We start from the raw sequence: 57,538 nt of genomic DNA on the forward strand, positions 1-57,538 counted from the left end.
ATTGCTGAGAAAACTGGCGTAAAAATTGCTTTGGAAAATGTATGGAATCAATTTTTGCTAAGTCCGATAGAAGCAGCGAAATATGTTGATGATTTCAAACATCCAATGATTGGCTGGTATTTTGACGTAGGAAATGTACTTCGTTATAGCTGGCCGGTTTCCTGGATTGAAGCGCTGGATAAACGTATTTTGAAGATTGATTTGAAGGAATTCAGTTTTAAGAAACAGAATGACCTAGGTCTTTGGAAGGGTTTTGATGTTGAATTTTTTGAAGGAGACTGTAATTGGCCGGAGGTAAATAAAGCGCTGCAAAAAGTCGGATATTCCGGTTGGGCATCAGCTGAGGTTAGCGGCGGAGACCGGAAACGGCTGCAGACGATAAAAGATTTTATGGATAAGATTTTTGCGTCGTAAATCTTTCGTGATATTTGGAATGGGCAATCATTCGGGGCTCCGTTGGGGCAATCCCTTGTGGTTGCCCTTTTTCTTTATCCGGGATCTTTTTAAAATCCGAAATTACCCTAATCCGGTTTTCGGGATTTATTTTCTTCGGGATTTCCGGGCGACCACAAGGGGCGCCCCTACCTGAGACTATAACTTCGGGTTTGGCGGATTTTTAATTCATCACCGATTACTTCAACGCGTTTAAATTCTTTGAAAACATTTTCTTTATCCATAAAACCAATCACACAGGTTAGCGGCTCTTTACCTTTTTGGACTTCTACTTTCGGCTGAATTCCTAAATTTGGAACGATCAGATCATCCTCTGCTTCCAGCTCCTTATATTTTACTTTGATCTTATATTTGAACGTCTGATCTGTTTCAAATAGACTTACCGCAAATTTCCAGTCATTCAATCCGTCTTTATCTTTTACGGGTTCACTATAACTTGACACAGCCTCAGGCTTTACTACTTTTCTAACTTCGGAAATTTCAACAGCCGAATCTCCCCCACTTTCACCAGATCCGTTCTTTTTGTTACAAGCTAATAATGCAAGCAGAGAAAATAGGTAATAATACTTTTTCATATATCAAGAGATGAAGGATAATGTTTGTAAAAATGGAAGATAGGAAATCGACTTTAAAGAATGACAGTTCTTTGATGAATATTTCGTTAATATTCAAATTTCGAATTCATTGATATGAAACTTTTACACTCTTTACATCCCTTTTTTTCTGTATAACGGCAATCTCAGTAATTTACATTATTTTAGACCCTGATTAAATTTCAAGTTAACGTACAACAACCCATTCGACTAATTTTCACTCCAACAAATGGCCCTTAATTATATCTTCATTGGTTTTTTCACAATTGCTTTCGTGGTTGCGTTTATCAAATTCCTTCTGTTTGGTGATACAGAAACTTTAAAGCTGGTTGTGGAGGGTATTTTAAGTTCTTCAAAAGTTGCCGTGATGGATATTGCTTTGCCACTTGCCGGTGTCATGACGTTTTTCCTGGGAATTTTAAATGTAGGAGAAAAAGCCGGAGCCATTAATATTCTGGCCAGAATTATCGGTCCGTTTTTCAGCAAATTATTTCCGGAAATTCCCAAAAATCATCCGGCCAATGGGCAGATGATCATGAATTTTGGTGCCAATATGCTAGGATTAGATAATGCAGCAACACCTTTTGGTTTGAAAGCAATGCAAAGTCTTCAGGATTTAAACCCAAGTAAAGACACTGCTTCCAATGCACAGATCATGTTTCTGGTACTGCACACTTCGGGCCTTCAGATTATCCCATTAAGTATTATTGCACAACGTGCTATTCTGGGAGCCGCTGATCCTTCCGACGTTTTTATCCCCTGCGTGATTGGTACTTATATTACAACTGTAATTGCTCTGATTATTACGGCTGCCTGGCAAAAAATCAATCTTTTTAACAGAACAGTTGTACTTGGTTTGGGAGGCGTCACAGCCGTTCTTGCTTTGTTATTATGGTATTTATCCAGTTTACCAAAAGAACAAATTGAAACGATTTCCATAGTTTTTGGAAATTCAGTACTCCTTTTTATCATTACTTCTTTTCTTCTGGGCGCACTTTACAAAAAAGTAAATGTGTTCGAGGTTTTTATTGACGGAGCAAAAATGGGCTTTGAAACTTCAGTCAAAATAATGCCTTATCTGGTAGGAATGCTGGTCGCTATCAGCGCATTTCGCACGTGTGGTGCTATGGATTATCTAATAAACGGGCTTCGGTATATTGTGATCAGTTCCGGAATTAACAGCGACTTTACGGATGCTTTACCCGTTGCTTTAATGAAGCCTTTAAGCGGTAGCGGAGCACGTGCTTTGATGATTGAAGGCATGACAAAATTCGGTCCTGACTCGTTTGTTGGCAGGTTGGGTTGCATTTTTCAGGGATCTGCTGACACAACACTTTATATAGTAGCACTTTACTTCGGATCCGTCGGGATTAAAAACTCCCGTTATGCTATTGTGGTAGGCCTCATTGCCGATTTAATTGGCGTGATTGCAGGCATTTGGCTCGGATATTTATTTTTCCATTAATTTTATTTATTGTAAAATACCCATTTACCTACTTATGCAACCGTCCGTACTAAATGGATGGTTGTTTTTTGTAGCATCATGTAATATTGAACATCTAACACAGAATAACATATGATTAATTCGTTACCAAAATCCGCATTCCTAGCCTTCATGCTTTGTGGACTTGTCTTATTTCAGTCAGCTTACGGACAAACGAATGTTCCAAAAAAAGCAGATAATACATATTCTCTGGAAGATTGTATCCGTATTGCTTTGGAAACAAATCCACAAGTTAAGCAATCAGAAATCCAGGTTCAGCGCGACAACAACATTCATGATCAATCGCGCTGGCAGCGTTGGCCGAGTTTGAGTTTTAATGCTGTACAGGGTTTCAATTCCGGTCGTAACATTGACCCGTTTACCAACCAGTTTGTTCAGCAAAATATTAGCCAGAACCAGTTTCAGTTAGGTTCCAGTGTAATTTTGTTCAGCGGTTTTCAATTGAAAAACACGGTAAAACGGAATGAGATCAACATTATGGCAAGCCAGAAAGATCTGGACGCTGCCAGAAATGATATTATGCTGAATGTTGCCCTTTCCTACTTACAGGTAATCAGCAACGAAGAATTAATCGGCGTAGCACAACGCCAGGTTGATGCTTCTAATTTGCAGGTTGGGCGCACAGCGAAACTTGTGGAAGCTGGTACACTGGCCGAGAGTAATTTGTTTGACCTAAAAGCACAGCTTGCAAACGACGAACTAACGCTCGTTAACGCACAAAACAATCTGGAAACCGCAAAACTTAGTTTGAAACAATTAATGAACATGCCGGGAAGCGACGAAATCAATTTGATAAAAATTGCGGTTGCAGATCCTAACTTGCGGACTTATGACGCAACAATTCAACAGATTTATGAAACCGCGATGAGTAATCTGCCTCAGATGAAAGCGGCAGAATTACGTACCGAAGCGGCCAAGAAAAACATAGAAATTATCCGCGGTTCTGCAATGCCAACATTGACGCTGAATGGTGGTATCAATACCGCATTTTCGAGTGTTGCTCCCAAAGAAAGATTTATTTCAGATGGCTCTCCAAACCAGTCGCAAATTGTACCTTCAACGAGTGACTATATCCTTCTTAACGATCAGAAATATCCAATTATACAAACAGTTTCAGTACCGGGCGGCGCGTTAAAACATTTTGGCTATCTGGATCAGCTTAATTTCAACAGAAACTCATCAGTCAATTTAAGTTTAAGAATTCCGATTTTTACAAATTTCCAGGTTCGGTACAATTTGGCAAATGCAAAATTGCAACAGTGCACTACCGAATTCCAGGCTCAGCAGGTTCAGCTTACGATACGTAAAAATGTTGAACAAGCTTACATTGATATGAACAATGCAGCCAAACGTTATTCTGCAACTGCAAATCAGGTTAGGGCATTAACGGAAGCTTTCCGCATATCTCAGGTTCGTTTTGACGTAGGAGCTATCAACTCCGTTGAATATAATATTGCAAAAGCCAATCTTGACCGCGCAAACGGTAATCTTATTCAAACAAAATATGATTACGTATTCCGCACAAAAGTCCTTGATTTTTATATGAACAGACCTTTGTCCGATTTTTAATAAAAATTGAAATTTGTCTTTTAAAACAGACAAATCACCATAAAGAAAACATTAATAGCAGCAGGATTTCTGCTGACCCGAAAAATAAAATAACTGTAAACCAAAAAACGAATTATGGCGCGTAAATCTTCAAAACGAATATGGTGGATTGTAGGAGGTATTGTTGTACTTCTTGTCGCCGGATTATTCGGAGCAAAACAGGCCGGATATATCGGACAGCCGAAACCAGCCGAGGTAGAATTCACGAAGGTGAAACGCACCGACATTATTGAACGCGTGAGTGCTTCCGGGAAAGTTCAGCCCGAGGTAGAAGTAAAATTAAGTCCGGACGTATCCGGTGAAATTACCAATCTTTACGTTGCAGAAGGTGATTCGGTTGTAAAAGGCCAGTTATTGTTAAAAATCCGCCCGGATAATTATGAATCATTAATGGCCCGGGCACAGGCTGCGGTTAATTCCAGCAAGGCAAATCATGAACAAACCAAAGCATTGGTTCTACAAGCCGAAGCTAAATTATCTCAATCAAAAACGATCTTTGAACGGAATAAAAAACTATATAATGACAAAGTAATTTCTGCATCCGATTTTGAGCAGTTCGCCTCTAATTATGACATAGCAAAACAAGATCTTGAATCGTCAAAAGCAAATGTTTCCGCAGCTCTCTTTAATATCAAAAGTGCAGAGGCAAGTCTTCGCGATGCAGCTGAAAACTTACGTAAAACAACAATTTTCGCACCGGTAAGCGGGATTATTTCTTTGCTAAATGTAGAAGTGGGAGAACGTGTTGTTGGAACTTCACAAATGGCAGGAACTGAAATGATGCGGATTGCCAATTTGAGTAATATGGAAGTGCGTGTTAATGTTAACGAAAATGATATTGTCCGCGTTACTTTGGGTGATACTGCTGAAATTGACGTGGATGCTTACAGCGCATCAGGACGTAAATTCAAAGGTATTGTTAAAGAAATTGCGAATACTGCCGCTGGCCTTGCCTCATCGACCGCAACAGCCGCAGCGAGCATATCCACAGATGCCGTAACTGAATTTGAAGTTAAAGTTAAAATCCTGAATACTTCATTCAGCGACCTGATGGCGACGCGTAACAAAAGATCTTATCCATTTAAGCCGGGTATGACGGCCTCAGTAGAAATCATCACAAACAGAAAAGATAAAGTTATCTCCGTCCCGATTGCGTCTGTAACTACAAGAAATAATACGCCGGCCGTCGATGACAAAGATAAAAAGCCTGATGAAGCTGCACCGGAAAAACCAAAAGGACAAAAAGAAGAGGCTGTTAAAGAGGTTGTTTTTATTGCGGTAAAAGGAAAAGCCGAAATGCGTGAAGTAAAAACCGGGATCAGTGATTTTGAAAATATCGAGGTTTTATCGGGATTAAAAGAAGGCGATGAAATTATCTCCGGACCATATATCGTTGTGTCCAAAACACTAAAAACAGGAGACTTAGTAGAGAAAAAGAAAGAAGAAGTGAAAAAAGATGAAAAAAAATCAAATGAAAACTAGAACGTGTGCGTTACAAATATGTAATAAGTTCGATTTAGTTTAGGTTAAAAAGAAATCCTTGCGGCTTTGCTGCAAGGATTTTTTATTTAATCTTTGATTATCAACTACAAACGTGTTGTTTTGACACAAGGAACGATTATATATTTTTCCAAAGTTCTGCAACTGCAAAACCAATCATGACCAGACAAAGAAAAACCTGAATAATAATCCCCGTCAGAAAACCGACAAATGAACCCAAAGCTGATTTCAAAGCCGCTTTTATTTTCGCCCCACCTATTAACTCTCCAAGCAAGGCACCAAGAAATGTTCCAATGAAAATACCGATAGCCGGAATAAAAAGAAAACCGGCAAGCAAACCAAGCGTCGCACCAATGGCTCCATAACGAGTTCCCCCAAATTTTTTAGTTCCCCACACAGGAATATAATAATCCAGCACAGCGATAACTATGGTAATAAAACCCAGCGTGTAAAGTGTAGTTTGACTAAATTCTGCGAATTTACTGATATGTAATAAAAGAAGTCCGGCAAAACTTAAAGCCGGTCCTGGAAGAGGCAAAATTGCTCCGGCAAGTCCTGCGAACAAACACGCTATGCCGGCAACAAGCAGCAAAATATCCATGACTCGAATGTTAAATTAACGCTGAATTAACAAAAAAACATTTGGCCGTCCTATCTTTGCAATTGAAAAGGCGATTAAACCAGAAGCAAGCTTTCAGCAAACTTTTTGAAACGAATCGTCAGCAATTTGTGAACAAGTGATCTCTGGCATTCATTTTTATTAGTGAAGCCGGGAAACGAATCGCTCATTCAATCATTCACGCAATTATTCATTAAAAAAACAAATGTCCAAAGTTCTTATTATTGGTGCCGGCGGCGTCGGAAGTGTGGTGGCGCATAAATGTGCACTGAACAGCCATGTATTTACGAGCATTATGCTTGCAAGTCGTACAAAAGCAAAATGCGATAAAATTGCAGGCGAAATTAAAGAAATGCATGGAGTTGACATCGAAACAGCTCAGGTTGACGCTGATATCGTTGCCGAAACTGTGATGCTGATCAAACGCTTCCAGCCAAAATTGCTAATCAACGTTGCACTTCCTTACCAGGATTTAACAATCATGGAAGCTTGTCTTGCAACGGGTGTTCATTATCTGGATACAGCAAATTATGAACCAAAAGATGTCGCCAAATTTGAATATAGCTGGCAATGGGCTTATCAGCAACGTTTTAAAGAAGCTGGTTTAATGGCTTTGTTAGGATGTGGTTTTGACCCGGGCGTTACCCAGGTTTTCACTTCTTACGCCAACAAACATTATTTCGACGAAATGCATTATCTGGACATCATCGACTGTAATGCCGGTGACCACGGAAAAGCATTTGCAACGAATTTCAATCCTGAAATCAATATTCGTGAAATTACGCAGCCTGGCCGTTACTGGGAAAATGGAGAATGGATTGAAATAGAAGCCATGTCCATTCACAAACCAATCGAATATCCTGGAATCGGACCAAAAGAAAGTTATGTTCTTTACCATGAAGAACTTGAATCATTGGTAAAAAACTTCCCGACTTTGAAACGCGCCCGTTTCTGGATGACATTCGGACAGGCTTATATTACACACTTAAATGTGTTGGAAAACGTAGGGATGACGAGTATTCACCCTATTAAATTTAAGGGTATGGATATCATTCCTCTTGAATTTTTGAAAGCTGTTCTTCCGGCCCCTGATTCTTTGGGAGAAAATTATTCCGGACAAACTTCCATCGGATGCCAGATCAAGGGAACAAAAGATGGCGAAGAAACTACTTATTACGTATGGAATAACTGTGACCACGCCGAATGTTACAAAGAAGTTCACGCACAAGCAGTAAGTTATACAACCGGAGTTCCGGCTATGATCGGCGCAATGCTTATGCTGACAAATGAGGAATGGATGAAACCAGGTGTTTGGAACTGCGAAGAGCTAAACCCGGATCCATTTATGGCACATTTGAATACACAAGGTTTGCCATGGAACGAAAGGATCAACATCCCACTTCCACACGAATATCCTGCTTGATAAAATATAATTTGAAAAGCAAAGTCTTCTAAAACCAAAAAAGCCAACCCTAAAAAGTTGGCTTTTCTATTTTATAAAACGCTTTTATTCTCAATCAATTCTTAATTCCAAGTCATTATCCCTTAACAATTAATCATTAACAATTAAAAAGTTATCCTTCCATCATAATCGTCGCCCTCGTACAAACTCCACCAATCGGCGGATTAAATTTTGAAACCCGGACTGTAACTTTTTGTACATCCGGATAATGCTCTCTTACGCTGGCGATAACTTTGAAACCGATATGCTCCAACAGTTTCGCCGGTTCCTGCATCACTTTTGCAGCAATCTGGTACAGCGTTTCATAGTTGACTGTCGCGCTTAGCTTATCTTTGACGGCCGCTTCAATGAAATCAGTATTGATTGTGATGTCCAGAGCGTACTTGTTACCAATTCTTTGTTCTTCCGGGTAGTAGCCGTGATAGGCAAAAAACTCCAGGCCTTCTAATGCGATAGTACCCAATGTAAATTATATTTGGTCAAAGAATGATCCGCCTGTACTTTTTGGCAAAACCGGTTCCTGAGATTTTTCTCTAAATGTATTTACAGGTTCGCGTTGTACCGTCTCACGTTGCGCAGCTTCACGTGTCTCACGGGATTTTCGCAATTCTGCCAATGCCTCCGTAGCTGCATCTGCCGCACTTAAATCTTCTTCTTTTACAGTTGGTACTGAAATTTCTTCTATCTCTTCAATAACCGCCTCAACCTCCTCCTGTTCTAAAACCGTTTTAGGCTCCTCTTCAATAATTTCCTCTTCTACCAAAAATGGTTCGTCTGCTTCCTCTGGTGTTGGAACAATTTCAAATGCCACTTCCGGCGTTTCATCATTCAGAACAACGGCAGCTTCTGCAGCCTCAGGTTCCAATTTTTCAACCTCAATGGGGAGAGCAACCTTTTTAGGAATCTCAATTTCAGCAACATGCTGTTTGATTTCCTCCATCCTGTTCAGGACAGATTCCTTATCATATTTGTTCTCAAATCTTTCAACCGTTTCAATCGTATTATTAGCCAAAGAAGAAAGCTGTACAACAAGATTATCTCTGAAATTTTCAATTGCACGGAAATCGCGCTCCTGATTTTTAATCTCAACCGCAAAATCTTCCTTGAATTTTTTAAGACGATCTTCCGTTTCAAAAATAATCTGGTTCGTTCTCTTTTCTGCCTCCTCAATCAGGTTATTAGCCTGTTCTTTGGATTCGCCAATTCGTTTATCGGCAGACTCAATCGCCTCTTTTTCAATTTGTTTACTCACATCTTCCGCAGATTTTAGTGTACGGAAAAGTGTAGATTCTATATCTTTTAACTTACTAAGTTCTTTTTCTGCATAATCCAACTGCATTTTTAACATGCTGTTTTCACTCGTAAAGCGCTCCCATTCCTGCGACAAAGAGTTAAGAAATGCATCAACTTCGTCGGGGTTGTAACCTCTGAAAATCTTTTCAAACGTATGTTTACGTATGTCTATTGCTGAAATTTTCATGATGGATATATGCTTTTAAATTTAATTCGTAACGGTCGTCTAAGATAAAGACATATGACCAACATTTCAAAGTATTTGACTGAATTACACTTTTAAACCATATTAAATGGCTACTTCCCAAACCGAAATCATGCGGTCATCGCTGCATGATACTAACTGATTTTCAAAGTTTGTCCAGAGTAATTTGTTCACCGAAGTGGCATGTCCAGCCAGACGTGAACGGTCAATTATTTTTTTCAGCCTGAATGTTTCCGCATCCCATAACTTAATGGATTTGTCCATACTGCATGTTGCAAAATGTTTGCCATCCGGACTAAAAGTAACGTGATTAACCGCGTACATATGCGCAGCAACATCTTTTACAGCCTCATATTGGTTATGAACATCCCATATTTTGATGTGCGCATCCCGGCCAGTTGAAAAAAGAAAATTCCCATCCGGAGAATATTGAACGGAAAAAACCGAATTAGTGTGTGCAGAAATTGTTTTTTTTAATTTGAATCCGTCAAAATCAAAAATGTGAACATTCCAGTCACTGTCTCCAACAGCAAATTCTCCGGTAACCGGATTTACAGAAATCGACCTTACACTATTATTAGCAACTTTAATATGTTTTTGTACAGAAAGCGAGGGCACATCCATCACAGCAATTACACCATCACCCAAGGCAAGCAACGCTTTATTTTGCCAGATTTTAATATCAAAAATCGCCGAAGCCGTGACTTTTGACGCATATTCAATTTTATTGTTAACGGTATCAAGCACTTGAATTCCTTCAAAATTTTGCCCGATCCACAGAAAATCATTTGTTACATCCAAACAAAGCGAATAGACCGAAACACCTGCTTTTGCAACCAGTTTTCCCATATCCGGTTTTTTCAAATCCCAGTGTATCACAAAACCATCACCCCCGGCAGAATAAAAGCCATGACCGGTGTTGTCAGAAATAATTGTGTAAACGCTGTCGCGATGACCGGAAAAAGTGTCTACTTTGCGAATTATCATTGTATGAAGCTTTTGGCAGTTGGCCATTAGCATTAATAGTAGTAAAACAGTAACCTGCTTTTGTAAATTTATATAAAAATTAAGACGTCTTTTGTAAAACTTAAACAGTTATAAACAAACTGCCTTTACAATATAATAACCGATTGAGCCGCACTAAAAGCTAAACGCTAACGGCTAACCGCTCGATTTAAAACAGAAATAATATGCCGCTCGTTCATTCCGAAAAGATTGAGGAGACTAGTACCTTACTACTCTGGAAGTTGACAGAAACTGAATCTGAATTGCACGAAAGCCTGGGCTCCTCGTATAATCTGGATGATCTGGAAACGATATCGCATCCGCAAAAAAAACGCGAATGGCTGGCCAGCCGGATACTGATTAAAATTCTGGTAGAACAATTTGGTTTCAATTACGAAGGAACCCATAAAGACGAACATGGAAAAGCATTTCTTGTCAACAACGCCTCACATATTTCTATCACCCATACCTTTGATTATGTTGCCGCAGTGATCAACGCCTCCGCTCCAGTCGGGATTGATATGGAAAAAACAGACCTGAAACTTCAAAGAACTTCGGGCAAATTCCTTTCTGCTCCTGAATTTGAACATGCCAATAATCATCTGGAAGTCCTTTGCATGTATTGGTGTGCGAAAGAAGCGATCTACAAGTTGTATGGAAAAAAGAAAATCAGCTTTAAAAATTCAATTTATATCAAACCGTTTGATAAGTCACAAGTGATTGTGGATGGAATTTTATCTGATGATGACGAAGATCTCAAAGTCAATTCAAACATCCACATCCGCTGGTTTGACGATTACTGTCTGGCAGTTTCGGTTTAAATACTGTCGTCTCCGAAACTTTCCAAAGTTGATTTCAAAATATTTTCAATTTCCTTGATCTTTTCCTGTTCTCCTGTTTTTTCGTATGATAAAATCAGGTTACGTAATACCCGCTGAATAATCTCAAGATTAGTACAGGGGTTGTAAAAAATCTCCTTTGGCTTAATGTTCAGCTGTGCTATGTAATGGTCAATATCGGTTTTTGAAAAGATAATACCGCGATTGAAAACATTAATATAAAACTGCGTATTATGGCTTTTGTAAGTCAACACAAACAAATTTGGAAGATTGACTCCATAAACCGGCAAACCAAGTTTACGTGCAATCAGCAAATAAATCACACACAAAGTAATAGGATTTCCACGGCGGTTTTCCAGCACCACATTGATCATTGAATTCGACGGCGAATGAAAACTTTTTGTATTCGCCGCGAAATTCATGGTACCAAAAAATATACTATTAATGCGCTTGATCTGATCGATCGGATTCATTTCTTCCTGAAACTGTATCCAGATATCATAGTAAAGCTGTTCAACAATCGTTTTAAGATTGTCGAGCGAAAGCTCAGGATAATGGTAGGTCGACAAAATCCACATACCTTCCATTAAATCCAGACCGCCGCCATTTTTCCACGACTGCAATCTTTCATTCATGATACTTAGCTGAAGCTCATGAATCAGTTCTTCTATTTTACGCTGAAGATTCGGATTGAAGCTTTCTTCCCATTCTGTTTCCAGAAACGGAATCACATTTCCACCTAATGATAAGATCTTCCCCTCAACGTGCTGTGTTACTTCATGATCTTCGTCATCAAGTAAAGATATCAGCGCCTTTATTTCTCTCTTGTTCATTTTCTGTCGAATCTGCTTTTAACAACCAACGGATAAATAAAAACATTTTTTTTTTATGGACGTCAAATTTTCTACTTTTGCCCGGAAAAAAATTGTATTTTGAAGAGTTGTTTCACACACTATATCGCTTCAAAATTCAGTTTTGGAAGTTCAAAATGAAACTTTTAGATATAATTTTCATACTTACCACAAATTTCTTTTAAGATCATTCCTATGAAAATTCTTGTTACCGGCGGAGCGGGCTTTATTGGTTCACATACCGTTGTTGAACTGCATGAAGCCGGTTTTGAGCCTGTTATTCTTGACAATCTTTACAATTCAAATCGCGAAGTACTCAACGGAATTAAAGGCATTACGGGCAAAGATTTCCCCTTTTATGAAATTGACTGTAATGATATAGAAAAAGTAAGAGCTGTTTTTGAAAAAGAAAAATTTGACGGTGTAATTCATTTCGCAGCCTACAAGGCAGTCGGAGAATCAGTTGAAAAACCGTTAAATTATTATGAAAATAATATTATTTCCTTGCTTGTCTTATTAAAGGTAATGAAGGAATACAACGTTGACAAATTTGTTTTCTCCTCTTCCTGTACCGTTTACGGTCAGCCTGATGCTCTGCCTGTTACAGAAAGCACGCCTCGTAAACCTGCAAATTCTCCATATGGCAATACCAAGGCAATAGCTGAGGATATTATCCGCGACCACGTTCATTCTGCGCCGGGAATTAAAGCGATTTCATTACGCTATTTCAACCCGATCGGAGCACATAAAACTTCTTTGATTGGCGAATTACCAAACGGAGTTCCAAGTAACCTGGTACCTTTCATTACACAAACAGCCGCCGGACTTCGCAAGTCATTAACGGTTTTCGGCAGTGATTATGATACAGCGGACGGGACTTGTGTCCGTGATTTTATTCACGTGGTGGATTTGGCAAAAGCGCATTTAAAAGCACTTCAGCTACTTGACGCACAGACTGAGAAAAATTACTATGACGTTTTCAATGTAGGAACCGGACAAGGTTACACCGTTTTGGAACTTATCAACACATTTGAAAAAGTAAGCGGTGAAAAGCTTAATTATTCCATCGGGCCACGCAGAGAAGGTGATGTGGAAAAAATTTATGCTCAATCAGACAAAGTAAATTCCGTCATGAAATGGACTGCTGAAAAAACGATGGCAGATGCGCTTCTTGATGCATGGAATTGGCAACTAAAAATAACTCCAAAAAAATGAAAAAGATATTAATCACCGGTGGTGCCGGTTTCATAGGTTCACACGTCGTTCGCCGTTTTGTATTACACCATCCTGAATATCATATTTACAATCTGGATGCCCTGACTTATGCAGGAAATCTGGAAAATCTTCGTGATATCGAAAATGCTTCAAATTACACTTTTGTAAAAGGTGATATCGTTGATGCGGAATTTATTGACAAATTAATTTCTGGAACGGATTTTCACGGGATTATTCACCTGGCAGCAGAAAGTCACGTTGACCGTTCAATCTCTGATCCCATGTCTTTTGTGATGACCAATGTGGTTGGAACGGTTAATCTATTGAATGCTGCTAAAAAAGCCTGGAAAGAAAACCTGGCCGATCACAGATTTTATCACGTTTCTACGGATGAAGTTTATGGTGAATTGCATGATCCGGGAACTTTCTTTACTGAAACAACCAGTTACGATCCTCGCTCTCCATATTCTGCTTCAAAAGCTTCTTCGGATCATTTTGTAAGAGCATACCAGAATACTTATAATCTTCCGGTTGTTATTTCAAACTGTTCAAATAACTATGGCCCAAATCATTTCCCGGAAAAACTGATTCCGCTGATGATCCATAACATTATCCAAAACAAACCGCTTCCAGTTTATGGAAAGGGTGAAAATGTTCGTGACTGGCTTTTTGTAGAAGATCACGCAATTGCGATCGATACCATTTTCCACAAAGGGAAAAATGGCGAAACTTATAACATTGGCGGACATAACGAGTGGAAAAACCTTGACCTGGTTCTTCTACTATGCCGTGTAATGGACAAAAAACTGGGACGTGAAGAAGGCGAAACTGAAAAATTAATCACCTACGTTACCGACCGCGCCGGCCATGATCTTCGTTATGCTATCGACGCTACGAAACTTTCCGAAGAACTTGGATGGAAACCTTCATTGCAGTTTGAGGAAGGCCTGGAAAGAACTGTAACCTGGTATCTTGATAATCAGGAATGGTTAAACAATGTTACCTCAGGAGAATACCAAAAATATTACGACGGAATGTACTCCACCAGATAGTTCGTATGTTTGTCGATTGTCTGTTGACAATTGGCAGAACAACAACTATACAACCATTGAAAAAAGTAAAATGAAAGGAATTATTTTAGCTGGTGGATCCGGTACAAGACTTCATCCACTTACGTTGGCGGTGAGTAAACAGCTTATGCCTGTTTATGACAAACCGATGATTTATTATCCGTTATCGATTTTAATGCTGGCGGGAATCAAAGAAATCCTTATCATTTCCACACCCCATGATTTGCCTCATTTTGAGAAATTGTTGGGTGATGGCAGTCGTCTGGGATGTTCGATTTCTTATGCCGTACAGCCAAGCCCGGATGGACTTGCGCAGGCATTTATTATTGGCGAAGAATTTATCGGAAAAGAAAAAGTAGCACTTATTCTGGGCGATAACATTTTCTACGGATCAGGACTTTCGCAATTATTACAATCCAATAATGATCCTGAAGGCGGCGTTATTTTCGCTTATCAGGTTCAGGATCCTGAGCGTTACGGTGTTGTTGAATTCGATAAAGATTTCAATGCCTTATCAATTGAAGAAAAACCGGAGAAGCCTAAGTCAAATTATGCAGTTCCAGGTTTGTATTTTTATGATAACCAGGTTGTTGAAATTGCAAAAAGCATCCCTCCTTCCCCACGCGGAGAATTGGAAATTACGGATGTGAACCGTGTTTACCTTGAAAAAAACCAGTTGAAAGTAGGTGTTCTGAACAGAGGAACGGCCTGGCTTGATACCGGTACCTTCCAGTCATTAATGCAGGCCGGACAATTTGTTCAGGTTATTGAAGAACGTCAGGGGTTGAAAGTGGGATGTATTGAAGAAATCGCCTATCGTATGGGCTTTATCACGGCTGAACAATTGCGCGAAATTGCCAAACCATTGGTAAAAAGCGGTTACGGCAAATATTTATTGGGCCTTGTGGCCAATGTTTAATTATTGAAAAGAGCAGTTGTTAGCGGATTGTCAAGAATAAATAATTCACTAACAGCTGCTTTTCAATTTATAACCCTTAAAATTCATTCAACAAATGAAGTTTCTGGCGGAAGAAATAGAAGTGTATTCCGAAACTCATACTGAGAATGAAAACGAACTGCTAAAATCTCTTAACCGGGAGACACACGCTAACGTACTCAATCCCCGTATGCTTTCCGGGCATCTGCAAGGGCGGTTTTTATCCATGATTTCCCGCATGATTTGCCCTGAGAAAATTTTGGAAATAGGGACTTACACAGGTTATTCAGCACTCTGCCTGTGTGAAGGATTAAAAATTGGGGGAAAACTTATTACCCTCGATATTAATGAAGAGCTTGAAACCCTTACCCAACGTTATTTTGATCAATCCGAATTCAGTAATCAGATAGATTACAGAATTGGAAATGCATTGGATATTATCCCGACATTAACAGACGCCTTTGATCTGGTGTTTATGGATGCTGATAAAATCAATTACATTAACTATTTTAATCTTTGTATTGACAAAGTCAGGCCCGGAGGATTTATCCTTGCCGACAATGTTTTGTGGAGCGGAAAAGTAGTGGACAAAGAATTAAAGAAAATAGATAAGGATACTCAAGCGTTATTGGATTTCAACAACATGGTTCATGAAGATCATCGTGTATCCAATATCCTGCTGCCAATCCGTGACGGACTCATGATCCTTCAAAAATTGTAACTCGCAAATCTAACAAGCCAAGCTTTCATCATTTATGAACAAAATTTCCGGCACATACTTAAAAATAACCACACTGGTTTTCTTCTCGTTTGTCTTTCAAATTGCGAATGCACAAAGCACTTCTCCCGAAATTCCGGCGAGTGTGATGTTTGGAGGAATTACAGTTAAATTTGACAGAAGCGCACAAAACCTGATTGAGGAAGATATCAAAAGCCTGATGTCGAACAGGAAATTCTGGGAAGAAAAGATGGACCGGGCGATATTATTTTTCCCGATCGTGGAAAGTATTTTGATGGACGAAGAAGTTCCGATTGATTTCAAGTATCTGGCCGTTCAGGAAAGTTCATTCAAGCCGGATGTTGTTTCAAGTTCTAATGCCGTTGGTTTCTGGCAATTTAAACCTGAAACTGCTCAGGAATTAAACCTTCGTGTTGATAAGGATGTGGATGAACGAAAAAATATCAGTTCGTCCACCCATGCTGCGGCCTGGTATTTAAAGAAAAATAATACGCAGCTGAATAACTGGGTTTCTTCTCTTTATTCTTATTACCAAGGTGTAGGTGGTGTAAAAAAACTTGTTCCGGCTAACTGGTCCTATGCAAGAGAAGTTACATTAAACGGAAAAACGGATCGCTATATGCTTCGTTTTTTTGCACATAAAATTGCGCTGGAAGCTGGTATAGAAAGATATCGTACTACGAATTCCATGGTTCTGATTGAATCAGAATATGGCAAAGGAAAAACGTTTGCTGAAATTTCAAGCGAATTGGGTATTCAGGAACGAGATTTAAAAAGCTATAACCGTTGGGTAAGCGGCGACAAAATTCCTTCCGACAGAGAATATCTTGTGACCTTACCAGTACCTTCTAACTTAGTTGCTTCGGTACGTTCCAAATTGTCATTGCCAGCACAAAATCAACCTGTTTTAGCATCGTCTGCGACATCAGCTTCCAATGCAATTCCTGACGAAACGGGTTTCCCGATTCTGAAAAAGTCAAATGTAAAATCTAATGATAAAAACGGATATGCATTTTATGAAATAAATGGTTTACCGGGTATTGAAGCCAAAGCAGGTGATGATGCAAAAAGTATTGCCAAAGCGGGGAATCTTAGAAGACCGAGATTTTTAAAATACAATGATATGTCAGTTGATCTGCCTATTATTCCTGGAAATGTTTATTATCTGGCTCGAAAAAATAAGAAAGCAGCCATCCCATTTCATACGGCAAAAACGGGAGATTCATGGCAAAGTATTTCTCAGCAATATGGTTTGAGATTGGTAAATCTTTTGAAATTCAACCGTACAATCAGCAAAAATTATCCGCTTCAAACCGGGCAGGTTGTTTGGTTGAATAAAAAACGCCCAAGGAAAACGCCAATTGAAATTATTACACCTAAGCCGGGTGACAAAACGGTAACTGATCCAATGATCACATCGGCTCCCACCCAACCGCAATCAGGAAATGACATCCCCGTAAATGCTTCGGGAAGAAAAAAATATACACCGGTACTAGTTGATAAAAATCAGAGCAGCATCGCAAAAGAAGATCAGAATTTTCAACCTGGCGTTGTACCTGCTGTTTCGTCGCCATCAAACGTAGAAATTCCGGCAGTGGCAACGGCTCCGTCGGGAAATACGAATGACCGCGTTGTGATAATCACACAGGATGGAAGCGATGGCTCTTTCAAGCAGGCACCTGAACCAAAAGCAGTTCCAAGCAAGCCAGCTGCGAAACCTGCCGGCAAGCCTGTTGCTGTTGCTAAGAGAACGGATAGCAATCCATTCTCTACACCATCAGAAAATGCTTCACGGACACCTGCCAATACTCAACCAGCTGCTTTTGATAATCCATTGCCGCCGGTTAAGGAAAAGCCAGTTGTTTCTACAGTTAAAGAATCAACAAATTTCCATACCGTACAGGCCGGACAAACTTTTTACAGCATTTCCAGAATGTATAATTTATCTGTAAAAGAACTTCTGGCGATAAACCATCTGAATGATATTGTAAAATTAAGTGTTGGACAGAAACTGATTGTCGGCAAAGAAGCAGCGGCTGTTTCGGAAAGCGGAACAAATAAAGTTTCCGGAAATACAAAAGCAATAGCTGAAGAGCGTTCTTCACAGGGATCAGGAGTAAAAACACATACGGTAGCACCTGGAGAAACACTTTTCCGGATTTCCCAGAATTACCATGTTGGAATTGAAGAACTTCAAAAACTCAATAAACTATCGGGAAATACTGTTATCGTGGGTCAAAAACTTAAAATACCACAACAATAATAAACAAAAAACAAAGTGATACTTATTGATAATACCTGCATCAGTGACGATATTGAAGACCAGCTTTTTGTCTGTAATCTGGACAAATGCATGGGCGCCTGCTGCGTGGAGGGAGATTCGGGCGCTCCTTTGGATCCTGAAGAATTACCTATCCTGGAAAGCATTTACAGCCAGGTAGAGCCGTATTTAACTGAGGAAGGCAAAAGAGTTATCGCTGCCGAAGGTACCTATACAACTGATGATGACGGCGACTTCGTAACGCCGGTCATTAATGGAAGAGAATGCGCTTATGCAATTTACGATGAAAGAAAGATATTAAAATGCGGAATTGAGCAGGCATATAACGATGGCAAAATTGATTACAAAAAACCGATTTCCTGTCATTTGTATCCTATCCGTGTCACAAAATACGAACAATATCACGCACTGAATTACGACCGCTGGGAAATTTGCAGTCCGGCTTGCAGTTTTGGACAAGAGCTTGGCGTCCCTCTTTATCAGTTTTTAAAAGAGCCTTTGATTCGTGCTTACGGCCCGAAATGGTATAAGGAACTAACGCAGGAAATCGATGACCGCAAAGAAGGCAGAAAAATATAGCCCGGCTACCAACGATTTTTTCGAAAATGTTTATGATGTCGTTCGTTTAATTCCCAAAGGACGCGTTACTTCATACGGCGCTATTGCTGCTTATTTAGGTTCCAAAAGAGGTGCCCGAATGGTGGGATGGGCTCTCGGCAATAGTTACACGCAACATAACGTTCCGGCCCATCGCGTAGTAAACAGAAATGGATTATTAAGCGCAAAACATCAGTTTGAAACACCCACCGCCATGCAGGAAAAACTGGAAAGTGAAGGCTTGGAAATCAAGGACGATAAAGTACAGAACTGGAATAACAAGTTTTGGGATCCGGAAAAAGAATTATCCTGAATTTGAAAATATTCAGACACAAAAAATCCCGGCCATCTCTGGCCGGGATTTTTTGTGTGCTTGTTGTTTTTTTACAAAACGACCTCTTTGTTATTAGAAGTTTCGATTTCCAGTTTCTTGATGATTTTATTGTCTTTGTTATACAGTTCAAAGTGATATGTTCCGTCTTCCATTCCTTCCACATCAAAAACGCGGCGGTATGGGCCATCGTTTTTCTTTAATACTTCCTGATAAACTATATTTCCTCTGCTATCTCTCAAAATTACATTTACGGATGCTTCCGGAATTTTGTCGATCGCTAATTTTACTTTGTTTGTATTAACAAGTTTATAAAGCGAAGCATCAAATGTAGCAACAGATGATTTTACTTTTTTGTCTGTTTTCTCTACCTTATTTTCTTTGGCATAAGAGAATGATACAAGAGAAAAAGCTAGTGTCAATGACAAAACGAATTTGGAAATTGCTGAAATTTTCATGGCTATAATTTTTAAAATTTGATTGTTTATTTAACATGGTTATCTATCTGTTAAAAAAGTCCGTGCCAAATAAAATTTCGCATGTCAAATAGAGTATATTTTAATTCAAATAACTCACTATCAGTAATTTAAAATATTTCCTAAAATTCATCCCTATCCTAAAAGTGTTCATTAGCGAACAAAACAATCCATTATTGAACATTTCGGACACATCGAGAAATATTGCACGTTTTGCCCAATTATTTTTCCGTTTAGAAGTTGCTTACTTATGAGCTAAGACATCTAAACTGAATCTTTAACGAAGACATAAAAAACCCACAATAAACGACTTTCAATACCTTATAAGCTTAGTCATCAACTATATAATTTCCTCTGACAAACTATTGTAAATCCTTAAAACTCGAACAACAAAAAAGCTCCGCCATTTACGGCTGAGCTTTTCTAAATCTTACAAACTGTTTCTTACAAAACCACAACTTTGTTATTAGAAGTCGTAATTTCCAGCCTTTTAGTAATTTTACGGTCTTTATTATACAATTCGAAATAGTACGTTCCGTCTTCCATTCCTTCCACATCGAAGACGCGGCGGTAAGGTTGGCTGTCACCTTTTAAAGCTTCCTGATAAATAATACTTCCTTCACTGTTTTTGAGAACCACACTTACTGTGGCCTCAGGAATTCTATCAATGGCTAGTTTCACTTTGTTTGTATTGGCTACTTTGTACAAAGATGCGTCGAAGGATAGAGCAGATGTTTTAGCTTTTTTATCAAGTTTTTCACCTTCATTTTCTTTGGCGTAAGAAAATGACACAAGAGAAAGAGACAATGTCAATGACAAAACGAATTTGGAAATTGTTGAAATTTTCATGGCTATAATTATTAAAATTTGAATGTTTATTTAACATGGTTATCTCTCTATTAAAAAAGTCCGTGCCAAATAAAATTCGGTGTGCCATTCAACATTTTTAAAAATTCAAATATCTCAATATCAATATTTTAAATAAAAAATTAAATAAAATATACGGCAGAACAAGTGTTCATAAGCGAACATAATTTTCTGATACCGAACGATCCGGACCTATTAATCCGGTCATTCAGATCTTCGTTTTACCACCACTTTCATTGGCAATTCTCTGAATTTGGGGCAAACGGCTGGCAGGGATAAGGTTTTTATAATCCCAGAAAGCAGAAACGCAGACAATCTTCCATTGACCATCTATCTTTTCCATCAGCCTTACTTCCTTACTGTGATGGAAATTCTTTTCAGGTTTGTCACTATTGAACTGGTCCCAGGTAAGGTAGGCAACATTATCTCCGTAGAATTTGTACTTCATATTCTTCCGTTCCACCTTGGGATGGCTGGAAACAGGCTCTGGATTTTCAGAAATGTATTTTCCGATTTGTTTATTAATGTCATTCCAGCCAACATTGGAATCAAAAGTTCCGTCGTCATTACTCCAGGCCTGGAAAGCGTAATCGGTTTGGGCATAATTTGATTTCCACGCCTCATAATCTCTTGCAAAAAAGGATTCGGTTTCCTTTTCAATGGTTGCCGTAATAGCTTTCTTTTCGTTTTCCAGATTACCTTCCTTTTCTGAGTTCTCCTTCTTCGGCGTATTATAACAAGAAACAAATAAAAAGGCCGCAACAAGCATTAATGATATTGTTTTCATGATCTTGAAATTTTGATTTGTTTACACTATGGTTCTCTAATTCTCTTCATTTAATCCAAGCTATTTTTTTCAAAAATTAACAATACTTTATCACCGATTTCTGGAAGAAAGTTACATTAATTATAGAATTAAAACAAGATAAAAATTACCTATTTCAATTATTTAAAATAAATTTTTGCCACAAGAGAATATCATTACCAGCATTTAAATCTGGTAAATTTCTTTAAACAAAAGAAGGCATCTGTTACTTGCTCAACAAACTTTTGAGCCTGTCGTAAAATCCTGTATCCTGAAAGGTAAATCTTTTATGAAGAATGTAATTACTGATAAAACTTATTCCCATACAGGTCAGCAGACTAAATAATTGATTGATATCAACCAGTTTTACAGAGAAAGGTATCATGATTTTATATTGACCGACAAGTATAAGGGAAAGTCGAAATAACGCGTCCGAACCGTAAACCGTTATGCAAAATGAAAGCGCAGCGACCAAAGCGAATTTGATCATCTCCCTTTTACTCTTTGTTTTATTTTTGGTACTAAAGGCAAATATTTTTGTCAGAAAAAAACCGGCTACAAAGGCAACCAGATATCCTGCTGTCAGCGATTGTACGTAAGTAATGGCAAACCAATCCTGAGCCAGAGTACCGATTATAAGCTGTATGAGCACACCTGCTGCTGCTACCAGGAAGTAAGCAAAAATATCACGCAGGTTTAATAAGTCATTTTTCAAATTGTGTGTTTCTTATTTTCTATTCTTTTAAACCAACCTTATAAAAACAGGATTGACTGAAATAATTTAGTTTTCGGTCAATCCTGTTTTTAAATATTGTTCAAAATTAAGCCAATTTCTTGGCCTTTTTATCAGTAAGCAGCCAAAGTCCTATAAATGTAATCAGCCCGTTGATAATCAATCTTTCAAAACCGAATTTATACCCGTTAAACCATTCTTCTGAATGATTATTGATATAGTAAGTCAAAATTGGCGCGAGTATACAAACAAAAGGAACATAGCGGTCAAGAACTGGTCGTTTCAAGTATAAACCAAAGACAAATAATCCCAGTAAAGGACCATAAGTATAACCGGCCAGATCGAAAATAGCCGTAATTACTTCTTTGTTATTCAGTCTGTTGAAGATCAGTATTACAACATAGAATAAAACAGAAAACCCGATATGCACCCAGAATTTGATTCTTGAACGCTTTTCTTCCGGCTTCTTTTCAATTTCCATAAAGTCAATACAAAAGGCCGTTGTTAATGCCGTAAGTGCAGAATCAGAGCTGGCATAAGTTGCAGCCGTAATACCTAATAAAAACGTGATACCAACGGCCATGCCTAAATGATTGAGTGCCAGCATTGGATAAAACTCATCCGTTCTCCCGGTAGCGGGAATTCCTTTCGCTGCTGCATATACGTAAAGTAACGCACCGAGTGACAAAAACATGAAGTTTACAACAACCAAAACGGCTGTAAACCAGAACATATTTTTTTGCGCTTCGCCGATATTTTTACATGTTAAGTTCTTCTGCATCAAATCCTGATCCATTCCCGTCATTACAATGGCAATGAACATACCTGCAAAAAACTGCTTGAAGAAATTTTTCGAATCGTTAAAATCCCAGTAAAATATCTTGGAATAACCGCTGCTTTGCACCGTGTTCCAAACATCGGAAAGACCATGAAGATTAAGCTCCTGGGAAACCAGAACAATGGTAAGGATAACAGCCGTGATCAGGAAAAATGTCTGGAGTGTGTCCGTTACGATAATTGTTTTTACACCTCCTTTAAATGTATAAATCCAGATCAACAAAATGGTAATTGCGACGGCAACCTCGAAAGGAACGCCAAGCGGTTTAAAAAGTGCGAGCTGCAAAACCTGCGCGGCAACGTACAAACGCACGGCTGAACCGACAGTTCGTGACAAAAGAAAAACTGCCGAACCCGTTTTATATGACCAGAAACCAAAACGCTGTTCCAGGTAAGAATAAATGGAAATCAGATTCAGACGATAATAAAGAGGCAGCAAAACGGTACCAATAACCAGATAGCCGAAAATATATCCTATCACTACCTGGAAATACGAAAACTGGATATTGGCAACGGCTCCGGGTACAGAAATAAATGTAACACCGGACAAAGACGTACCAATCATTCCGAAGGCAACCAAATACCAGGGCGACTGCCTGTTGGCGGTAAAAAATGTATTAGTATCTGCTCCGCGAGAGGTGTAAACGGACACCGTAATCAGCATTGCGAAATAGACAATAAGAATAATTAAAGAAATGTAGGGATTCATTCACCTGTGGGTTTTAAGAAAGCATGAATAATAAAAGAGGTGATAAAAGACTTCGAATAATCTCCACTTTTGATTAGATTTGCTAAACAAACAGAAATTTGGTTGTTATGCAAGTGCTAATAGAAACAGATACAGAAATTCTCGAAAAAACGGTTGAGACCGATTTGATGAAGCTGGTTGTTTATAATGATGATATAAATACATTTGACTGGGTTATAGATACTTTGATGGAAGTTTGTAAACATACCAGCGAACAAGCCGAACAGTGTACCCTGATTATCCATTTTAAAGGGAAATGTTCCGTCAAAGAAGGAGAATTTGAAGAACTTGCCGGCATGAGGAATGAAATTTGCAGGAGAGGTATTTCAGCAGAGATTCATTAATTTAAAATCGGCGGTTACTTACTTTATTGCTACACATGAATTATCCGTCCCGTCTTATTGAGGATGCAGTCAGTGAAATTTCCCGGCTTCCTGGAATCGGAAAAAAAACAGCGCTCCGCCTTGCCTTGCACTTACTGAAACGTGACGAGCAGCAAACACGCGGACTTTCAGAAGCACTCTTGAAAATGAGGACGCAAACCTGCTACTGCGTTCAGTGCCATAATATTTCAGATGAAGAATTTTGTAATATCTGCAAGAATCCAAAACGTGATTCTTCGATTATCTGTGTTGTAGTGGATACTAGGGATGTTTTGGCAATAGAAGCTACCAGTCAGTTCAAAGGTTTGTATCATGTTTTGGGTGGAATCATTTCACCCTTGGAAGGAATCGGCCCGTCTGATCTCAACATTGATTCTCTCATTAACAGAATTGGAAATGCTCCACAGGACGAGCGCGTTCAGGAAATTATTCTTGCACTAAGTCCAACCATGGAAGGCGACACTACTGCTTTTTATTTACAGAAAAAACTAAAACCCAGCGCAGTCAAGGTGAGTACTATTGCCCGTGGAATTCCCATTGGCGGTGATCTTGAATATGCTGACGAAATAACACTTGGTCGCAGTATCGTAAGCCGGGTGGCTTACGATTGAAATGTTTATTTAAAAATCAAAGTATTATGAATAGAACAGATTTTTTGCGCACTTTAGCCGGAAGCTCTTTGGCTGTTGGTGCACTTGCTGATTTCGCATTTGCAGAAACTTCATCAGGAATATTGCTTGAGACTGCACCTTTCAAACAAGCTCCGCTTCCATACGATTTCGCGGCTTTGGAACCGAGTATAGATAAACTGACGATGGAAATACATTACGGCAAACACCATGCTGCTTATGTAAAAAATCTGAATGATGCTGTAAAAGGCACAGAATATGAAAAGAAAACGCTGGAAGAAATTGTAAAAACAGCTGGAAAAGCACCTGCTGCGATACGTAACAATGGTGGCGGGCACTGGAACCACACTTTCTTCTGGGAGGTAATGGGCGCCGGAAAAGGCGGTGTTCCAAAAGGCGCCGTGGCTGATGCGATCAATGCACAATTCGGTTCTTTCGATAAATTTAAAGAAGCATTCGGCAAAGCTGCTACGACCCGTTTTGGATCTGGCTGGGCATGGTTAACTGCAAAAGACGGCAAACTTGCCATTAGTTCTACTGCAAACCAGGATAACCCGATCATGGATATCGCCGAAGTTAAGGGAACGCCAATTTTGGGATTGGACGTTTGGGAACACGCTTATTATCTGCATTACCAAAACAAACGCGCGGATTACATAGCCGCATTCTGGAATGTTGTAAACTGGGATAAAGTAGCTGAAAACCTAAAAAAAGCATAGATTTTAATGGTTAGTTGTTAATGGTTAATTGTTAATGATCAGCCATTAACAATTAACCATTAACAACTAACCATTAATTACAGTAAGTGCTGATCACCTTATAAGAAGGCATATAGCCAAGCTCTCCTGCTCTGCTCAAATCCAGGCAACCTTCGTTTACCTGCCCCAGACTGTGCTTGATAATTCCTCTGATATAATACGCTTCCGGGAAATTGGATTTTAATTTTATTGAGCTTGAAAAATCAAGAATAGCGCTCATTTGATCCCCAATTGATGATTTGATCAATCCTCTTGAAAAATATGCATCAGCATAAGTAGGATTTAGTTCAACCGCCGTACTGATATCCAGTAAGGCTCCTTTACTATCCCCGCTTTTTGATTTACTGACACCACGGATATAATATGCTTCCGAACGTTCGGTTGTAAGATCATCTATTTTGATATGTTCCTTTACCTGATTACGCAATTCATCCAAAACACTTTTGGTAATTCTTCCGGTGTAAACGATCTTTTTAGGATCCGAAATATAAAGGTTTTTTATTTCGATTGCTTTTGTAAGGTCAATAAGCGCACCACGCTGATCATTTAGTTTTGTTTTGGAAAAGCCCCGTCCATAATAAGCTTCGTAGTTTTCGGGTTCGATTTGTAAAGTTTTGTCATAATCCGCAATAGCGCCCTGAAAATCGTCAATTTTGTTTTTTGCAAAACCTCTCTTATCATAATACGAGCTTTCATTCGGACTTAATTCTATTGCTTTGGTGAAATCCGCCGATGCTCCTGCAAAATCATTTAATTCGATTTTCGCATTTCCCCTGCCCGCATACGCCCCGGCACGTTTGGGACTAATTTCAATAACACGTGAAAAATCGGCCAGACTTCCCGCATATTCGTGTAAATGCAGTTTGCAGTTTCCGCGTGCATACAAGGCAGCAACATCGCCCGGATCCAGCGTAAGCGATTTGTCCAAATCCGCCATCGCACTCCTGTGATTTTCCAATTTGGCATAACTTACACCTCGGTTGTAATAAGATTTTGCATCTTCCGGACTCAATTCGATGGCTCTTGTATAATCCTGAATTGCTGCGCGGTAATCGTCCTGCATACTTTTACTTACACCGCGGCTCTGGTAATAAAGTGCTTCCTTGGGATTAATTTCAATGGCATGATCATAATCCAGAATAGCACCACGGTGATCTTTCAAATTGGCTTTGGCCAAACCTCTGTTAAAATAACTTGGCGCATGTTCAGGATTGATCGAAACCACAACGCTGTAAGCCTGAAGAGCGCCGGCAAAATCACTCGCACGGGCTTTGGTATTTCCTTCTTCAAAATATTCAGCTGCCGAACGTTGTGCAAAAGTTTGATAAGGTAAAATCAAAACTGTAAAAATAAGTGCAAGAAGAACTTGTTTAACTTTCATGAATGTATAGTTTTTCAATAGACAGGATTTATGATGTTAATATTGACATAAAAGTATTCAAATTATGACTGCGATTTGCAAACAAGTTCTCTATTTTTTGAAGCTTTGCAGAGAATTAATATCTTACATAATATAACTACTTTTACGGATAGAAATAATTCTAACATTCGTTGTATCAATATTATTACGCTTATTCAATTATGACCAGCACACCCAAAAAGCTTCTGATTTTTGCTTTATCCATTTTAGCGTTTGTAGCCATCTATTTCGTTGTGTTTGCTCCCAAAACAGACATTCCATCAATAGAAAATGTCGCATCGGCACCGGAAGCTTCATCAGTATACCTTTCTTCTCTCAGAGATCTGAAAGGAAATCCAGTTGCGATGGATGAAAATAAGCTTGTATTCTTAAACGTCTGGGCGACATGGTGCGGACCGTGTAATATGGAAATGCCCGGAATCCCGACTTTATATAACAAATATAAAAACAACAAAAAGGTTGATTTTTTTATAATTTCTGATGAAGATGCCGAAACAGTCAATCCTTTTATAGCACGTAAAGGATATGAGCTTCCGTTCTATCAGTTTGCAGGTCCATATCCTCCGGCATTGGATGGAAATGCAATTCCGAGAACCTATATCATATATAAAGGAAAAATCTTGACACAGGAAATTGGAGCCTCGCAATGGGACACACCTGAAATAAACAGTTTGATTGAAAAACAACTTGCAGAAATTTAACATAATGCATAAAAAAAACGGTCTGGAAATATTTCCAGACCGTTTTTTTTATGCATTATCACTGATTATTCAACGATGAAAGTACCTTTCATCAAAGCATAATGACCAGGGAAACTGCAAATGTACGTGTAAGTTCCTTTTTTAGGAGCTGTAAATTCAATTGTATCGCTTTCTCCGCCACCAACTAATTTTGTGTGCGCGATGATGCTGGCCTCTTCTGATTTAGGGATATATTCAGTTTCTCTTGCAGCAGCTGCTTTTGAAGCAAACGCAGCAATGTCAGTACCTGGTTTTAGCAAAACAAAGTTGTGACCCATTGCAGCCTTAGCAAGTTTACCAGAGTGCGTAAGCGTCAATTTAATTTTTTGTCCTGCTTTAACTTTAACTTCCTTAACATCATATTGCATAGCATCACTACCTTTAATTACGATAGCTTTTTCTTGCTTAACGTCACGTACTTCAGTAGTACCAAGTGATTTCGCCTGTGATGGGCTAACAGAAACCGCTCCGAAAACCAAAACTGCGGCAAGAAGCAAGGCGCTGGACTTAATCATTTTCATATTAGGATATGGATAAACTTTGTTTATTGAATTTAACTGCCGCAAGTTAGTATACAGAACAATAAAAAAAGAATGCATTAACAATTGTTTGGAATAAAATCTCAGAAAAGAATTTTATACTGGTCCTGAACCGCCCGGCCAACGCAAATTATCGCCAAAACAACGATATAATGGTTTAAATCCAGCGGATGCATCGGCAAAGGAATAGATTGGGATTTAGCTGAAACAGCCAGTAAGGTCATAGCCAGAACCACCCAGAGCGCACTTTTTTGCCGGTATGCAAGTCCAAGACAAGAAATGCACAAAGTAACAATAATACAGAACGGCTGTATGATCAGTCCTACATAAGGAACCTTATATATAAGTATGCTTAAAAATAAAGTCACCCCCAGGGCAAGGGTCGATATCATCACCATGACCGAAGGCCTGTACTTTAATATCAAACTGAAAGAAGCTACAACCAGACAAATGGCACCTAAGGTGGTCCCGGCAGCCTGAGTAATGATGTTTACGGTTTGTAATTGCCGCACGCCGGCAATTACAAACAATTCCACTACTGCATTTATTGAAATACTTAACAAAAAAATCCCCCATAATAACCGGCTTTGTAATGTCTGGGCCTTGAAATATTTCAAAAAAACAAGGACGCCGGCAATACTTAAAACCAGATTGGAAAAGATATGGGAATTCGTCAGTATATTCATGGGCAATTTTGAAGATTATCGATAAAGCAAGTTACAAATTATAGTTTCATTTTGCTACTTCGTGCTTTTCGAGCTACTTTTACCAAAAAAACTGATTTACCAACATGAGCGTTTTAGTTAATAAAAATTCTAAGATTATAGTTCAGGGATTTACGGGTTCTGAAGGTTCTTTTCATGCCCAGCAGATGATCGAATACGGAACTAACGTAGTAGGCGGTGTTACACCGGGCAAAGGAGGACTTTTCCACCTGGACAGACCTGTATTCAATACAGTAGAACAGTCTGTGCGTGCAACAGGCGCTGACGTAGCGATCATTTTTGTGCCGCCGGCTTTTGCCGCTGATGCTATTATGGAAGCAGCTGACGCAGGTATTGGTGTAATCGTTTGTATAACTGAAGGTATTCCTACAAAGGATATGATGCAGGCGAAACAATATCTCCAAGGTAAAAACGTTCGTTTGATCGGCCCTAACTGTCCAGGTGTTATTACTGCGGAAGAATGTAAAGTTGGTATCATGCCAGGTTTTATCTTCAAAAAAGGAACAGTAGGAATTGTTTCCAAATCCGGAACATTGACCTACGAAGCGGTAGATCAGCTTACACGTGCAGGTCTTGGACAAACAACTGCAATCGGTATTGGTGGTGACCCAATCATTGGTACAACTACAAAAGAAGCGGTTGAATTATTGATGAATGATCCTGAAACAGAAGCGATTGTAATGATCGGTGAAATTGGCGGAAGCATGGAAGCTGATGCAGCGAACTACATCAAAGCAAGCGGTAATCTTAAACCTGTTGTTGGATTTATTGCTGGTAAAACTGCGCCAAAAGGTCGTCGTATGGGCCACGCAGGTGCGATTATCGGTGGCGCTGATGATACCGCAGAAGCTAAAATCCGTATCATGGAAGAGTCCGGCATTTTTGTTGCAGAATCTCCTGCACTTATTGGCGAAACCATGCTTTTGGCTCTTGGAAGAAGATAATTCAAAATCAACAATATAATTCTTTATGAAAGGGCTGGGGAAACCCCGCCCTTTCTTGTAGCAATGAAGTCAATTCATTCACTGCTTTTTCTGGTCGTTACTACGATTTTACTTTTCGCCGGGGCCAATGCCCGGGGAGCCGTCAAGGCTTTGCCTCCGGAACAATTTTTTCCTGTTTACGATTACCAGAACGATTGGCTGGTTTATAGCAACCAATATAAAAATTACGTTCCTTTTTCAAAAGGGATTAACGAGGGGACAAAATCAGTAAGTTTATATATTGATTTACTAAAAAACCGGAGATATTTTCTTCTCGTCAAGACCGAAAATGAAAGTTATCTGTTCTTAGAAGGAGCACTTCAAAAAAAAATAGTTGCCGATCAATGGTTGGAACTGAACATAGACAGCCTTTTCCGCATCTATAAAAAGGAAGAATTATTACTTTCCATTTACGGAAATGCAGGTATTGATGATAAAGATGTACTCATTTGCCACAAGAAATCTCAGGATGCAAGCGGGATAATTGAGAAAACCGCATCCACTCTTATTAACATAAAACCAATTAATTTTTCCCCTTTTGGAAATTTTTCTATCCTCGCAATGCTGATCATTCTGATACTGAATGCCTGGATTTTTAACGTAAATCCGCTTGCATTTTCAAGGCTGATCAACCCGTTGGAATTTTTCAATAACGATCCCAGAGAACAGCTTTCAAAATTAAATAAACCATACAGCAACACAGTTATATTCCTGGTCATTATTGTGTCCATGCTTATGGCTTTTATGCTGGTATTTTTTGCCAATAACAAGCTGAATCTGTTTTCTGTTTCCGCAATTCTTTCCGAAGAATCAAACCTTATTCAGTTTCTTGTAGATTTTTTCATGCTATCAGCAATCTTTTTTTTGCTGACTTACGGTAAATTTATTTTTATGGTTCTGGTAGGGCAAATGCTTAATCTTGATAAGCTTGTTGAAACCTTATTCCTAAAAATAATACAATCTTCTTACTTCTTTTATGTTGCTCTGTTTCTTCTTGTTTTTATGCTAAGTCTGAACAATGCCATCTGGCTTGTTCCATTGCGCCCTTATATCATGTTTCCTTTCCTGATTTTTTATGTAACCAGGTTCTTTACGCTCTATGTTGTGACTAAGCCGCCGGCATCATTTATTAATCTGTATTTATTTTCGTACCTTTGCGTCATCGAAATAATCCCGTTGATTATCGGCATAAAGTTCGCTATGTAAGTTTCAGGGATGATTTTGAAATTAAACTAATGAGAATTATACATGAGTGAGACCATCAAATTTGATCAGGATCGGCTCAAAAAGGTTACCAGCATTCTGGTAAGCCAATCAAGACCGGCCGACGAAAATTCCCCTTATTTTGAAATAGCTAAGAAGTATGGTATTAAAGTGGATTTTCGGCCATTTATCCAGATAGACGGAATCTCCTACAAAGAGTTTCGTAAGCAAAAGATTAATATCCTGGATCACACGGCAGTGATTTTCACCAGTCGCAATGCCATTGACCATTTCTTCAGAATTTGCACAGAAGGGCGCATAGAAGTTCCGGCTACTATGAAATATTTTTGTATTTCAGAACAGACAGCAAATTATCTTCAGAAGTACATCGTTATCCGCAAACGCAAAATTTTTGCAGGAACGAAAACCGCTGTTGAGTTAATTGAGCTGATCCGTAAGCACAAAAAGGAAAAATTTCTTTATCCATGTTCTGACGTACGCAAAAACGAAATTCCGGAATTCGCTGATACAGAAGAGTTTCAATTCACCGAAGCAACGATGTATCAAACCGTTTCCGCAGATCTTTCTGATCTCGAAGATGTTTACTACGATATCATAGCATTTTTCAGTCCATCAGGAATTAAGTCCCTTTTTGACAATTTTCCGGATTTCAAACAAAATGTTACCCGTATTGCTGCCTTTGGGCCTACAACAGCAAAAGCCGTTGAAGATGCCGGTTTAATTCTTGATATTCAGGCGCCTTTACCCAACGCCCCATCAATGACCGGAGCACTGGATTTGTATATCCGCAAAGCAAATAATATTTAGCATAACCTGCTGACTAAAAAGGCCGAGAAATTTTCCCGGCCTTTTTTATTATTATATCAATTTTTTTCCAGAATATGCGTTATGAAATAAACCTCTTAAGCACTCAAGTGTTCTTTAACCTAATCCATACGCATGACCTTGACGTTTATCTATCGTAATACTAAATGGGGCTATATATTTGGGATATTATTACTGACAATATCTTCCTGTGCTTTCGCTCAAACGGATGCGCAATTCAGCCTTTTTTCTTTAAATCAGCTTTATCTTAACCCCGCAGCAGCGGGTGCAGACGGGTTGACAAAATTTCAGCTCACACACCGTACACAATACGTTGGCTATCAGGGTACAAATAATGATGAAGGCGGAGCGCTCTCAACGCAGCTTTTTTCTTTCAGTATGCCTGTTAAGAACTTCGGAATTGGGTTTTATGCCTTAAACGATAAAACCGGGCCCCGAACCAATCAGGATTTCAAACTATCGGCGTCTTATCATTTTCCGCTTGCAGGTGGCAACTTGCATGTCGGTGCCAGCGCAGGTCTGTTCAGACAGTCAATTGATTATGACAAATTACGAGCCCGGGATCCAAATGATCCTTTAATTCAATCAGGCACAATTGCTGAAATGAATCCGGATTTCGCTGTTGGAGTGCGTTATGTAAGTGATGCATTTTATGTGGGAGCTTCGTTGAATCATTTGTTAGAACCAAAGTACAAACTGGGATCAGCTACGGCTACAAATCCTTTGCCCAAAACGGTTTATCTTAATGCAGGGGTAAACCTTGAATTAGGGTATTTACTTGATGTTCAACCTATTGTTTTGGTAAAATCAGATATCACCACGGTTTCCGTGGAAGGTGGAGCTACCGTTACGTACAATAAAAAATACTGGGCCGGAGCAACTTACAGACAACAGGATACGTACTTTATTATCATGGGAGGGATTTACTTGTTATCCGACCAATCCCTGAGATTATCCGGAGCTTATGATATGGTCATTGGTGGAAATAAAGCGAAATCACCATCTTCTTTTGAAGTAATGTTATCCTATGCACTTCCTTCTCCTAAGTTTGGTAAGAAAACAATAATCAGGACGCCACGTTTCAGGTTCTGATTTTAAATACAAATATGAGCATCCGGCCATAATCACCATTATGTACAATCAAAAAGCAAAACATTGCTATTCGGCTAAAAAAACGGCATTTTTTTTCTGATATTTTTAATAATAGCCCGAGGTACATGTCACTCAGTTTGCAAAACTTTGATTTATATTTGTAAAATTTTCAAGTGTTATACCAACGACCTGCGTTCTTACGTTAAGTCGAATAAATGATCCGGGTAAAATCAGATAAGCTTTTCCTTTTCAGCTTTCTCATTCATTTTTAGCGGTTCGTTACTTTTGTTTTTATTTTAAGTATACTATATATTAATCGATTGACGTTTTTAGGCTAACATTTATTATTTCAAATATCAAAAACCACTATGAATGTTAAAGTGATCTATCGGGATGGAGTCAAAAGTTTGCTTTTGATAGCTGCTCTTATGCTGATGCAAAGCTGCGGATTTATCAAAAATAAATTTGGCAAGGGAGGAAAAGAAGACGTCGGCATCGCGAATGGCGAAATCACCGCAACGGCGCGTAAAGGGTTCAAACAGACAACCCCGGCAGGAATGGTTATGATACCATCCGGTTCGTTTACGATGGGACAGGCCGACGAAGATATCGCATCTTCCATGAATAATATGAACCGTCGCGTAACGATCAGTTCTTTCTTCATGGACGACACCGAGATTACGAATAACGAATATCGTCAATTCGTTAATGCACTTCTTGTTGACTCAGTATCTGTACTGGGTGAAGAAGAAATTATGACGAAATACTATCCTGATACAACGGCCTGGAAAAAAGATTTTGCTTATTCCAACGGAGATCCTTTTGTTGAGTATTACTATCAGCACCCAGGCTTTGATACTTACCCTGTTGTGGGAGTTAGCTGGCTAGGCGCTCAGTATTTTGCCAAATGGCGAACCAATCTTTATCATGATTATCAAAATAAAGAAGGTCAGTTCAACTCAACTGCTTTCCGTTTACCTAGCGAAGCAGAATGGGAATGGGCAGCACGTGGCGGCCGGGCAGTTGCAAAATATCCATGGGGAAATCCATATACAATGAATACCAAAGGTTGCTTCCTTGCAAACTTTAAACCACAGCGTGGAAACTATGACGCCGATGGATATCCATACACAGCTCCTGCAAATGCATACAATCCAAATGATTTCGGTTTGTATAATATGGCTGGAAACGTAGCAGAATGGACACTTGATGCCTTCACTGACAATGCAACGGCTATTGTTTGGGATATGAATCCAAGATATGACAATCCTGACGAGCCTCGTAAAGTGGTGAAAGGCGGATCATGGAAAGATGTTGCTTACTTCCTTCAAACCGGAACGCGTACTTTTGAGTACGAAACTGAACGCAGAGCTTTTATTGGCTTCCGTTGCGTGATGGATAATGTTAATGGTCGCGCTGGTGGACGTTCACGTCGCTAAGAAAATTTCGCAAAGAAGTAGCAGCGTTATGTGACACTGCCCTCTTCTTTGCGTCATTATTTTATAAATACAACAAATTTTATTATCACTATTCACTATAACCGATTTCAATTCGTATGGCTAAGAGTAACGGATCTAGTTTTTTATGGGACAAACTAGTACCAACAATTTACAGCGCAGGTGCTGCAGTTGTTATTATGGGAGCTTTATTCAAAATTCAGCATTGGGATGGAGGAAGTGAAATGCTTACATTAGGTCTTGGGACAGAAGTTGGTATTTTCTTATTATATGCATTGCAAACAATAACGCAGTCAACAAATTCTGATCCGGACTGGACGCGCGTTTATCCTGAACTTGCTGAAGATTATAATGGTCCTGCTATCACACGTGGATCTGCGACAGGAAGTGGCATCACTGCCAAACTTGATACTATGCTTGACAACGCCAAAATATCACCGGAAGTTTTTGACAGCTTAGGAAAAGGATTCAAAAATCTTTCCGATACGGTTGGTAGAATTACGGATTTGACTGATGCAACAGTTGCAACAAATGATTACGCTAAAAACGTAAAATCTGCATCTCTTGCAATGAATGATATGAACAAATCATATGGTATTGCCATTACTGCAATGACTTCTATGGCTGATGCTACAAAAGATGCTCAATCATACCGTGACCAGTTTCAGCAAATTACTAAAAACATGGGTGCTTTAAATGCTGTTTATGAACTTGAACTTCAGGACACAACAAAACATCTTAAAGCGATGAATGCTTTCTACGGTAACCTTACGGCTGCTATGGAAAATATGGCTGATGCAACCAAAGAATCACAAGTGTTTAAAAATGAGATGTCAAAACTGACAACCAATATTTCTTCACTTAACGGTATTTATGGTAATATGTTGACTGCCATGCGTGGTGGAAACGCATAACATCAACCAGGCAAACAGTGTTGTAAACCCTAACAGGATCTTATTGTTTGTTATCTTAACTATTTAATCACTGATAACTGATTACTGAATAATATGGCAGGCGGAAAAGAAACACCCCGTCAGAAGATGATTGGAATGATGTATCTGGTTCTTACAGCGATGCTAGCATTGCAGGTAAGCTCAGCGATTATCGAAAAATTCGTCCTACTGAACAATTCTTTGGAACTATCTTCGGGAGCAGCCAATAAAATAAACCAGGAAACCGTACTAAAAATAAAAGCAGCAGTTGAAAAGTCAGGCAGCCGCGCAGCGGATGTTGCAGTATTAAATCAAGCTGATGATGTACGGAAATCTTCGGCCGATATCATTAATGAAATTAATACGCTTAAACAGGAAATCATTACCAGCGCCGGTGGTGGATTGAATGAGCAGGGTGGTATCAAAAACCCTCAGGAAGAAGCCAAAGTTGGTGAGTTAATGATTGGAGGAAAGAAAAATGGTAAGGCATATAAGCTAAAGCAAGATCTGAATGCTTTTACAGATCGTCTTAGTTCTATGAATCCTACCAAGTTCCAGTCTATTGCAATGGACGGCAAGGAAGATCCTGTTACCAAAACAAGTGTTGATCAAAGAAATAAAGATTTCGCTGAACTGAATTTTGCTGAAACTCCTGTTGCTGCTGCATTAGCGGTTTTGAGCCAAAAACAAACTGATATCCGCAGAATGGAAAGTGAAGTTTTGAGCTACCTTGCCAGTAAAGTAGGTGCAACTGATATTAAATTTGACAGAATTCTTGCCATGATCAGTGCTGATGCAAAAACAGTAGTTGCCGGTACTAAATTCAAAGGAGATATGTTTATCGCTGCTTCGGCCAGTGGGATTACCCCTCGTATGAGCTTGAACGGTGCAGGTGTTAAAGTTGAAAATGGTGTTGGTAAAATTGAATTTACCGCACAAGGTGGTGGATACAATGCAGAAGGTATCGCACGTCATGAGTTGTCAGGAGCAATCTCCTTCCCTACTCCATCCGGTCGTGATACAACTGTAAACCTGAAACAGGAATATTTCGTTGTTAAACCAACTTACCAGATTGAAACGGGAACTTTACCTCCATTATATCTGGGTTGTGCAAATAAGCTAAGTATTCAAAGTCCTGCGTTGGGTGCTCTCTGGGCTCCTAGTTTTACAACAGACGGCGGAGAGATCATCAACAGTGGTCAGAAAGGTAAATTTACGATTGTTCCTAACAGAGCTCAGTTGACTTTAACTGTAAGCAACCAGGGAAGTGTATTGGGAACTGATGGTTTCCGTGTGAGACTTGTTCCGAAACCTACAATAGAAATTCGTATTAATGGAAGTTCTTATGACGAACGTCGTGGAATAGCCGCGAACACAGCAAGAAGTGTTCAGGTTGTTGCTTTACCAGATGAAAGTTTTAAAACTTTCTCTCCAGAAGACGCACGTTTCCGGGTTTCTTCAATTCAGGTTTCTTTGGCAAGAGGTGCAAGACGTATTGGAAATCCTATTACTTTAAATGGTGGAGGCTCAATTTCTTCGCTTGCACAACAAGCAGAACCGGGTGATCGTTATGTGATTGAGGTGTTAAAAGTAGAACGTCAGAATTTTAAAGGAGCAGTTAGTGAAGTTGAAATGGGCCAGATTATCAGACCAGTAACACTTAACTAATAACATACAATTGCTGATTGGATAAGATAAAAATATAAGCAATGAGAAGAATGAACGGAAAAACAATTGCATGGTCAATATTATCCCTAACGATGGGGTCTACCATGGTATTTGCTCAGGAGAAGGAAGACTCTACCGCGAATCAATTTTCGTCACATCCAATCAGTGAGGGTGATGTGATGATGAAAAGGACTTTATGGAGGAGAGTGGATCTTAAAGAGAAACAAAACTCTTCCATGTTCTCTAAAAATAATGAGATTACGAGATATCTGTTAGAAGCTGCAAAAGCAGGTCTTATTGACGCTTATACCAACGATTCTTGTACTACCAAGTTATCAAGTGATCTGATCCATAAAAAGATGCTTATTCCTAATCAGACAGCTGGTTTGTCTGCCGAAGAAATTGCAGCTGGTTTTGGAAAACCTGCTAACGATGCTGGTGGATGGGATGATAAAACAAAGGTAGATCCTAAGAAAACCGAGAAAACAGCTAAGGCTGATGACGGATGGGGAGCTCCTGCGAAAAAAGCTGCTGTTGAAGATGATGGTTGGGGAGCACCGAAACCTAAGAAATCGACTAAAAAAGGAGCAAAAGGTAAAGTGGTAAAAGAAGAGCCACCTGTTGTTGTTGCAGTACCAGTTGATACTTTCCAGGTAGCTGCTACAATGGCAACCGAAGAAGAGTTTTTCCCTGATCAGATCAATTTGATGGAAGTGAAGGAAGACTGGACTTTTGATAAAAAACGTTCTCGTTTGTATATGGATATTCAGGCAATCACACTTTTGATTCCGTCTGATATGAATGCTGCAACGGGTCTTGAATTACCAATTGCTTCGTTCCGTTATAAAGATGTTGAACGTCTTTTCAGAAGTGATCCAAAAAAATACATCTGGTATAACAACAAGAATACAGCGCAAAACAAAAACCTTGCTGATGCATTCGATTTACGTTTGTTTTACGGACGTATTACAAAGTATTCAAATGCTGCTGACAAGTCATTTATTGATATCTACAAAGGAGATAAAGAAGCATTGATCAAATCTCTTAACTACGAACAAGAGTTAATGGAACTTGAACACGGTCTTTGGGAATATTAATCCAAACCCCCGCAAAATAAGAAAGCGAAGGTACCGAAAGGTGCTTTCGCTTTTTTTGGGTTATAAGCTTGTGTTTAACATAGTATCAATTACTCCTATTTCGAAATTAAATTAGCATAATGTTCAAGTACCAGCAACAAGTCCACGTATATATTGCAGGATAAACTTATATAATTGACAACAAAAAATCCCTGTCATTAACGACAAGGATTTTAATGAATTTGTAATTATGAGATTGATTATTTCTTTCTGTATAAACTCGCTTTTGTCAAACTTACATCCGTTAAGCCCAATGCTTTGATAGTTGCATCATAGCTACTCCAATTGATATCAGCAGATAATCTCGCACCTGTGTCAGGAAGTAAAACAACTCTGATATCATCGAAACTTCTTGTTGGTGCCGTAGTAGCACCCTCCGAGTTTCCAGTTGTGAAAATATCCACAAAAAATGTTCCGCTATCCACGCCGTGAACAAAAGTAAAGCCACTAACCGCACTAGCTGCAAACTGAACATTTCCAGGAAGCGGCCACCACACACCAAGTGATTTCGCATATACCAAAACAGCTACACCACTATCGTAAAAATCTTCTTCGTCTGCAGTAAGACTATCAACCAGAGCAAAAGATAAATCTCCACCCGTTCCGGTACCTGTTATTGCACCTGTTGTTAAAATAATCGCTGACGATCCGCCTGTACCCGCTGCGCCGGTAGCACCAGTTGCACCCGTAGCACCAGTGGCTCCTGCTGCACCCGCCGGACCTACTGCTCCATCGTCACCTTTACAACCTGCAAGGAACAGAACGAAACAAACACATATCACCATTAATAATTTTTTGAACATAATCGTAAAGTTTAAGAATGAAATATTGAACCGTATGAAATTGAATTAATAAATTGGAATTAATAGCATATACGCGCTTTTTAAAGAAAGTGATGAAGGAAATTGAATAAATATTTTCTATTCTTCTGTTTTCCTATTGAGAGATTCTATTCCCGCTTCAACCGGTTTATAAGAAGAATACTCCTCAATAACATTTTTATTAGTTTCCGGCAACTGCATATCGATTTTCCAATTCATGGTAGCTGCTAATTGAAACATCATTAATTGTACCTGGTTTGTAGCAATGCGGGGAAGATCACTCTGGAGTGCCTTTTCATTCATCGTTTGCTTTGCTTCGTTTAAAATTGAAGTATAGTCATCACTTTGAAAACGGTTTAACCAGCCTTGTTCAATGTCATAAAACTTGTAATCAGTATCCATAGAAAGCACTTCAGGCTCTGGAAAATAATCAATTACAATTTTTTTACTGTTTCCTTCAACGTGAAAACGCAGCTTACCAAAATCATACCCAACCAACACCTTTGCTTTTGCAATAACCAAAGCTTTTTTCTTATCTTTTATCAGGTTCCAGAAATTTTTGTCGTGCTGGTAATTATAGATCTCCGTAAAATAACCTTCCGCCATAACCACCTTGAAAACCTTTTCTATTCTTTCAAGCAAAACTGTGGCTTCCCGTTGTGGCTCAGATTTTAGTTTGTGCCTGCCAGACCAGAAATAATAAGCGCCGGCACCGAATGCGCCGCCTAAAAAAACAGATAATATAAAGAAAAGTAGTGTGCTCATTTCCATGATGTGTATTTTTGTGTTTACTAAAATCACATAAAAAGTCCAGAATGCCAAATAGCCAGGTAAAATACCTGATCATCATAGCAGGCCCTACAGCGGTAGGAAAAACTGAACTTGCTATCAGGCTCGCCAAGACGTTAAAAACAGAAATTATCTCCGCAGATTCACGTCAGATTTTTCGGGAGTTATCGATTGGAACGGCCAAACCTTCCGAAGATGAGTTGAAAGAAATTCCACATCACTTTATCAATTCTCATTCCATTGCTGAACAATACAGTGCAGGAGATTTTGAACGTGATGCATTGGTATTACTCGATTCTCTGTTTCAAGACCATGATTTTGTAGTTATGACCGGAGGTTCCGGTTTGTACATTAAAGCGGTTTCAGAAGGTTTGGATACGTTGCCCGCACCCAAAGCTGGCCTTCGCGAATTATTAACGGCTCGTCTGTTAAATGAAGGGCTAGAAAAGTTACAGGAAGAAGTTAAAAACCTGGATCCTGATTTTGCCGTAACCAAAGAAATACTCAATCCTCAGCGGGTTGTACGCGCGTTAGAAGTTTTTCATACTACCGGCACTCCCATCTCTCACTATCAGCAGAAAAATCTAGTCAGCCGCCCGTTTAAACAAATATTAATAGCACTTGATCGCGACCGGGCTGAGCTTTATCATCGCATTGACAGCAGAATGGATCAAATGCTCGATCAGGGATTGATAGATGAGGCTAAAAGTGTAATTGAATTTCGTGAAAGCCATGCACTTCAAACCGTGGGATATAAAGAAGTTTACGGTTGCCTGGATGGCTTGTATAATGAAAAAGAAATGGAGCGTCTATTGAAGCAAAATTCAAGAAGATACGCAAAAAGGCAGTTGACCTGGTTCCGCCATCAGGGCGATTTCAAATGGTTCAAACCCGATGAATTTGACAAAATTCTGGGGTATATAATGACAGAATCCGGTTTGAAATAAAAGTAGCTGGCTGTTATAAAAAACAGCCAGCTACTTTTATTCTATTTGTTTTTTAAGCTTCTTCCTCCAATTCACGGTAAGCAAGAATTCCACCTATAACATTACGTACATTAGTAAAACCACGAGATTCCAGAAATGCCTGTGCTTTTCCGCTTCTTGCGCCTGAGCGACAGTGGATGATTATTTCTTCGTCTTTTAAAGGTTCAAGTTCATCCAGATGATCCGGTAATTCTGCAAGAGGAATTAGTGTAGCACCCAAATTGTCTTCTTCATATTCATGCTCTTCGCGAACATCGTAAAAATTCAAAGCTTCTCCTTTATCCAAACGTTCTTTTAATTCTTCAACTTTAATATCCATGATAATCAAATTATAAATGTTATTACGCTATTTTACTATCAACATTTTTTGGACGAAAGATCGTTTCCCATCCGACGCTTTAAAGATATAAATACCATCCGGTAATTCATCAACAGAAGCCGACTTGCTTTGTTTTTCAGCAGTAATAGCCTTTACCAAAATACCTTGAACAGAATAAATTTCTATTTTTCTGATCCAGTCTTCGTTCCAGCCAATAATTCCTTTATTCGGATTTGGGAAAAAATAAGCACTCGTATTAGTCACCGGTTCAGTTCCGGTAACAGTCTCCCCTACACTTCCTCCCATATAAGGACGAATTATAACACTACCTTTTAAAGATGTTTCCTGCACCCACTGCGTTCCCAGATTGTAGAAAATATTGCTTTTCCCAAGCATGGAATTACGGTCAAAACCTAAACTCAGAGGCTGCTCGTCAACCTGAATCCAGCCGACATAAAAAGTATCTTTTAAGGCAACCGGTGTGGCAAAAGCATATTGGATTAAACTGTCACGAGCCGAGGCATACTGAGCAGAAACAGCCCTTTGAGCCAAAACCTGATCCGGCTTTCCATTTTTATTACTTAATACCTGAATCGTAAAAGATTGCCCGGTGATATCCTGATTAAACGGCACAATAGACATTCTAACACCACTTAATGTATCCGGCTGAGAAAGTACAAAACGCACAGCGACACGTCCAAGCCTCTGGTTGATCTGAACACCATATTCTGCGCTTCCATCATCATACGCATAATAATCACTCAGATTTGTTCTGGCACTGATGGTATCATTTCTCCGAAGATTAACCGATGGAATGGTAGGATTCTGGTCGTCCGTTGTAATCAGATTTAATTTATATTTCAATTTCAAAGCCTTTATTGATCTGTCCACAGGAATCGAAGAAACGGCCATTCTTTTGCTCTGCGTTTTTTCTCCACCAATAAATACCGCTGACGTAGCATTATAATTGGTAAACTGTTTCCCGGAAATCTCGTCCTTAACCGTAAAATTAAAAGTTGTAAAATTGAAATTATTGAAAAGGTTAATAATATCTGTGCCTACTGAATCCGTGGTAGCCAATGCAGGATTTGCCCAGTATTGCTTGATTGGCATAGCTGTGTATTTTTTCAAAAACGGCGTTAGTGCTGTCCGGACAGCGATATCTTTGATAAAACGGTCACTGACAGATCTTCCTTTATTCAAATAAAGATAATCCAGATGCCACGTATCATAAGCGCCGGAAAGCCGGCCGTATGCCCTGAATCTAAACTGAAAATTGCCATGAAAAAAAACAGGATTAATAACCGGAATAAATTGTCTTGTGAAGAGTGAGTCAAATAACGGTCCGGTAGTTGCCCACATAGAAACCCATTGCTGATCCTGGCTTAGAAATTCCAGACGCAATGTATCACCGTCATCCGGCAATTCTCCCAAACCTTTTGCAAGCCAATAAAAACTTAGATAAACAGAATCAGCAGGATTCAGATTTGCCAGATTAATCGGTTGTGAAGTCAGTGTATCCGTATGTCCCTGCGACAATTGATTTACATAATTATACGGAACGCCATTTTTATCAAGTCCGTCAAAAGTAGCCATATTCACAGAAGGCTGTGTGGTGGCAAGAGTATTGTTAATATATACACCACTTCCGGGCATCCAGAAAGCAGAATCCGGATGAGAAGTAGCAGTTGTAGAAAAATCATCAAAAAAAGGCAGCGTTAATGCCTGAATTCTGGCGGAAGTATTGGATTTAAATTTTCCTTCTCCACTTTGATTTCTTCCAATCGGGACGAGTTTAAGTTGTCCGTATACGCTATTAAACTGACTGGAAATCAGAATTAATAATGCTAAAAACAAAAATCTGTCAACTCCGGATAAAACGTTTTTACGGTTGTGTGTTGTCTTCATTTGGGGCAGTTGGTTCAGCACCTGCCGGAATTACCCACAGGTCAATTACATCGCCGATTCGAACTTTATTACCTGATTCAGGATTTTGCTTCACAACACTTCCGGGAATCTGACCCTCTTCTGCTGCGACCTGCATAACCTGACCAACTTTTAATCCTGCACCGACAATCTGGATTTTGGCCTCATCCAAAGGCATTCCTACAACAGATGGCAACTCAAACTGGGCAGAACCCAAACCTTCACCAAGTTCGAGATCAATTTTAGATCCTTTTGCAATCGGCTGTCCGGGTAAAATTTCAACTCCCTTATACATTTGTCTCAAAACGGCATTCTGCGCCATATCCGGAACATAAGATATCGTACCTTCCTCCAAACCTAAGCTTTTCAGCTGCATTTGTGCACTTCTGTGTGTCATATCCGTCAGCTTCGGCATTTTTATAAGCGGGGCCGTTAAAGAAACAACCGTAACATATATTTTTCTACCTTCCTTTACCTTTGCTCCCGGTTTTGGATATTGCTGAATAACTGTTAAAGGCGGCATATTTGGTACATAAGTAGAGTCAACTTCAAAGCGTAAATCTCTGCTATCCAGGAAATCTTCCAACTCACTCAAATTTTTCTTACGAAGATCGGGGACCGTAATTGCCTCTCCGTGGTTGGTAGTGAAAGGCAGATAAATGAAGAAAAAGCCGAGAAAAAATACCAGTATAAGTGATACTACAATGCCAATGTGTATAAAAAGATCCTTACGGGATTGAGTGCTAATTTTTGCCATGGACGTACATGCTGCGGGTAATTTCTAAAAATGGTAAAAATAGAAGGAATAATTCAAGATGCAAATAACTTACATCGTATAAGAACCAAGAATTCGTTTGATATATTTTCCAAGAATATCAAATTCAAGATTTACAGTGTCACCTTCCTGCAACTGGTGAAAATTTGTAAATGAATAAGTATAAGGAATAATGGCAACCCGGAACGAATTTTCTTCTGAATTAAAAACAGTAAGACTTACTCCATTCACACAAATTGATCCTTTTTCAACTGTCATATTCCCAAGCGTTGCGTCGTATTGGAAATCAAATAACCAGCTGCCGTCTCTTTCTTCAATACGTGTACAAACCGCAGTCTGATCCACATGTCCCTGTACGATATGGCCATCAAATCTGCCATTTGCAGGCATACATCTTTCCAGATTTGCTTTATTCCCTTCCTTTAAATTTCCAAGGTTGGTTTTGTTCAAAGTTTCTTCAATCGCAGTAACCTGGTACGTGTCTTCTTTTAATGAAACTATGGTAAGGCAAACACCATTATGGTTTAAACTTTGGTCAATTTTCAATTCCGGAGCCAGAGTCGAACGTAAGGTGAAAGTTTTGTTGGTACCTTCCTCTTCAACTTTTAATACTTCCCCAAGGGTTTCTACAATTCCTGTAAACATTCTGCTTAAAAAAATGAATTGGTTTATCACGTAAATGTACAACTTCTTTGCTGACCTTTTTGTTGCTCAAAGTCCAAGTACCGTTATTTACTTCGTATAAATCTTTTCAATACCATATAGTTTACGAACTTTGCAACAGTTAAACGGCAGCCGCCATTTTTTCTGCATTGAAGTTTGTTTAAAACCTTTGATTGTTTGTATCCTTTTTAAATGAAAAAAGTATTATTTATTGATCGTGACGGAACGATCATCGTTGAGCCGCCAACGGATTTTCAGGTTGATTCGCTTGAAAAACTTGAATTTCTGCCAAAAGCAATTTCAAATCTTCGTAAAATAGCGGAAGAAACAGATTACGAGCTGGTGATGGTAACCAATCAGGACGGTTTGGGTACTAAATCTTTTCCGGAAGATACATTCTGGCCCGCACACAATAAAATGCTTCAGATCCTTGAAGGGGAAAATATACATTTTACAACGGTTCATATCGACAAAAGTTTTCCTGAGGATAACCTGCCAACCAGAAAACCTGGTATTGGTATGCTGACTTCCTATTTTTCAGAAGACTACGATCTTGAAAACAGTTATGTCATCGGCGATCGCCTGACTGATGTTCAATTGGCGGTCAATCTCAAATCGAAAGCAATTTTATTGAAAAACGAGCTTCCAAAAGAAGATGTGACGCCTGAAATGAATAAAGCAGTTTCTTATATTTCTTTGGATTGGGATGCGATTTATGAGCATTTGAAATTACCTTCCAGAACGGCAAGTGTGCAACGTAATACCAAAGAAACCCAGATCCATATCGAATTAAATCTTGACGGAAGCGGAAGATCTGATATTCATACCGGTTTAGGATTTTATGATCATATGCTGGATCAGTTGGCCAGACATTCAGGCGCAGATTTGACAATTCATGTGGATGGTGATTTGCATATTGACGAACATCATACGATTGAAGATACAGCTCTTGCATTAGGCGAAGCGTATAGAATTGCTATTGGCGACAAACGTGGAATAAGCCGTTATGGATTTTTATTACCTATGGATGAAGCACTTGCACAGGTTGCAATTGATTTTTCCGGACGTCCATGGCTGGTTTGGGACGCTGAATTTAAAAGGGAAAAAATCGGTGAAATGCCAACAGAAATGTTTTACCACTTTTTCAAATCGTTTTCCGACACTTCTTTATCGAACCTTAATATAAAAGTTGAAGGCCAGAATGAACATCATAAAATTGAATCAATCTTTAAAGGTTTCGCCAAAGCAATAAAAATGGCAGTCCGTCGTGACTTGAAAGCACTTGATTTTATGCCATCGACAAAAGGTGTTTTATAATTTTTTGAAGTTACAGGTCGGTCATTAGCTTTTTTTGCATATTTTTGTTCTATTCAATCAAGACCTAATCAGATATTATTATGTTCATGACGATTGTAATGATAACTTTCTATGTGCTTCTTTTGGGTTCAGCTTTTTTAGTTGGGCGCTGGTTAGAAAACCACGAGAAAAGTTACAAGTCTTAATATAAAAGGGATGTTTGAAACATCCCTTTTTTTATACCTTTTAAAATACCGCTCATACAAAAAATAAGATTTTATAAAATAAAAGAAACCAATTTTAGTTTTCTTTACGTTATACAAACTACAACCTGGTATTAAATCATCAAATTACTTTGTTCCAAAAACTTTGCCTTATACTGCTAACGATCTTCCTAATCTGTAAAGCTACAGATGTTGCAAGTATTCTGTTGGCTAAGGAAAAAGCAAAAGTAGTTTGCAATGATGGTACTTGCGATAATGAAAACAAAGAAGTTGAAAAGATAATGGACGACGATCAGTTCTTGATTTCCGATCCTGTTTCTTTCAGCAAAATTACGGTTTCAGTTCTTCTCAAAACCGTATTCTCTTACACCATTGCCTGTGAAAACGAGATTTATAGAAATCTCTTCTCACCCCCACCCGAATTATCCTAATTTATTTCATCGGTATTACTGAATGACATTTGGTTGTCAGGCATCCTCATTTCAATATTTGAATTGATCTGATTACTAGTCTGTTATGCTGTCATTTATTACATTTTATTCAACGATAAATAATTAGAATAATGATTAAGTCATATAAAAAGCTTTTCACAAACAATCAAAAGTGGGTAGAAGAAAGAACAAAAGAAAACCCGGATTTCTTTAATGATCTGGCAGAAAGACAATCTCCCCAGTTTCTATGGATTGGCTGCTCAGACAGCCGTGTGCCGGCAAATGAGATAACCGGAACAATGCCGGGTGATATTTTCGTACACAGAAATATCGCCAATATGGTCATTCATACAGACATCAGCATGTTGAGCGTACTGGATTATGCAGTTAATGTGCTGGAAGTTAAGCATATTATTGTGTGCGGACATTATGGATGTGGTGGCGTAAACACGGCGATGGGCAACAAACAGGTTGGCCTAATTGACAACTGGCTTCGTCATATCAAAGACGTTTATCGTTTGCATAAAGATGAGTTAAATGCAATTGAAGATATGGCAAAAAGAAGCGACCGGCTAGTCGAGCTGAATGTGCAAGAGCAGGTTCATGATCTTACCAAAACGTCGATCGTGCAAAATGCCTGGGCAAATGGGAAAGCTCTTCAGGTTCATGGTTTGGTTTATGACATTAAAAATGGCTATCTGCAAGATCTGAATATCACGGCTGACAACACAGGAGAAATCGAGCATTTCTACAAACTGGATTTAGCCGAGCACGTAATCAGCTAATCATTCGCAACCGTCATTTCCCCTCTTGAATCATCCTATGTCAACGAATAAAAATAATCTGTTTTCAAACCTCAAATTCGATTTCCCGGCGGGACTAGTCGTGTATCTTGTTGCCCTGCCATTGTGCCTTGGTGTTGCCTTAGCCTCCACGGGCCGACCTGATCTTTTGTTTTCAGGAATTATCTCCGGTGTGGTGGGAGGAATCGTAGTGGGTTTTTTGAGTGGTTCTGCTCTCGGTGTTTCCGGCCCGGCTGCCGGATTGGTTGTGATCGTATTAACGGCCATTGAAACTTTGGGAAGTTTCGAAGCATTCTTGCTCGCCGTTGTGATTGCCGGAGCGATCCAACTCCTTGCTGGATTTATGAATGCCGGAATTATCGGCTATTACTTTCCTTCTTCGGTTATCAAGGGAATGCTTGCGGCTATTGGTATCACGCTAATTTTAAAGGAAATACCACATGCCTTTGGCTATGATGCCGATTTCATGGGCGACGAAGCATTCAGTCAGAAAGACGGGCAGAATACTTTAACAGAAGTGTACAATTCGATACGATACAGTAGCGCGGGCGCGATAATTATTTCAATTGTTTCATTGGGCTTGTTACTTCTTTTTGACAAACCGTTTATGAAGAGAATTGAGCTTTTCAAATTCCTTCCGGGTGCGTTGTTTGTTGTATTGACGGGCATACTTCTAAACACTTTGTTTTCAAATTTCTATCCGGAAATTGCGATGGGCGGCGAACATCTCGTACAATTACCAGTGGCATCCAGTGCATCTGAATTTTTCAGCTTTTTCAAAACGCCCGATTTCAGTGCTTTCAACAGGGTTGAAATTTATACAGTTGCAGTTACATTAGCCATTGTCGCCAGCCTGGAATCACTGTTATCAGTTGAAGCGACAGATAAACTCGATCCTTACAAAAGGAACACACCGGCAAACCGCGAATTGAAAGCACAGGGAATTGGAAATATGATCTCGGGATTAATTGGCGGATTACCGATTACACAGGTTATCGTAAGAAGTTCTGCCAATATTGAATCAGGAGGAAGGACAAAAATGGGTACCGTTATTCATGGTTCCATTTTGTTACTGTCGGCGATATTCATTCCTAAATATTTGAATTATATCCCTTTGGCGTCGTTGGCCGCTATTTTGCTTTTAGTGGGCTACAAACTTTCAAAGTTTTCGCTTTACAAGGGAATGTACAAATTGGGAAAAGAGCAGTTTTTCCCGTTTATAGTAACGGTAATCGCCATTTTGAGCACAGATTTATTGAAGGGGATTGCCATAGGAATGCTCGTTGCTATTTACTTTATTTTAAGAAAAAATTACAAACACTCTTATCATTACAAAAAAGAAGAGTATAAAGACGGAGACGTGATAACCATTGTCTTGTCCGAAGAGGTAACTTTTTTAAATAAGGGAAGCATTGGTCTTACATTAGATCATCTGCCAGAAAACTCAAAAGTTATCATCGATGGTACAAAATCGCTGAATATCGACTACGACGTACTGGAAATTATCCAGGAGTTTAAAGAACATTCCGCGCCGATGAAAAATATCAGCGTAGAGACCATTGGAATAGATAGCGTTGCTGCCGTTGGCGGACATTAAGATTGTGACTCGCTGACAAATAAAAATCCCCATAACACGCTTTATCCGTTATGGGGATTTTTGTTAGAGAGCTATTAAACTTATTCGTTTGGCTTTCCCTGCCTTTGTTTCAGTCGCTGAATCAACATATCGTTGAATGTTCGTTCTGCTTTATATAGTTCAATAATCTGGCTTGCCGAAATCACTTTCAAAAACCGGGTTTGATATTCCTTTTCAAGATCAAGATCTTTTTGTTTAAGATCCTGCACTTCTTTCAAATTATTCAAAACTTGTTCATCTGTTTTTCCTTCTGCCTTTTTATCATTTATAATTTTTCGTTGCGCACGATGAATTTCTCTTCTCTTTTGAGAATACTCATTGTAAACCGGCCAGAAACCGGTTGATTGCTCTGGTGTTAAATTAAGACGATTTGTAATAATTGCAATTTTTGCATCCTGAATACGCTGCATTTCTTCTCCGGAAGGACGTTGAGCCCAAGCCATCGCGGTAGACAGAAAAGTAAAAAGCAATATTAGACTTATTCCCTTAACGTTGTTTAAATTTTTTGGTGAGTTCATTTTGTTAGTTCAATAAATGTCAAATTTTCTCCGAACCGGAACCAGTTTCAAGGATTTGCTGACGAAGAAATTCCTCGTCCATACCATCCAGATAGTTCAAAACAGTTGAGTCCGTATCAAAAGCCTTTTGAACAACCTGATGTTCACTAAGATCATAATAACTGATATTCTGATCTTCCAGATAACTTACTATCGAGGCATCGCTGATCTTACTAAGCGGCTCCTGCCCCAGCGAACCCTGGCGTTCCGGAAAAGTAACCCAAACCATAACCAGTAAAAAACTCATTGCTGCAACCAAACCTGCAGACCTTTGCCAGGTCCATCGGATTAACGGCTTGCGAACAACTTCATTTGAAATCCTTGATTGAATGAGTTGGGGTAAATTTTCAAAATAGCCATCAGGTACCGAAAAAGGCGTTTCCTTTTTCAGATCGTCTAACCGTATGTGCTTTTTGTCCATGACTATACGTGTTTCTTTTTCTTACTGATCTTTGACTTAATCGATTACAAATGGTTTAATCTGTTTCGTTTAAAAAGTCTTCTATTTTTTTTACGGCCCAATGATAGGATGCTTTTAAAGCACCAACCGATGTCCCTGTTATCTCTGAAATCTCGTCATAGGGCAACTCTTCAAAGTATTTAAGGTTAAATACCAGTCGCTGCTTTTCAGGTAATTTTAATAAAGCTTTTTGTAATTTTAATTGAATTGCATCTCCGCTTACCAAAGGATCTGCTTCAAGTTTTTCACTCAATTCACTTTCAACATCATAAATTGAAACAAAAAACCGCTTGCGTTTTTTGTTCAAAAAGTTAATGGCTTCATTACTTGCGATGCGGTATAACCAGGTATAAAGTTTGGAATCTCCTCTGAAATTTTCCAGCGCCGTCCATGCCTTTATAAAAACATCCTGAGTGATATCATTCGAATCGTCGTGATCCACTACCATTTTACGCACCAGCCAATACACCTTTTGCTGATACTTTCGCACCAGTTGATTGAACGCGTTTCTCCGCGTTTCGGGATTCTGAAATAATGCTAATAATTCTTCGTCAGACATTTAATACTCAGTCCTAGTCTGATTGTTTGATAAAAGGGCTAAATCTTAAACGATTTTTACCTTTTCAAAATACAATGGTGGTTATTGAATCTTCACTAAGAATCAATAATAGTTTATTTTTTGGTTCAGGGCAAATAAAATTCGAGTCTTGTACATAAGAAGAAAGTTATCTTACTTATATACAAGACTCAAAGGCACTCCAGTTCCAATGGTTACTTTAATTTACCAACGACAACTTATTATTTTTTCTTAGCGATGGCACGTTTTGCAGCAGCAACGATGTCAGCAGCGGTCAAACCGTATTTTTCCATCAATTGAGCAGGTGTTCCACTTTCTCCGAAACTGTCATCAACAGCAACATATTCCTGAGGAACAAGATCGTTTTTGACAATAACCTGCGCAACACTATCACCCAATCCACCGATTCGGTTATGCTCTTCGGCAGTAACGGCACAACGGGTTTTTGCAATTGATTTCAGAATTGCTTCTTCATCAAGTGGTTTGATTGTATGGATATTGATAATTTCAGCACTGATACCTTCTGCTTCCAGTTGTTCACCAGCCTGGATCGCTTCCCAAACCATATGGCCTGTTGCGAAGATACTTACATCCGTTCCTTCGCTAACCATCCATGCTTTTCCGATTTCAAAAACCTGGTCAGCAGGTGTGAAAATTGGAATAACCGGACGACCGAAACGAAGATAAACCGGTCCGTCGTAATCAGCAATGGCGATCGTAGCCGCTTTTGTCTGGTTGTAATCGCAAGGATTGATTACGGTCATACCCGGAAGCATTTTCATCATCCCGATATCTTCAAGGATCTGGTGTGTTGCACCATCTTCTCCCAAAGTAAGACCAGCGTGAGAAGCACATATTTTTACGTTTTTGCCAGAATAAGCAACGCTTTGACGGATCTGGTCATAAACACGACCTGTAGCGAAGTTGGCAAAAGTAGTTGCAAAAGGAATTTTACCACCGATGGTCAAACCAGCTGAAACGCTGATCATGTTGGCCTCAGAGATACCACACTGAACAAATCTTTCAGGATTTTCTTTGATGAAAGCTTCCAGTTTCAAAGAACCAACAAGGTCAGCACAAAGTGCGACTACGTTAGGATTCTTCTGACCAAGTTCATGCATCCCGGCGCCAAAGCCCGAACGGGTATCTTTTTTTTCGGTGAAGGTGTATTTTTTCATTATTTGTATCGATGTAATGTCTAAAATTATTTTTTTGCTATTTGTTCTAATTTACTCAGGAAATAAGTGGCACTTGGACAGTTTGGATGGTTGGCTGCGTTTTGGATAGAGAAACCATTATTTCTCATTTTCATAGCTAGCCGTGGTTTACTACCACCGAAACCTCTACCATTATTTAGTTGTATGATTGTACCTACTGCATCATCATTTTCAGGATAATCAATGTTAACATTTCTCCCTATTAGCTTACTCACTGCAACATTATCAGCAAGATACCAATTTTCAAATTCTTTAACAGAAACTACAATATGCTGATTTCCTCCGACTACTATTTTATTCTTAGTTTCGGTAATACAAGCATCCTCATCCAAATCGACCATAATCAAGATTTGTTCAACATTCAGATCTTGAAGAATCAAAATATGAGATTCAAGTCTATCTTCCCAATATTGATTTTTGCTCTTAACAATTCTAATCTCAACTAAATCAATATTATTTTCATATAACCAGTTTTGGAACAAATCAGACTTTAAAATATAAGTCTCACTTTCTCCTTCACACAAAATTCCTAGTCTTACCATGGAACTCCTCCTCCAAGAGCACCAGATATCCAAGCTTCGTCCATTGGCAAACCATGAAGGTTCATTTTTTGAATCTGTGTAATTTCCGTATTCCCATTTTTTTTATCTACTAAAACAATTTCATCAGGTGTCAACATTTCAACAAGAGATTGAGAATGTGTATTGACCCAAATATAATGTTTCTTTTCCAAGCATGCTGTTCTAAAAAGGTTTACAAGTTCCTTTATAACAAAGGGATTTAATCCATTTTCAGGCTCATCAATGCATAAGAATTGAGGTTCATCTGACTGAAAAACTGCTGTTAGAAGACAAAGTATATTATATGTACCATCTGAAATTAGTTTTTTATGAAAAGGCTTGTTTGAACCCTTTTCATAAATACGAAGTTCGTCCGTTCCCTTTACGTCATCTGAACGCACTTCAATATTTACAAACTCTGGAACGAATAATTTTAACCAATCTAAAATTTCCTCTTTTTTAATATCATCTAATAAAAGTCTACCCAAAACTCTTTCAAGATTTCTACAGCTTGTGATTAGAGCTTTGGAGCTATCAGCTAATTTTAGCGCTTCCAGTTTATTTAACTCGTCTCTGCCTATAAAAAGTCGGGAAAAATTGTTGTAGAACTTTTGATAAATTGAAACATCCCAATTATTGGGATGAATCGGTAAATTGACAAAGTAATCAGTCGGCACTTTGGTGTAATCTAAGTTTAGCGAAGAGCCAACTGAATCATAATTGCACTCATATACAAACTCTTTTTCTATTGAAGAAAAATTCAAAAAACTGTCTCGACCACCAAATTGTCTTTCAATAATACCAATCAGATCCGTTGGAATATTTATAGACACTGGGTTATTCAATCTGGAAGGGTCAATTTTTGTAGATAAATCTGTATATGAAATATTTGCTTTCGCAAACTCCAAAGCCTCAAAAATATTCGACTTCCCAACTCCATTCGCGCCGACAAAAACCGTAAACGGATTTGGCTCGACGATTTCGAGATCGACCAGGGATTTGAAATTCTTGATATGGAGCTTCTTTATTTTCACTTTATCGTGATAACTTTTATTTTCAATCAACAAAAACACTAGTAAGATCCACTACTAATTCTGGAAACACAAAAGAAGTCATCTTTTCTCCTTCTGTAAAAGGCCGCTTGCCGATATATTTTCCCTGCTCATTCAATGTGTAAACTAACACAATTTTATCAGCGGGTTCAACTAGCCAGTACTCTCTTACACCTGCTTCTTCGTACACCTGAAACTTGTCAAACATTTCCTTTTTCGTATTTCCCGGAGACAATATCTCAATAATAACATCCGGTGCTCCGATACAGCCGCGATCATCCAGTTTTAAGGGATCACAAACAATACAAATATCGGGTTGCACCACAGTCATTATTTCATCATCTCCGTTTTTGTTACGACGAGGTAAACGTACGTCAAACGGTGCGGTATACCACTGGCAGGGAAGATCAAGCAGGTATTTATCTATTTGTCTCCCAAGATTTCGTGAAATATCCTGATGACGACGAGCAGGAGCGGGCGACATTTTGTAAATGTACCCTCTGATCAGTTCCAGACGCTCCTGGAATTTCCATTGCAGATAGTCTGCATAGGTATATTGCCGCGAAAAGTCTAGTTGATCTATGCTTGTCATCTTTCAGAATCTGATCTTAATAATCCCCCATCGACTCTTCCAACTGCGCCAATGCTGCCGCCAATTGTTCGTCGTTTGGTGCAACACCGTGCCATTTGTGGCTTCCCATCATGAAATCAACACCATAACCCATTCCGGTATGAAGAATGATCATAATTGGTTTTGCATGTCCGGCTTTGCTTTTTGCTTCGTAAAGTGCTTTTACAACAGAAGCCATATCGTTTCCTTCTTCCACTTCCATTACCTCCCAACCGAATGCTGCGTATTTAGCACCAAGATCGCGGTTGTCCATAACTTTCGCAGTTGGACCGTCAATTTGCTGACCGTTTAAATCGATAACAGCAATCAGGTTATCCACTTTGTGGTGAGGAGCAAAAGTTGCTGCTTCCCAAACTTGTCCTTCCTGCTGCTCGCCATCGCCCATCAGGACGTATACAAGGCTTGTATCATTATTCAGTTTCTTAGCCAAAGCGGCACCAATTGCCACAGACATTCCTTGTCCTAATGAACCTGAAGCAATGCGGATTCCTTCCAAATGTTCGTGTGGAGTCGGGTGGCCTTGAAGTCTTGAATTTAGTTTACGGAATGTAGCCAATTCAGAAACAGGGAAATAACCTTTACGGGCTAAGACGCTGTATAACAGAGGAGAAATATGACCATTGGAAAGGAAGAAAAGATCTTCTCCTGCGCCATCCATGTCAAAAACGACTTTGCCGTCTTTCTCATTCAATTTCATGCGTTCAAAATACAACGCAACTAATAAATCAGTACAGCCAAGTGATCCTCCAGGGTGTCCCGACTGGCAACCATGCACCATGCGAACGATATCCCTGCGAACTTGGGCTGCTACTTTTTCTAATTGTTCAATTTCCATTTCTCGATTTTATTATTTTATTGGAGCGTAAAACAGCTGAATTAAACTTTCGCCTCATTTATTATAAATATAAATGAACTGCGAATTTCGGATTTATATAGATCAGTAATTGACTTTTAATTACTCAGTTTTACTCAAAATTTGATCAGTATGGTTTTTGGTATCCACTTTCTGGATTATTTCGGAAACAATACCATTTTCATCAATGACGAAAGTTGTACGCGCTGTCCCCATATAAGTTTTGCCATACATGCTTTTTTCTACCCAAACACCATAAGCTTCAACTATCGCATGATCTGTATCGGCTAGTAACGGGAAAGGAAGATCGTATTTTTTGATAAATTTTTGATGCGATTTTTCGTTATCGACGCTCACTCCTAAAACTACAAATCCTTTTATCAAAAGAGATTCATAATTGTCCCGCAAATTACAAGCCTGAGCGGTACATCCTGGCGTATCATCTTTTGGGTAAAAATAAAGTATTACTTTTTTGCCTTTGAAATCGGAAAGTTTTACATCATTTCCGTTCTGGTCTTTTGCTGAAATTTCCGGTGCTGCCTCACCAATCTGAAGTCCCATAATCTATTTTCGTTTTCGTTTTTTGGGTGTGGTAACAGGTTCAACTAAATCAGTTTGCAAGATAGTACTATTTCCGGCCCCATCTTTAACTTCTAACATCAGATCGCCTTCAAAAAGTTGGCTTTCATCGATTTTTTCCGACCATATATACCCTGTTTTGGCATCATAGTTCATTAAAACCCATTCTCCACTGACGTAAGCTTTAAAAGTGTCAATCCCGGAAATCCCGTCACTGATGTAGGCGCGAATCCGTTTTTTGCTATGCTCAACCAGCCTGACTCTCGGCGGAATCGTATCTTTTTGAATAACAAAAGTGCCCAGTTCTCTGGTCTTGAAAGTAATTTCATTATCCTTCCACGTTCCTCCTATAAAGCGATATCCATAACCCGTATACCGGTAAATGCCACTTCTTTCTTTATTAACCGGGACTTCTTCCGGTTTGAAAGAAATCGTCACATAATCACGCAGCGGAATCCCTTTATCATTAATGGTCAGTGAATTATAATTTTGCTGACCAACAACATACAAAGTGTCAAACAAAGTATTTGTATCAAATTGAAGCGACCAGCGGTCTGCCTGATAAGTTGTTAATTTACCGGGACTGATCTTCGATCTCAAATAAGTACGTGCAATCGTATTGCCAATTTTAACCGAATCTGGAATATATCCCTTTAAATCAGTAAGGAAAACTGCTGTTTCATTTTCGTATAAATCAGGAGCCTTTTTCACCTCTTTTCCATAGACATAAAAAGTTGCCAGAGGCATCGAGCTACGATAATATTTCGCTCTTACTTTTAAAGTATTATCAGAAATTTCACATTGAATCCATTCCGGTTTCACTTCCATATCATAAACCGGAAGCGGCGGATTTGGCGTTTCTCCTTTTATTGAAAAAGTCAGAACCGATGAATTTTCGTAAGAATCAAAAATTTTGATTTTGACCTGATGTGTCAGCGTATCATTTATAAATAGCTTTCCGCGGTAAGCTCCGGTTTTATATAAGTCAAACTTATTACCGTCCGGCACGTAACATTTCAAAAAACGCTGCCCCGTTTCCTGTTCCGTTTCGTAATCAATCAGATTGTTATAATCCCGCGTTGCGGCGTTCGGGAAAATTTCCATGTTATAGGCGAAAACTTCCTGATCGTCCATTTTTATTTCAATACACTGCAAACCGTAGCGAAAACCTGTTCCCGTCATCATATCGTGAGCCAGCAATTCCAGGCCGACTGTTCCTGTTGCTGTAATCGTTGCAGGAATATTATATGTTCCATCTTTCTGGCGAACCGGCGCATAAGTCTGTCTTTCAAACTTTCCGTTTATTCGCGCATTAATATCTGTTGGACGAATAGCAACATTGACAAATTTCGGTGGCGTTACATCTTTAATTTCATTAAAACCGAAATACAAAGGATTCAAATAATTGTCCTGAGAATCCCGGATTTCAAAATGCAAATGCGGGCCAGCAGATCCTCCGGTATTACCCGAAAGTGCTATTACTTCGCCTTTTCTAAAAGCATATTTACCTGCTTCCGGAAAAAGGTCAATTTCAAAAGTCTGTTTTTTGTATTGTTCTGCACGAACATAATTGGCAAGCGAATCACTGAATTTCAGCAAATGTCCATAAACCGTCGTTTGACCGTTTGGATGGCGCAAATAAATAACATTTCCATAACCACTTCTCTGCACAGCAACTTTATAAACATATCCTTCCGCAGCTGCATGAACAGGCAAACCTACCACCTGCTGCGTGCGAATATCCAGACCGGCGTGAAAATGGTTTGACCGAAGATCACCTAATCCGCCAGCCAAAGAATTAGCCAGTCCTGGCCTGATCGGAAACTGATAATAACCTTGCGGATACGACTGTTTCTGAGCAAAACCGGAGAGAGCAGAAAACAAAAAAAGAAAAAAAATGAAAATCGTACGTCTGATAGCCAATGGATTATAAAACATGAATTGAAACTGATAAATACACTTCTCCCCTCTACCTCACCGACAATTCTAAAAGTTTTTTACCTTCAATTGAACACGTCAACTTATCCCCGATTTGTACAGATGAAACGCCTTTTGGCGTTCCGGTAAATATCAAATCACCTTTTTTCAACATAAAATATTTTGAAACAAAAGAAATCAGGTAGTTAATGCGGAATAACATCATCGACGAATTACCAGACTGACGGGTTTCTCCGTTTACATCCAGACTAAAATTGATGTTCTGAATATCTTCAAAATCAGAGACCGGCAAGAATTCCGAAACCGGTGCGGATCCGTTAAATGCCTTCGCCAACTCCCATGGCAGACCTTTGCTTTTCAATTCAG

At 39.1% G+C, this 57,538-nt stretch carries 60 protein-coding genes (2 of these 60 cut by a window edge); 29 read left to right on the plus strand and 31 right to left on the minus strand.

What is annotated here, in order from left to right; translation table 11 throughout:
* On the plus strand, positions 1 to 414 hold the 3' portion of the coding sequence (locus FDK13_RS12845; protein WP_137340388.1) for a sugar phosphate isomerase/epimerase family protein. The gene continues 537 nt to the left of window position 1, outside the view; only the last 414 of its 951 coding nucleotides appear in the window; the start codon falls outside the window, past its left edge; the stop codon is at positions 412 to 414.
* 167 nt (positions 415 to 581) lie between these two features.
* Here FDK13_RS12845 and FDK13_RS12850 read toward each other — a convergent pair whose 3' ends face one another.
* Complete coding sequence (locus tag FDK13_RS12850) at positions 582 to 1,028, minus strand: hypothetical protein (RefSeq protein WP_137340389.1); 447 nt, start codon at positions 1,026 to 1,028, stop codon at positions 582 to 584.
* 247 nt (positions 1,029 to 1,275) lie between these two features.
* Here FDK13_RS12850 and FDK13_RS12855 point away from each other — a divergent pair, with 247 nt between their 5' ends.
* From FDK13_RS12855 to FDK13_RS12865, 3 genes are all read left to right on the plus strand, one after another.
* Positions 1,276 to 2,511: a spore maturation protein gene (locus FDK13_RS12855; protein ID WP_137340390.1), complete on the plus strand. Its 1,236-nt coding sequence runs from the start codon at positions 1,276 to 1,278 to the stop codon at positions 2,509 to 2,511.
* Positions 2,512 to 2,622: 111 nt separating this feature from the next.
* Entirely contained in the window at positions 2,623 to 4,119 is a 1,497-nt protein-coding gene (locus FDK13_RS12860; protein ID WP_137340391.1) for a TolC family protein, read from the plus strand.
* 114 nt (positions 4,120 to 4,233) lie between these two features.
* Positions 4,234 to 5,640, plus strand: coding sequence for an efflux RND transporter periplasmic adaptor subunit (locus FDK13_RS12865; protein ID WP_137340392.1), 1,407 nt, complete (start codon positions 4,234 to 4,236; stop codon positions 5,638 to 5,640).
* Between the two features lie 136 nt (positions 5,641 to 5,776).
* Here FDK13_RS12865 and FDK13_RS12870 read toward each other — a convergent pair whose 3' ends face one another.
* Positions 5,777 to 6,259 (minus strand): DUF456 domain-containing protein, encoded by a 483-nt coding sequence (locus tag FDK13_RS12870; protein ID WP_137340393.1) that lies wholly within the window; start codon positions 6,257 to 6,259, stop codon positions 5,777 to 5,779.
* A gap of 223 nt (positions 6,260 to 6,482) precedes the next feature.
* On the opposite strand from FDK13_RS12870, the gene FDK13_RS12875 reads away from it, so the two are divergent.
* Entirely contained in the window at positions 6,483 to 7,700 is a 1,218-nt protein-coding gene (locus tag FDK13_RS12875) for a saccharopine dehydrogenase family protein (protein ID WP_137340394.1), read from the plus strand.
* 151 nt (positions 7,701 to 7,851) lie between these two features.
* Here FDK13_RS12875 and folB read toward each other — a convergent pair whose 3' ends face one another.
* The 3 genes from folB to FDK13_RS12890 form a co-directional block, all read right to left on the minus strand.
* Positions 7,852 to 8,202: a dihydroneopterin aldolase gene (folB, locus tag FDK13_RS12880; RefSeq protein ID WP_137340395.1), complete on the minus strand. Its 351-nt coding sequence runs from the start codon at positions 8,200 to 8,202 to the stop codon at positions 7,852 to 7,854.
* A gap of 6 nt (positions 8,203 to 8,208) precedes the next feature.
* Positions 8,209 to 9,219 carry a DivIVA domain-containing protein gene (locus tag FDK13_RS12885; protein WP_137340396.1) on the minus strand — a complete coding sequence of 337 codons (1,011 nt, stop codon included), beginning with the start codon at positions 9,217 to 9,219 and terminating at the stop codon, positions 8,209 to 8,211.
* A 102-nt stretch (positions 9,220 to 9,321) separates the two neighbouring features.
* A complete protein-coding gene (locus FDK13_RS12890; RefSeq protein WP_137340397.1) occupies positions 9,322 to 10,224 on the minus strand; it encodes a WD40 repeat domain-containing protein in 903 nt (300 codons plus the stop codon).
* A 203-nt stretch (positions 10,225 to 10,427) separates the two neighbouring features.
* Here FDK13_RS12890 and FDK13_RS12895 point away from each other — a divergent pair, with 203 nt between their 5' ends.
* The gene (locus tag FDK13_RS12895; protein WP_137340398.1) at positions 10,428 to 11,063 is read left to right on the plus strand and encodes a 4'-phosphopantetheinyl transferase family protein; all 636 of its coding nucleotides are present in this window, start codon (positions 10,428 to 10,430) and stop codon (positions 11,061 to 11,063) included.
* Here the strand turns inward: FDK13_RS12895 and FDK13_RS12900 are convergent.
* The gene (locus tag FDK13_RS12900; RefSeq protein ID WP_137340399.1) at positions 11,060 to 11,914 is read right to left on the minus strand and encodes a transglutaminase-like domain-containing protein; all 855 of its coding nucleotides are present in this window, start codon (positions 11,912 to 11,914) and stop codon (positions 11,060 to 11,062) included. The two genes, FDK13_RS12895 and FDK13_RS12900, sit on opposite strands and share 4 nt — an antisense overlap.
* A 213-nt stretch (positions 11,915 to 12,127) precedes the next feature.
* On the opposite strand from FDK13_RS12900, the gene galE reads away from it, so the two are divergent.
* The 7 genes from galE (at position 12,128) to FDK13_RS12935 (ending at position 19,084) form a co-directional block, all read left to right on the plus strand.
* Positions 12,128 to 13,147 (plus strand): UDP-glucose 4-epimerase GalE, encoded by a 1,020-nt coding sequence (galE, locus tag FDK13_RS12905; protein ID WP_137340400.1) that lies wholly within the window; start codon positions 12,128 to 12,130, stop codon positions 13,145 to 13,147.
* Entirely contained in the window at positions 13,144 to 14,199 is a 1,056-nt protein-coding gene (rfbB, locus tag FDK13_RS12910) for a dTDP-glucose 4,6-dehydratase (RefSeq protein ID WP_137340401.1), read from the plus strand. The genes galE and rfbB overlap by 4 nt, the downstream gene beginning before the upstream one ends.
* Positions 14,200 to 14,269: 70 nt before the next feature.
* Positions 14,270 to 15,136 carry a glucose-1-phosphate thymidylyltransferase RfbA gene (gene rfbA, locus FDK13_RS12915; RefSeq protein ID WP_137340402.1) on the plus strand — a complete coding sequence of 289 codons (867 nt, stop codon included), beginning with the start codon at positions 14,270 to 14,272 and terminating at the stop codon, positions 15,134 to 15,136.
* Positions 15,137 to 15,230: 94 nt separating this feature from the next.
* Entirely contained in the window at positions 15,231 to 15,875 is a 645-nt protein-coding gene (locus FDK13_RS12920; protein ID WP_137340403.1) for an O-methyltransferase, read from the plus strand.
* A 34-nt stretch (positions 15,876 to 15,909) separates the two neighbouring features.
* A complete protein-coding gene (locus tag FDK13_RS12925) occupies positions 15,910 to 18,156 on the plus strand; it encodes a LysM peptidoglycan-binding domain-containing protein (RefSeq protein ID WP_137340404.1) in 2,247 nt (748 codons plus the stop codon).
* 15 nt (positions 18,157 to 18,171) lie between these two features.
* The gene (locus tag FDK13_RS12930) at positions 18,172 to 18,753 is read left to right on the plus strand and encodes a DUF3109 family protein (RefSeq protein WP_137340405.1); all 582 of its coding nucleotides are present in this window, start codon (positions 18,172 to 18,174) and stop codon (positions 18,751 to 18,753) included.
* Positions 18,725 to 19,084 (plus strand): MGMT family protein, encoded by a 360-nt coding sequence (locus tag FDK13_RS12935; protein WP_137340406.1) that lies wholly within the window; start codon positions 18,725 to 18,727, stop codon positions 19,082 to 19,084. Before FDK13_RS12930 ends, FDK13_RS12935 begins: the two co-directional genes overlap by 29 nt.
* A gap of 71 nt (positions 19,085 to 19,155) precedes the next feature.
* On the opposite strand, the gene FDK13_RS12940 is transcribed toward FDK13_RS12935, so the two are convergent.
* The 5 genes from FDK13_RS12940 to FDK13_RS12960 form a co-directional block, all read right to left on the minus strand.
* Positions 19,156 to 19,560 (minus strand): T9SS type A sorting domain-containing protein, encoded by a 405-nt coding sequence (locus tag FDK13_RS12940; RefSeq protein WP_137340407.1) that lies wholly within the window; start codon positions 19,558 to 19,560, stop codon positions 19,156 to 19,158.
* A 462-nt stretch (positions 19,561 to 20,022) separates the two neighbouring features.
* The gene (locus FDK13_RS12945; protein ID WP_137340408.1) at positions 20,023 to 20,427 is read right to left on the minus strand and encodes a T9SS type A sorting domain-containing protein; all 405 of its coding nucleotides are present in this window, start codon (positions 20,425 to 20,427) and stop codon (positions 20,023 to 20,025) included.
* 226 nt (positions 20,428 to 20,653) lie between these two features.
* Complete coding sequence (locus FDK13_RS12950; RefSeq protein ID WP_137340409.1) at positions 20,654 to 21,232, minus strand: hypothetical protein; 579 nt, start codon at positions 21,230 to 21,232, stop codon at positions 20,654 to 20,656.
* Positions 21,233 to 21,476: 244 nt separating this feature from the next.
* Positions 21,477 to 21,965 carry a GtrA family protein gene (locus FDK13_RS12955; RefSeq protein WP_137340410.1) on the minus strand — a complete coding sequence of 163 codons (489 nt, stop codon included), beginning with the start codon at positions 21,963 to 21,965 and terminating at the stop codon, positions 21,477 to 21,479.
* A gap of 106 nt (positions 21,966 to 22,071) precedes the next feature.
* Complete coding sequence (locus FDK13_RS12960) at positions 22,072 to 23,529, minus strand: sodium:solute symporter (protein WP_137340411.1); 1,458 nt, start codon at positions 23,527 to 23,529, stop codon at positions 22,072 to 22,074.
* Between the two features lie 107 nt (positions 23,530 to 23,636).
* Here FDK13_RS12960 and FDK13_RS12965 point away from each other — a divergent pair, with 107 nt between their 5' ends.
* Genes FDK13_RS12965 through FDK13_RS12975 form a run of 3 tightly spaced genes read left to right on the plus strand, consistent with a single transcriptional unit; the run spans position 23,637 to position 25,299 of the window.
* Positions 23,637 to 23,912, plus strand: coding sequence for an ATP-dependent Clp protease adaptor ClpS (locus FDK13_RS12965; RefSeq protein ID WP_137340412.1), 276 nt, complete (start codon positions 23,637 to 23,639; stop codon positions 23,910 to 23,912).
* A gap of 35 nt (positions 23,913 to 23,947) precedes the next feature.
* Positions 23,948 to 24,562: a recombination mediator RecR gene (gene recR, locus FDK13_RS12970; protein ID WP_137340413.1), complete on the plus strand. Its 615-nt coding sequence runs from the start codon at positions 23,948 to 23,950 to the stop codon at positions 24,560 to 24,562.
* 26 nt (positions 24,563 to 24,588) lie between these two features.
* A complete protein-coding gene (locus tag FDK13_RS12975; protein ID WP_137340414.1) occupies positions 24,589 to 25,299 on the plus strand; it encodes a superoxide dismutase in 711 nt (236 codons plus the stop codon).
* A 73-nt stretch (positions 25,300 to 25,372) separates the two neighbouring features.
* Here the strand turns inward: FDK13_RS12975 and FDK13_RS12980 are convergent, their stop codons facing one another.
* Positions 25,373 to 26,719 (minus strand): tetratricopeptide repeat protein, encoded by a 1,347-nt coding sequence (locus FDK13_RS12980; RefSeq protein ID WP_137340415.1) that lies wholly within the window; start codon positions 26,717 to 26,719, stop codon positions 25,373 to 25,375.
* Positions 26,720 to 26,919: 200 nt separating this feature from the next.
* On the opposite strand from FDK13_RS12980, the gene FDK13_RS12985 reads away from it, so the two are divergent.
* Positions 26,920 to 27,459: a TlpA family protein disulfide reductase gene (locus tag FDK13_RS12985; protein WP_137340416.1), complete on the plus strand. Its 540-nt coding sequence runs from the start codon at positions 26,920 to 26,922 to the stop codon at positions 27,457 to 27,459.
* 65 nt (positions 27,460 to 27,524) lie between these two features.
* Here FDK13_RS12985 and azu read toward each other — a convergent pair whose 3' ends face one another.
* Positions 27,525 to 28,019: an azurin gene (gene azu, locus FDK13_RS12990; RefSeq protein WP_137340417.1), complete on the minus strand. Its 495-nt coding sequence runs from the start codon at positions 28,017 to 28,019 to the stop codon at positions 27,525 to 27,527.
* 101 nt (positions 28,020 to 28,120) lie between these two features.
* The gene (locus FDK13_RS12995; protein WP_137340418.1) at positions 28,121 to 28,723 is read right to left on the minus strand and encodes a hypothetical protein; all 603 of its coding nucleotides are present in this window, start codon (positions 28,721 to 28,723) and stop codon (positions 28,121 to 28,123) included.
* A gap of 104 nt (positions 28,724 to 28,827) precedes the next feature.
* Between FDK13_RS12995 and sucD the strand changes: the two genes are divergently transcribed.
* The 8 genes from sucD (at position 28,828) to porN (ending at position 38,040) form a co-directional block, all read left to right on the plus strand.
* On the plus strand, positions 28,828 to 29,706 hold the full coding sequence (gene sucD / locus FDK13_RS13000) for a succinate--CoA ligase subunit alpha (RefSeq protein ID WP_137340419.1): 879 nt from the start codon (positions 28,828 to 28,830) through the stop codon (positions 29,704 to 29,706).
* A gap of 63 nt (positions 29,707 to 29,769) precedes the next feature.
* On the plus strand, positions 29,770 to 30,951 hold the full coding sequence (locus FDK13_RS13005; protein WP_137340420.1) for a DUF4271 domain-containing protein: 1,182 nt from the start codon (positions 29,770 to 29,772) through the stop codon (positions 30,949 to 30,951).
* Between the two features lie 42 nt (positions 30,952 to 30,993).
* Positions 30,994 to 31,776 carry a uroporphyrinogen-III synthase gene (locus FDK13_RS13010; RefSeq protein WP_137340421.1) on the plus strand — a complete coding sequence of 261 codons (783 nt, stop codon included), beginning with the start codon at positions 30,994 to 30,996 and terminating at the stop codon, positions 31,774 to 31,776.
* Between the two features lie 132 nt (positions 31,777 to 31,908).
* The gene (locus FDK13_RS13015; protein WP_137340422.1) at positions 31,909 to 32,886 is read left to right on the plus strand and encodes a PorP/SprF family type IX secretion system membrane protein; all 978 of its coding nucleotides are present in this window, start codon (positions 31,909 to 31,911) and stop codon (positions 32,884 to 32,886) included.
* A 368-nt stretch (positions 32,887 to 33,254) separates the two neighbouring features.
* Positions 33,255 to 34,325 (plus strand): T9SS ring complex lipoprotein PorK/GldK, encoded by a 1,071-nt coding sequence (gene porK / locus FDK13_RS13020; RefSeq protein ID WP_137340423.1) that lies wholly within the window; start codon positions 33,255 to 33,257, stop codon positions 34,323 to 34,325.
* Positions 34,326 to 34,441: 116 nt separating this feature from the next.
* Entirely contained in the window at positions 34,442 to 35,257 is an 816-nt protein-coding gene (gene porL, locus FDK13_RS13025) for a type IX secretion system motor protein PorL/GldL (RefSeq protein WP_137340424.1), read from the plus strand.
* Between the two features lie 93 nt (positions 35,258 to 35,350).
* Entirely contained in the window at positions 35,351 to 36,943 is a 1,593-nt protein-coding gene (gene porM, locus FDK13_RS13030) for a type IX secretion system motor protein PorM/GldM (RefSeq protein WP_137340425.1), read from the plus strand.
* Positions 36,944 to 36,993: 50 nt separating this feature from the next.
* Positions 36,994 to 38,040, plus strand: coding sequence for a type IX secretion system ring subunit PorN/GldN (gene porN / locus FDK13_RS13035; RefSeq protein WP_137340539.1), 1,047 nt, complete (start codon positions 36,994 to 36,996; stop codon positions 38,038 to 38,040).
* A gap of 239 nt (positions 38,041 to 38,279) precedes the next feature.
* Here the strand turns inward: porN and FDK13_RS35735 are convergent, their stop codons facing one another.
* Positions 38,280 to 38,882, minus strand: coding sequence for a hypothetical protein (locus FDK13_RS35735; protein ID WP_181956148.1), 603 nt, complete (start codon positions 38,880 to 38,882; stop codon positions 38,280 to 38,282).
* 117 nt (positions 38,883 to 38,999) lie between these two features.
* Entirely contained in the window at positions 39,000 to 39,665 is a 666-nt protein-coding gene (locus FDK13_RS13045; protein WP_310588091.1) for a DUF4230 domain-containing protein, read from the minus strand.
* Positions 39,666 to 39,715: 50 nt separating this feature from the next.
* Between FDK13_RS13045 and miaA the strand changes: the two genes are divergently transcribed.
* Complete coding sequence (gene miaA / locus FDK13_RS13050) at positions 39,716 to 40,636, plus strand: tRNA (adenosine(37)-N6)-dimethylallyltransferase MiaA (RefSeq protein WP_137340427.1); 921 nt, start codon at positions 39,716 to 39,718, stop codon at positions 40,634 to 40,636.
* Positions 40,637 to 40,688: 52 nt separating this feature from the next.
* Here miaA and FDK13_RS13055 read toward each other — a convergent pair whose 3' ends face one another.
* From FDK13_RS13055 to FDK13_RS13070, 4 genes are all read right to left on the minus strand, one after another.
* A complete protein-coding gene (locus FDK13_RS13055; RefSeq protein ID WP_137340428.1) occupies positions 40,689 to 40,994 on the minus strand; it encodes a rhodanese-like domain-containing protein in 306 nt (101 codons plus the stop codon).
* A 27-nt stretch (positions 40,995 to 41,021) separates the two neighbouring features.
* Positions 41,022 to 42,902, minus strand: a complete 1,881-nt coding sequence (locus FDK13_RS13060) for a T9SS type A sorting domain-containing protein (RefSeq protein ID WP_137340429.1) — start codon at positions 42,900 to 42,902, stop codon at positions 41,022 to 41,024.
* Complete coding sequence (locus FDK13_RS13065; protein ID WP_137340430.1) at positions 42,880 to 43,677, minus strand: PASTA domain-containing protein; 798 nt, start codon at positions 43,675 to 43,677, stop codon at positions 42,880 to 42,882. The genes FDK13_RS13060 and FDK13_RS13065 overlap by 23 nt, the downstream gene beginning before the upstream one ends.
* A 69-nt stretch (positions 43,678 to 43,746) precedes the next feature.
* Positions 43,747 to 44,340, minus strand: a complete 594-nt coding sequence (locus tag FDK13_RS13070; RefSeq protein ID WP_137340431.1) for a riboflavin synthase — start codon at positions 44,338 to 44,340, stop codon at positions 43,747 to 43,749.
* 210 nt (positions 44,341 to 44,550) lie between these two features.
* Between FDK13_RS13070 and hisB the strand changes: the two genes are divergently transcribed.
* From hisB to FDK13_RS13090, 3 genes are all read left to right on the plus strand, one after another.
* Positions 44,551 to 45,675 (plus strand): bifunctional histidinol-phosphatase/imidazoleglycerol-phosphate dehydratase HisB, encoded by a 1,125-nt coding sequence (gene hisB / locus FDK13_RS13075; RefSeq protein ID WP_137340432.1) that lies wholly within the window; start codon positions 44,551 to 44,553, stop codon positions 45,673 to 45,675.
* Positions 45,676 to 46,440: 765 nt separating this feature from the next.
* A complete protein-coding gene (can, locus tag FDK13_RS13085) occupies positions 46,441 to 47,094 on the plus strand; it encodes a carbonate dehydratase (RefSeq protein WP_137340434.1) in 654 nt (217 codons plus the stop codon).
* Positions 47,095 to 47,131: 37 nt separating this feature from the next.
* Positions 47,132 to 48,709 (plus strand): SulP family inorganic anion transporter, encoded by a 1,578-nt coding sequence (locus FDK13_RS13090; protein ID WP_137340435.1) that lies wholly within the window; start codon positions 47,132 to 47,134, stop codon positions 48,707 to 48,709.
* 80 nt (positions 48,710 to 48,789) lie between these two features.
* On the opposite strand, the gene FDK13_RS13095 is transcribed toward FDK13_RS13090, so the two are convergent.
* The 11 genes from FDK13_RS13095 to FDK13_RS13145 all read right to left on the minus strand — a co-directional run.
* Positions 48,790 to 49,266, minus strand: coding sequence for a hypothetical protein (locus FDK13_RS13095; RefSeq protein ID WP_229216030.1), 477 nt, complete (start codon positions 49,264 to 49,266; stop codon positions 48,790 to 48,792).
* Positions 49,267 to 49,285: 19 nt separating this feature from the next.
* Positions 49,286 to 49,726, minus strand: coding sequence for a hypothetical protein (locus tag FDK13_RS13100; RefSeq protein ID WP_137340436.1), 441 nt, complete (start codon positions 49,724 to 49,726; stop codon positions 49,286 to 49,288).
* Positions 49,727 to 49,781: 55 nt separating this feature from the next.
* Entirely contained in the window at positions 49,782 to 50,324 is a 543-nt protein-coding gene (locus FDK13_RS13105) for an RNA polymerase sigma factor (protein ID WP_137340437.1), read from the minus strand.
* A 239-nt stretch (positions 50,325 to 50,563) separates the two neighbouring features.
* Positions 50,564 to 51,520 (minus strand): transketolase family protein, encoded by a 957-nt coding sequence (locus FDK13_RS13110; RefSeq protein ID WP_137340438.1) that lies wholly within the window; start codon positions 51,518 to 51,520, stop codon positions 50,564 to 50,566.
* Between the two features lie 26 nt (positions 51,521 to 51,546).
* The gene (locus tag FDK13_RS13115) at positions 51,547 to 52,101 is read right to left on the minus strand and encodes a hypothetical protein (protein ID WP_137340439.1); all 555 of its coding nucleotides are present in this window, start codon (positions 52,099 to 52,101) and stop codon (positions 51,547 to 51,549) included.
* The gene (locus FDK13_RS13120) at positions 52,095 to 53,183 is read right to left on the minus strand and encodes an AAA family ATPase (protein ID WP_229216031.1); all 1,089 of its coding nucleotides are present in this window, start codon (positions 53,181 to 53,183) and stop codon (positions 52,095 to 52,097) included. The genes FDK13_RS13115 and FDK13_RS13120 overlap by 7 nt, the downstream gene beginning before the upstream one ends.
* Positions 53,176 to 53,763, minus strand: coding sequence for a Uma2 family endonuclease (locus FDK13_RS13125; RefSeq protein WP_137340440.1), 588 nt, complete (start codon positions 53,761 to 53,763; stop codon positions 53,176 to 53,178). Before FDK13_RS13125 ends, FDK13_RS13120 begins: the two co-directional genes overlap by 8 nt.
* A gap of 16 nt (positions 53,764 to 53,779) precedes the next feature.
* On the minus strand, positions 53,780 to 54,637 hold the full coding sequence (locus tag FDK13_RS13130; protein WP_137340441.1) for a transketolase: 858 nt from the start codon (positions 54,635 to 54,637) through the stop codon (positions 53,780 to 53,782).
* Positions 54,638 to 54,757: 120 nt separating this feature from the next.
* Positions 54,758 to 55,216, minus strand: a complete 459-nt coding sequence (bcp, locus tag FDK13_RS13135; protein ID WP_137340442.1) for a thioredoxin-dependent thiol peroxidase — start codon at positions 55,214 to 55,216, stop codon at positions 54,758 to 54,760.
* A 3-nt stretch (positions 55,217 to 55,219) separates the two neighbouring features.
* Complete coding sequence (locus FDK13_RS13140; RefSeq protein WP_137340443.1) at positions 55,220 to 57,172, minus strand: M23 family metallopeptidase; 1,953 nt, start codon at positions 57,170 to 57,172, stop codon at positions 55,220 to 55,222.
* Between the two features lie 31 nt (positions 57,173 to 57,203).
* Positions 57,204 to 57,538, minus strand: the 3' portion of a protein-coding gene (locus tag FDK13_RS13145) for a fumarylacetoacetate hydrolase family protein (protein WP_137340444.1). The gene runs 277 nt beyond the window's last position; only the last 335 of its 612 coding nucleotides appear in the window; its start codon lies off the right edge, out of view; its stop codon occupies positions 57,204 to 57,206.

The sequence above is a fragment of the Dyadobacter frigoris genome (assembly GCF_005280585.1).
GTDB classification, from domain to species: Bacteria; Bacteroidota; Bacteroidia; order Cytophagales; family Spirosomataceae; genus Dyadobacter; species Dyadobacter frigoris.

Excerpts from the sequence above, each read along its gene's own strand:
- FDK13_RS12850 (WP_137340389.1), bottom strand. The coding sequence starts at position 1,028 with ATGAAAAAGTATTATTACCTATTTTCTCTGCTTGCATTATTAGCTTGT.
- FDK13_RS12855 (WP_137340390.1), top strand. The coding sequence starts at position 1,276 with ATGGCCCTTAATTATATCTTCATTGGTTTTTTCACAATTGCTTTCGTG.
- FDK13_RS12860 (WP_137340391.1), top strand. The coding sequence starts at position 2,623 with ATGATTAATTCGTTACCAAAATCCGCATTCCTAGCCTTCATGCTTTGT.
- FDK13_RS12865 (WP_137340392.1), top strand. The coding sequence starts at position 4,234 with ATGGCGCGTAAATCTTCAAAACGAATATGGTGGATTGTAGGAGGTATT.
- FDK13_RS12870 (WP_137340393.1), bottom strand. The coding sequence starts at position 6,259 with ATGGATATTTTGCTGCTTGTTGCCGGCATAGCGTGTTTGTTCGCAGGA.
- FDK13_RS12875 (WP_137340394.1), top strand. The coding sequence starts at position 6,483 with ATGTCCAAAGTTCTTATTATTGGTGCCGGCGGCGTCGGAAGTGTGGTG.
- FDK13_RS12885 (WP_137340396.1), bottom strand. The coding sequence starts at position 9,219 with ATGAAAATTTCAGCAATAGACATACGTAAACATACGTTTGAAAAGATT.
- FDK13_RS12890 (WP_137340397.1), bottom strand. The coding sequence starts at position 10,224 with ATGATAATTCGCAAAGTAGACACTTTTTCCGGTCATCGCGACAGCGTT.
- FDK13_RS12895 (WP_137340398.1), top strand. The coding sequence starts at position 10,428 with ATGCCGCTCGTTCATTCCGAAAAGATTGAGGAGACTAGTACCTTACTA.
- FDK13_RS12900 (WP_137340399.1), bottom strand. The coding sequence starts at position 11,914 with ATGAACAAGAGAGAAATAAAGGCGCTGATATCTTTACTTGATGACGAA.
- galE (WP_137340400.1), top strand. The coding sequence starts at position 12,128 with ATGAAAATTCTTGTTACCGGCGGAGCGGGCTTTATTGGTTCACATACC.
- rfbB (WP_137340401.1), top strand. The coding sequence starts at position 13,144 with ATGAAAAAGATATTAATCACCGGTGGTGCCGGTTTCATAGGTTCACAC.
- rfbA (WP_137340402.1), top strand. The coding sequence starts at position 14,270 with ATGAAAGGAATTATTTTAGCTGGTGGATCCGGTACAAGACTTCATCCA.
- FDK13_RS12920 (WP_137340403.1), top strand. The coding sequence starts at position 15,231 with ATGAAGTTTCTGGCGGAAGAAATAGAAGTGTATTCCGAAACTCATACT.
- FDK13_RS12925 (WP_137340404.1), top strand. The coding sequence starts at position 15,910 with ATGAACAAAATTTCCGGCACATACTTAAAAATAACCACACTGGTTTTC.
- FDK13_RS12935 (WP_137340406.1), top strand. The coding sequence starts at position 18,725 with ATGACCGCAAAGAAGGCAGAAAAATATAGCCCGGCTACCAACGATTTT.
- FDK13_RS12940 (WP_137340407.1), bottom strand. The coding sequence starts at position 19,560 with ATGAAAATTTCAGCAATTTCCAAATTCGTTTTGTCATTGACACTAGCT.
- FDK13_RS12945 (WP_137340408.1), bottom strand. The coding sequence starts at position 20,427 with ATGAAAATTTCAACAATTTCCAAATTCGTTTTGTCATTGACATTGTCT.
- FDK13_RS12950 (WP_137340409.1), bottom strand. The coding sequence starts at position 21,232 with ATGAAAACAATATCATTAATGCTTGTTGCGGCCTTTTTATTTGTTTCT.
- FDK13_RS12960 (WP_137340411.1), bottom strand. The coding sequence starts at position 23,529 with ATGAATCCCTACATTTCTTTAATTATTCTTATTGTCTATTTCGCAATG.
- FDK13_RS12965 (WP_137340412.1), top strand. The coding sequence starts at position 23,637 with ATGCAAGTGCTAATAGAAACAGATACAGAAATTCTCGAAAAAACGGTT.
- recR (WP_137340413.1), top strand. The coding sequence starts at position 23,948 with ATGAATTATCCGTCCCGTCTTATTGAGGATGCAGTCAGTGAAATTTCC.
- FDK13_RS12975 (WP_137340414.1), top strand. The coding sequence starts at position 24,589 with ATGAATAGAACAGATTTTTTGCGCACTTTAGCCGGAAGCTCTTTGGCT.
- FDK13_RS12980 (WP_137340415.1), bottom strand. The coding sequence starts at position 26,719 with ATGAAAGTTAAACAAGTTCTTCTTGCACTTATTTTTACAGTTTTGATT.
- FDK13_RS12985 (WP_137340416.1), top strand. The coding sequence starts at position 26,920 with ATGACCAGCACACCCAAAAAGCTTCTGATTTTTGCTTTATCCATTTTA.
- azu (WP_137340417.1), bottom strand. The coding sequence starts at position 28,019 with ATGAAAATGATTAAGTCCAGCGCCTTGCTTCTTGCCGCAGTTTTGGTT.
- FDK13_RS12995 (WP_137340418.1), bottom strand. The coding sequence starts at position 28,723 with ATGAATATACTGACGAATTCCCATATCTTTTCCAATCTGGTTTTAAGT.
- sucD (WP_137340419.1), top strand. The coding sequence starts at position 28,828 with ATGAGCGTTTTAGTTAATAAAAATTCTAAGATTATAGTTCAGGGATTT.
- FDK13_RS13005 (WP_137340420.1), top strand. The coding sequence starts at position 29,770 with ATGAAGTCAATTCATTCACTGCTTTTTCTGGTCGTTACTACGATTTTA.
- FDK13_RS13010 (WP_137340421.1), top strand. The coding sequence starts at position 30,994 with ATGAGTGAGACCATCAAATTTGATCAGGATCGGCTCAAAAAGGTTACC.
- FDK13_RS13015 (WP_137340422.1), top strand. The coding sequence starts at position 31,909 with ATGACCTTGACGTTTATCTATCGTAATACTAAATGGGGCTATATATTT.
- porK (WP_137340423.1), top strand. The coding sequence starts at position 33,255 with ATGAATGTTAAAGTGATCTATCGGGATGGAGTCAAAAGTTTGCTTTTG.
- porL (WP_137340424.1), top strand. The coding sequence starts at position 34,442 with ATGGCTAAGAGTAACGGATCTAGTTTTTTATGGGACAAACTAGTACCA.
- porM (WP_137340425.1), top strand. The coding sequence starts at position 35,351 with ATGGCAGGCGGAAAAGAAACACCCCGTCAGAAGATGATTGGAATGATG.
- porN (WP_137340539.1), top strand. The coding sequence starts at position 36,994 with ATGAACGGAAAAACAATTGCATGGTCAATATTATCCCTAACGATGGGG.
- FDK13_RS35735 (WP_181956148.1), bottom strand. The coding sequence starts at position 38,882 with ATGTTCAAAAAATTATTAATGGTGATATGTGTTTGTTTCGTTCTGTTC.
- FDK13_RS13045 (WP_310588091.1), bottom strand. The coding sequence starts at position 39,665 with ATGAGCACACTACTTTTCTTTATATTATCTGTTTTTTTAGGCGGCGCA.
- miaA (WP_137340427.1), top strand. The coding sequence starts at position 39,716 with ATGCCAAATAGCCAGGTAAAATACCTGATCATCATAGCAGGCCCTACA.
- FDK13_RS13055 (WP_137340428.1), bottom strand. The coding sequence starts at position 40,994 with ATGGATATTAAAGTTGAAGAATTAAAAGAACGTTTGGATAAAGGAGAA.
- FDK13_RS13060 (WP_137340429.1), bottom strand. The coding sequence starts at position 42,902 with ATGAAGACAACACACAACCGTAAAAACGTTTTATCCGGAGTTGACAGA.
- FDK13_RS13065 (WP_137340430.1), bottom strand. The coding sequence starts at position 43,677 with ATGGCAAAAATTAGCACTCAATCCCGTAAGGATCTTTTTATACACATT.
- FDK13_RS13070 (WP_137340431.1), bottom strand. The coding sequence starts at position 44,340 with ATGTTTACAGGAATTGTAGAAACCCTTGGGGAAGTATTAAAAGTTGAA.
- hisB (WP_137340432.1), top strand. The coding sequence starts at position 44,551 with ATGAAAAAAGTATTATTTATTGATCGTGACGGAACGATCATCGTTGAG.
- can (WP_137340434.1), top strand. The coding sequence starts at position 46,441 with ATGATTAAGTCATATAAAAAGCTTTTCACAAACAATCAAAAGTGGGTA.
- FDK13_RS13090 (WP_137340435.1), top strand. The coding sequence starts at position 47,132 with ATGTCAACGAATAAAAATAATCTGTTTTCAAACCTCAAATTCGATTTC.
- FDK13_RS13095 (WP_229216030.1), bottom strand. The coding sequence starts at position 49,266 with ATGAACTCACCAAAAAATTTAAACAACGTTAAGGGAATAAGTCTAATA.
- FDK13_RS13100 (WP_137340436.1), bottom strand. The coding sequence starts at position 49,726 with ATGGACAAAAAGCACATACGGTTAGACGATCTGAAAAAGGAAACGCCT.
- FDK13_RS13105 (WP_137340437.1), bottom strand. The coding sequence starts at position 50,324 with ATGTCTGACGAAGAATTATTAGCATTATTTCAGAATCCCGAAACGCGG.
- FDK13_RS13110 (WP_137340438.1), bottom strand. The coding sequence starts at position 51,520 with ATGAAAAAATACACCTTCACCGAAAAAAAAGATACCCGTTCGGGCTTT.
- FDK13_RS13115 (WP_137340439.1), bottom strand. The coding sequence starts at position 52,101 with ATGGTAAGACTAGGAATTTTGTGTGAAGGAGAAAGTGAGACTTATATT.
- FDK13_RS13125 (WP_137340440.1), bottom strand. The coding sequence starts at position 53,763 with ATGACAAGCATAGATCAACTAGACTTTTCGCGGCAATATACCTATGCA.
- FDK13_RS13130 (WP_137340441.1), bottom strand. The coding sequence starts at position 54,637 with ATGGAAATTGAACAATTAGAAAAAGTAGCAGCCCAAGTTCGCAGGGAT.
- bcp (WP_137340442.1), bottom strand. The coding sequence starts at position 55,216 with ATGGGACTTCAGATTGGTGAGGCAGCACCGGAAATTTCAGCAAAAGAC.
- FDK13_RS13140 (WP_137340443.1), bottom strand. The coding sequence starts at position 57,172 with ATGTTTTATAATCCATTGGCTATCAGACGTACGATTTTCATTTTTTTT.